Below are 57,671 nucleotides of genomic sequence, written 5' to 3'. Positions count from 1 at the left end.
TCTGCCGTTTGTCAAGATTGTTTAAACGAATTAAACGACCCTTCTAACAGGCGCTATCACTATCCTTTTATAAATTGTACGCAATGTGGACCACGCTACACCATATTAGAAAAGCTGCCATATGATCGCAAACATACAACGATGCATTCGTTTATGATGTGTGAAGACTGCCTGGAAGAATATGGGGATCCGATGAATCGCAGGCACCATGCTCAGCCGACATGTTGTGCAAAGTGTGGTCCAAGCCTCTCCTTGGTTAATCAAAAAAGAGAGGTAATCGCAGAAGGTGAGAGCGCAATTAGAGGCACCATCGATGCTTTAACAGAAGGGAGGATCATTTCAATAAAGGGGCTTGGTGGTTATCATCTAGCATGCGATATGAAACAACCATATGCTATCACACACCTAAGGGAAATAAAAAGCCGTCCTACACGCCCTTTAGCTGTGATGATGAGGTCGCTAGAAATTGTGAAGCAATATTGTCATGTCTCTTTGAAAGAAGAAGAATTATTAACAAGTCCGATCATGCCGATTGTTGTATTGAAACAGAAGATCAATCGTTCTTTGCCAAATGAACTAGCACCTGGCTTAACAACTTTAGGAGTCATGCTGCCTTATACCCCTTTACACTATTTACTATTTAAGCTAGGGGGATTAGAGGGGATTGTGTTAACCAGTGCTAACTCTTCTGGGCTGCCGATTAAATATCATGATAAGGACTTATTTGAAAAAGGTGGATTAAGTGAATTCTCACTAACTCATAACCGAGTAATTAAAAACCCTCTAGATGATTCGGTTGTAGAAGTGAACGGCTTGGACGAAACTTATTTAAGAAAGGCAAGGGGATTTGTCCCAGAACCTATAAAAACAACGATAGATACAAGCGGGATTGTTGCATTGGGTGGACAACAAAAAAATACCTTTTCCATTGGGATAGGTGAACATATCTTAATGAGTCCCCATATTGGAGAGGTCGACAATGAAGAGATGCTTGATCACTTTATACAGCAAATCGGCGTATATAAAAGGATCGTTAATATAGATATGGATCATGTGGCGATAGACAAGCATCTTGGCTATTCTGTTAATAAACTAGCAAAAGACCTCTCACCAAATGTGGTGACAGTTGGGCACCATCATGCTCATCACGTCGCTTGCATGGAAGACAATGGGGTTGTTGATCCATGTGTAGGAATTATTCTAGATGGAACAGGGTACGGAGAGGACGGTCATATTTGGGGATTCGAATTTCTTTATGGAGATGCTGCCGCTTATAAGCGTTTAGCCCATATGTGCTATTGTCCCCTGCCTGGCGGGGAAATGGCAGTGAAAGAGCCTTGGAGAACGGCCTCAGGAATGATTTTGCATCATTGGCCAAAAGAAGGTCAAGAGATGGCTGAGAGACTATTTCCTGATAAAAAAGCCGAGATTTCCATACTCAAAAAAATGGTGAAACTGAAGATTAATTCACCAATGGCCGGTACATGTGGAAGATTATTTGATACTGTAAGTGCAATTTTAGGAGTGTGTTTAAAGTCAAGTTATGAAGGTGAAGCTGCTATTAAATTAGCAGGTTACATGAATGAAAATTACTTGAATGCAAGGTCAATAGAAAAAGTGGCTCAATCTTACCCATTTAAAATCATTCAAAGCGCCAAGGGACCTTTTCAGCTTGATTTCTCTCCCATGATCAGTCAAATTATTCAGGAAAAAGAGCAATTACAGCTTGAGGAGATTATTTATAAATTTCATCAAACGGTCGTGCTGTCTTGTGTTGAAATGATTTTGGCTTTATATAAGGAGAAAGCGTGGCTTCCTAAGCGGATTGTTTTATCTGGGGGTTCCTTTCAAAATGGTTACTTATCAAGAGAGTTGTCTAACAGTCTTAAGCAAAAAGGGTTTAAGGTCTATGCACACCAACAGATCCCTTGTCATGATGGCGGACTTTCCTTTGGCCAGTTAATCATTGCTGCACATAAGGTGAAGAACGAAAAGCTTAAGTAAAGGTGGAGAAGATATGTGTGTCGGTGTACCAGCAAAAATAATCGAACTTGAAGAGGAACGAGCGTTGGTTGATGTATTAGGATCTAAAATGTATGTCGGAATCATTTTTGTTCCAAACGTCATGATAGGAGATTTTGTCCTGCTTCATGCAGGTCAGGCAATGTCGATTATTGAAGAATCGTTCGCAGAGGAGTCTTTAAAAGAATGGAGGGATATTTTAAATGCAGCAGATTGATGCATACAACGAACCGCAGCTCATTCGTTCATCTTTAGCAGCAGTGATAAATGAAGCAGAGCTATTTAAGCAGCAAAGAGGCAGACTGCCTGTTTTGATGGAAGTTTGTGGCTCTCATACAATGGCCTTTGCAAGATCTGGCATCAAACAAGCGCTTAAAAACCATGTTACTTTAATTGCTGGTCCAGGGTGTCCTGTTTGTGTGACAGACCAATCATCTATTGATGCTATGATTCAATTAGCTGAAATGCCAAACAGCATTATATGTACATTCGGTGATATGATGCGGGTTCCTGGTTCAAAGCAGAGTTTAATGGATGCTAAGACAAATGGGTGCGATGTACGCGTCATTTACTCCCCTATAGACAGCATTAAAATAGCACAAGAAAACCCTGATAAAGAAGTTATTTTATTAGGTATTGGATTTGAAACGACGATCCCTCTGTTGGCTCTGGCCGTTCGTGAAGCTGAGAGGAAGTCAGTCGATAATTTCTCCATATGGATGACTACGAAGTTAGTAAAGCCTGTATTAGAAAAATTAGTAGATTCACAAAAATTGCTCTTAGACGGCTTTTTATTACCGGGTCATGTCTCGGTCATTTTAGGAGAGAAGCATTTCCGCTTCTTAAAAGAGTTTCATTTATCTGGAGTCATCTCTGGATTTGAACCTGTTCAGTTGTTAAGCGGGATCCATCGTTTACTCACCCTTTCTAGGGAGCAAAAAGCCGATGTCATCAATGATTATACATATGTTGTCAAAGAAAACGGCAATACTGCTGCCAAAGCCATGATGAACCACTACTTAGAATATCATGACGAGGATTGGCGCGGAATAGGAAAGATTTCTAACAGCGGGCTCGTCCTCAAAAGCTCCTATTCAAAATATGATGCAAAAAAGAAATTTGAAGTGGTACAAAATCAACCGAGAAAAACGAAGTGCAGATGTGGTGAAGTCATTCAAGGGCTTATTACTCCAGAAGAATGCTCTTTATTTGATAAAGCCTGTACACCAAACCGGCCTATAGGGCCATGCATGGTATCAACGGAAGGAACGTGTGCAGCTCACTATCAATATATGAGGGAGGGGTAATTGTGGTTCAAAGGATTAGTCTGGCTCATGGAGAAGGCGGAGAATTAACACATCAGCTGATTCAAGAGGTTTTTATGTCTGCTTTTTCTTCCAAAAAAGAGATACAGCATGATTCAGCTGTTTTTCCTATAGAAGGGAAAAGGATTGCCGTTACAACTGATAGTTATGTCGTCCAACCGATCTTTTTCCCCGGAGGAAATATAGGTAAGCTTGCCATTACTGGTACAGTTAATGATCTTGCTGTTTGTTGTGCAGTACCAAAAATGATCACAGCAGGTTTTATTCTTGAAGAAGGTTTTGCCTTATCTGATTTGAATAAGATTGTTCACAGTATGGCGGAAGAAGCGAAAGCAGCAAATGTGAAAATAGTAGCTGGTGATACAAAGGTTGTAGAAAAAGGCAGTGCAGATGGGATCTTTATCAATACAACAGGTATTGGAGCAATAAGTGAACAAGTATGCTCACCTGCCATAAAAAAGGGTGATTGTGTTGTAGTAAGTGGAACGATTGGAGACCATGGCATTGCTATCTTAAGTGCCCGTAATCAATTGGGGCTATTAACAGATGTACAAAGCGACTGTGCTTCTCTCCATTCTCTAATTCAGAGCCTTCTAGAGCAAGTGGATGGGATCAGGTTGATGAGAGATCCAACACGTGGAGGCTTGGCTACTTCTTTAGTTGAACTTTGTGAGGATTTTCAGTTCTCTGTTGAGCTTGAGGAAGACTTGATTCCTATTCGTAGAGAAGTAACAGGAGCCTGTAATATCTTGGGGTTTGATCCGCTTTATTTGGCAAACGAGGGAAAAGTGGTTATCGTATGTGATTCTACGAATAAAGATAAAGTAATTGAGATCATGCAGAACCATAAGTATGGTGAAGAGGCAAAAGTGATCGGGAAAGTAATCTCAGTCAATGACAGTAACGGGAAATTATACAGTAGAACGCAGATAGGAACAACGAGGAGAATACATCGTTTGAATGGAATGATTCTGCCTCGGATTTGTTAGATGTGCTTAAAAGACGTGCACACTAAGGGAGGACATCATGAGAAACACGGAACTTCTTAGGCAGCAGCTAAATCATCTTGTAACACAAGCTAGATATGATATATTGACCCTGTCAACTCTTACAGATGAAAGGTTAAAACCACAACTATTAGATCGTTTATGGACTACTATATCCTCTATTCAATTTATTAGTGACTTATTAGCCTACCAGACACAGCAGCCTTTAAGTGCCAGCTCACAAGGGGGAGGTATGCCTAGTCCTTTACAAACTTCCCCACCTTTTAATCAATCATTTAATCAATCATTTAATCAACCATTCAATCAACATACCGAATCGAACGCACAACGCAGTTTCACTTTAGAAGAACTAGCTCTCTATGACGGAAAAAATGGTCAACCGGCATATGTTGCTGTTGATGGCATCGTTTATGATGTGACCAGCAATAGAGCATGGGCAGCAGCTACGCATTTTGGGTTGAGTGCAGGACAAAATCATAGTGCAGGATTCGCTTCATGTCACGCTGGGCAGCAATCTATATTAGCAACGTTACCTGTTGTAGGGAGGTTGGTATGATGGAGAAATATGTACTTCCCCCGGAGCCTTTGACCAATGAAGCAATTTCAGAAAGATTAACCACTCAAGCAATGCTTCGAGTTAATAGTGGACTAGTAAAGAAGAGAAACCTAGTCTATTTAGAGCTCAATGGCTGTTCTGGGAATATTATTTCCCTTTTAAATGGTCAAAATCCTGATTTTGATTACACATTGCAATCACTTGTAAATCTCCGGTACAGCAATAGTTTAATGGTGGCAGAAGGGACACAGGCTATTGAACAATTAATGGAGCAGCTAGATGACGATTTTATCCTTGCTGTAGAAGGAGCTGTCGCTTTAAAAAATAATGGGTTATATAATATTATTGGAAGTTTAGAAGGGGAGCCTTTAACAGGATTAAAAGCTGCACAGATGTTTGGAGAAAAAGCAGCTCACATTATATCAGTTGGAGCTTGTTCTACCCATGGCGGAGTTTCAGCTGCTAAGCCGAATCCTTCTGAATCGGTCGGTTTACAAAGCGTCCTTAAAGAGAAAGCAATTATCAAGCTGCCTGGCTGCCCTGTTCACCCAGATTGGTTTTTAGGTACGTTATCGCATCTATTGCTTTACGGTGAACCTGAGACTGATAGTTTAGGACGGCCTTTAATGTTTTACAGTACTCTCATACATGATCGTTGTCCTAGAAGACCATTCTTTGATCGGGGAATCTTTGCAGAGAAGCTAGGAGATAAGACGTGTTTGTTTAAACTCGGGTGCCGGGGGCCTGTCACTAGAGTAGATTGTCCTACTAGACAATGGAATGGCCATGTGAACTGGCCGATTGGGGCTAATACCCCTTGTATTGGATGTTCGCAATTTGGATTTCCAGATGCTATGGCGCCGTTTATAAGTTATGACACAACGAGGGTGGTCAGAGATGAATAAAAAGATTGTCATAAATCCCTTAACCAGAATCAGCGGGTTTATGGAAATTGATGTATATATTGAAAATAATCGAGTGGTAGATGCCAAAACAAAAGGGCACTTGTTTAGAGGATTTGAACAAATGCTTGTAGGAAGGAGCCCGTTTGATGCGGTCTATTTCACTCAAAGAATATGTGGAATATGCTCAGCTGCCCACTCAATTGCCTCTTCACTAGCATTAGAAGATGCTTTGAACATTCATCCATTAGAACAAGGCCGTTATCTTAGAGATATTATACATTGCTGTGAGTTTCTACAGAATCATGTTAGACACTTTTATCAATATACAGTCCCCGACTATGTGAAATTAGAGAGTAACTCACTATTTAATACCGATCACCATGATTTTCGCCTTCCAAAGCAAATAAATGACCGTATATCACGACATTACTTTGAATCTCTTGAATACAGTCGCCTGGCTCATCAAATGCTTGCGATTTTAGGTGGGAAAGCTCCTCACAATCATGGGGTTTTTATTGGAGGAATCACTACTCAAGCTACGGCTGAAAATGTCGTTAAACTTGATGATTCGCTTCAGAAAATCAGCCGGTTTATAAACGATAAAATGATTCCGGACGCTTATGATATTGCTGCGTACTATTCAGATTACTACAGATTAGGCGGCGGGTATGGGAACCTTTTAACGTATGGGGCGTTTAACAATTATAAGGATCTTGGAACTTTATATGTCGATCCGCTCATTTCTAAAATGAATGCTAACAACAATTTGGTAGAACCATTTCAAGAAAAGAACATAAAAGAAAAAATAGATTATTCTTGGTATAAGGCGAGTAACGCTGCATATAGGCCAGATAGCGAAATGGCAGAGCCTGACATGGAAATGAACGAAAAGGCGTATTCTTGGGTAAAGGCGCCAAGGTATGAAGGTCTGCCATTTGAAGTAGGTCCCTTGGCAAGATTAATACTAAGTGGAGAGTATCAGAATGGAATTTCGGCGATGGATCGAACGTTGGCAAGAGCATTAGAGGCTAAAAAGATATGTGAGATCATGAAGGAGCTCCTACACTCAGTGATCCCCAATGTCGATCTCCAAAAAGCCTACGAAATACCTGAACAAGCATCAGGAAGAGGGTTAGTAGATACAATTAGGGGAGCACTCGGTCATTGGTTAAAGGTTGAAAATAAAAAAATATCTTTTTATCAAATTATCACTCCTTCTACATGGGATTTTTCAACTAAAGATGATCTTGGTTATAGAGGTGTTGCAGAAGAAGCTTTGATTGGAACACCTATAAATGATCCTAATAACCCAGCAGAGGTAGGAAGAATTCTTCGATCGTTTGATCCATGTATGTCCTGTGCAACACATGTATACAGCCCGGGAAAGCAAATGAAGACGATAAAGGTGTTTTGATGAAAAATATACTGATTTTAGGTATTGGAAATCAATTAATGATGGATGATGGTATAGGGATATATTTAATAGATGAACTTAAAAAGTTTAAATATGAAAGGGAACTTGAATTTATTGCAGGGGAGTCAGATATTAATTATTGCTTAGCTCAAATAGAGCGAGCTTCTTTTGTAATCATTTTAGATGCAATGGTTGCTGATAAAGAACCTGGTGAGGTATATGTATACGCGCTAGATACATTACATGAACAGAAAATGCTTGATATTTCTCCGCATAACCTTCATTTGTTTGAAGTTATGCATCACCACCAAAGAAATAAACTACATGGATATTTAATTGGGATAGAACCAAGTGAGGTCAGGTTTCATATTGGACTAAGCGAAAATATTCAAACTCAATGGCCTGTCATTATAAAAGAAGTAAAAAGAAAGATCGAACGGCTGATAGGCATGAAAGGTTAATTGCATGGAGGTTACAGATAAAATAATGAGTCAGTAAAAAAACAAATAAAAAAACTTTTATTTTTTTTGTTGACAATATACCTAATGGGGTATAATATAGTCATTGAAGGCAGCACACAACTTAAAATAAATAATGATTAAATAAAAAGGGAGGGTCACTTATGAAAGAAATGACTGCAAGAGAAGTTGAATCACTATTAATGAAGAAAGCACCACTAAATATTATTGATGTGCGTGGAGTGGATGAAGTGGCTGAAGGGAAAATCCCTGGTGCCCTTAATATTCCTTTAGGGTTGCTTGAATTCCGCATGCATGAATTAGATAAGTCTAAAGAGTATATTATTGTATGTAGATCAGGTGCTAGAAGCGGGCGTGCCACGCAATTCCTTTCAGAGCGCGGATATCAGGTAACCAATATGGTTGGTGGGATGATAGCGTGGAATGGAGAAGTAGCATAAATTTTTTTGGAACATAATATACCCTGTTGGGTAATAGGAGGCGTTAATTTTGAAGGGTGTTACAGTCTATACGACAAATAGATGTCCATATTGTGTTATGTTAAAAAACTTTTTGAATGAATATCAAATTACTTTTAAAGAAGTAAACGTGGAAGATAAGCCTGAATTAATGCAGCAGCTTGTAAATACGACAGGTCAAATGGGAGTTCCACAAACAAACATCAATGGTAAGTGGGTTATTGGGTTTGATCCAAATGAAATTATGAGTTTAATGAATAGAGTTTAATCAATAGAGTTTAATCAATAGAGTTTAATCAATAAAGTTTAATCATAAAATTCAAATTAAAAAACTAGGGGGAAATTTAAAATGAGTAATAAAGTAGCTATTATCGCAAGTAATGGTGGAATGTTTGATGCATACAAAGTATTTAATATCGCTACAGCAGCAGCTTCAACAGATCAGGAAGTAGCCATCTTTTTCACATTTGAAGGATTGAATTTAATCCATAAGGAAGCACATAAACAATTAGCTATGCCAGAAGGAAAAGAACAAATTGCTGAAGGGTTCAAGGAAGCAAATGTACCAGGCATCCCAGAATTAGTAGAGATGGCTCAAGAGTTAGGAGTTAGATTTATTGGTTGTCAAATGACGATGGATGTAATGGGACTTGAAAAGAAAGATTTTGTAGATGGAATTGAAGTTGGCGGAGCGGTAACCTTTTTAGAGTTTGCTAAAGATGCCGACGTAACGTTAACATTTTAATTAAAAAATTTTACTATTAATTATACTACAGGGGGTAACTTGAATGTCAGTAAAAGCGATGACTGCTAAAGAAGTAACAAGAAAAGTAATGGACAAAAAAGAACTATTTATTTTAGATGTACGTAACGAAGGAGATTTTGCTGATTGGAAAATTGAAGGAGAAAAGTTTGATTACCTAAATATCCCTTACTTTGATTTGATCGATGGGGTAGAGGGTATTATGGATAAACTGCCAAAAGATAAAGAGATCCTAGTGGTCTGTGCAAAAGAAGGTTCTTCAATCATGGTAGCTGAGATGATTCTAGAAGCTGGCTTAAATGTATCCTATCTTTCTGGCGGTATGAAAGCTTGGAGTGAGCATTTAGAGCCTGTGAAAGTTGGGGAGCTAAGTAATGGCGGAGAGATGTATCAATTTGTTCGTATCGGAAAAGGGTGCTTATCTTACATGGTTGTCTCTAACGGAGAAGCAGCTATTATCGATGCAACGAGAATGACAGATATTTATATTAACTTCGCTAGTGAGATAGGAGCAACGATTAAGCATGTATTCGATACACATCTTCATGCTGACCATATTTCAGGCGGCAGAAAAATCGCTGAGGCTACAGGTGCAGCTTACTGGCTTCCACCAAAGGATGCTGAAGAAGTTCTTTTTGAATATCATGCACTACAAGATGGAAATGAAGTGAAGATAGGGGATACAAAAATTAATATTCACGCCTTATATTCACCTGGTCATACGATTGGTTCTACATCATTTGTAGTCGATGAAAAATACCTATTATCTGGTGATATCCTATTCATTGACTCAATCGGCAGACCAGATCTTGCTGGAATGGCAGAGGACTGGGTTGGCGACTTGCGTGAGAGCTTATACGTTAAGTACAAGGAGTTATCTGAGGAATTAATTGTACTGCCTGCTCACTTTATGATTATTGAGGAATTAAATGCTGATGGAAGCGTAGCGAAGAAGTTAGGGACTTTATTTGCAGAGAATCATGGCTTAAATATTGACGATGAAGAGACTTTTAGAAAGTTAGTAACTGAGAATCTTCCCCCGCAGCCTAATGCATACCAAGAAATTCGTCAAACAAATATGGGGAAAGTAACTCCTGATGTTGACGAACAACGTGAAATGGAGATCGGCCCTAACCGCTGTGCCGTTCGCTAAGAACACTTTAATAGCCCCGCTGCCTAAGCAGCGGGGTTTTCATTTGGGACATGGATTAAAGTTTTTTGGGCTTATTCATTAAGTAACGTGAAAATGAAAGTATAGATAGGATGAAAAAAACACCAGTTAAAACGACGAATAGGATGCTTATATTGTGATTAAAAAGCAATCCGATTCCACTAATTAAGGCGGCAATAAGGTAAATAATGCAATAAAATAGATGTTTGTTTACATTTCGGAACATACCTGATTCCTCCTTTTATCTATCCCTTACCCATGGTTCAAGTGGAGCTAAACAGGGTATTTACATTTACAAATTATTATATGAATTAGATTTTCCTTCCAATATACGTTTATATGATTAATAATATAGGTATAGGGGTAAAGAAGGCATCGGTATCGGTATTCATATATTAATGAATCATACAATCATGTTGAGCCAAAGAGATATCGGAAAAGGAGGACCGTGATGGGTAGACTTAATACTTATTCACCTCGCTTTATCAGTAATCCCGTGGACTTAGTAGCAGAACATAAAGAAAAATTAGTAGCCTTGACAGGGAAAACGATTGAAAGTATATGGATTGCTTGGGATCATCAAAGTAATAGGTGGTTGAGAGAAATGCCTGTGGTTATTGAGGCGGGGAATGAGCAAATTGAACTTTGTGCAAATCGGATTGGCGAGTATTCAATTACCTTTAACACAATTAATTTAGAGCTCGCACCTTCTAGTATGCAGATATCATGGGAAGAGAACAAATTAAATGAAATACATAGAGTATTAAATCAAGAGATACGATCAATAGAAATGATTGAAAGCACGGTTCATACCTCCTGCCTTAAGGAAGATCAATTAAGTGGAAAGGTAGCGGTTGATTATGTGATTGACGGGATTGGATTTAATTTAGAGCGGGGGTATCTAGCAGTGTGTAATGGGCTTGATGAAAATATAATTTTAACAAGTAATGACTTTCATCAAACGATAAAATGTACAAGTATCGAATGATTTGGTCCTAGTAGTGTCGTGAACTAGGGCTTTTTTGCTGTATATTTGCAGGAATAGTCATCTTGCCCGCGAATTATCTAAGGATGGACTATATTCATAAAATGACGCCTAAAGGGGTGTTTACATCTGAAGATACAAAAAAGCTCTGTTATTTTATTTTTATTGTTTTTGACGATGCTTGCTAGCCTTGGGTTTGGCCGCTTTTCTTTGGGAGCCATTTTACCTTTTATGAAAGATGGAATAGGTCTAGATTACAGGCAGATCGGCTTTGTCGCCTCTGCAGCTTTTATAGGGTATTTGATAAGTGTAGCTGTTGTAGGTTACTTTGTCGTTAAGATTGGTGCAAAAGTTGTCATTAACGTCTCCCTTACGATTATTATTGTCGGGATGCTTATTAATGCCAATGCAGCAAATTTCTTTGTAGCTGTCGTTGGTGTGCTTCTTTTAGGGGTAGGCTCAGGCGGTTCTTCTATACCAGCAATGGGCTTGGCTGGAAGCTGGTTTTCAAATAAAAACAAAGGAATGGCGATAGGGATTGCAATGGGCGGCCTTGGAGTCGGTATGGTAATAAGTGGTATACTTGTTCCAAAAATCGTTCGTGAGAGTGCGGAGGGTTGGAGAGACAGCTGGTATATCCTGGCGGGGATTACTTCTATATTTATCTTGATTAATGGGTTATTCTTAAAAAATGCACCAGCATTAAAACATCAGGTTCACCCCGCGATAAATAATGACCGTTCCTTAAATATGAATTCAACACCCTTTATTTATCGTAATAAAAGAGTGTGGACAATAGGATTTATATACTTATCTTGGGGATTCAGTTATTTAGTATTTTCTACTTTTTTAGTTGATTATCTTATGTTTGATTTAGGTTACTCAAAAGAACGATCAGGGCTCTATTTCTCTATTGCAGGAGCGCTCAGTATAGCAAGCGGGTTTATATGGGGGACGATATCTGATAAATTAGGGAGAATGTACGCATTATCAGCTGTATTGCTGATTCAATTTACAATGCTTATCGCGTTATCTATTTCTATATCTCCATTATTGGTTGCTATTGAAGTAGGTATATACGGGCTTACTTTATGGGCCGTCCCAACGATTATGAATGCGGCTGTAGCAGACTTTGTTTCTCCAAAAGCTGTACCTATAGCTATGGGGTTTGTCACGATCTTTTTTAGTGTCGGCCAGATCATTTCTCCTTTAGCTACGGGGGTCATTATAGAAATGACAAATAAGTATTTTGGAGCACTTATTTTATCAGCCTTTGTTAGTTTAATAGGAGGCATAGCTTGTATGAAGATGCATCAATTCCAGCGAAAAAAGGATGTCTATTCATTTAAACAAGAAAAAGCACATTTGTAATAGGAGTGAGAATAAAAAATGCAGCCACGAATCGTAGTTACAGGTACAGACAGCGGAGTAGGAAAAACAACCATTACGTTAGGTTTAATGGCATCCTATAAAAAGAAAGGTAAAAGAGTTCAAGGATATAAATGCGGCCCCGATTATATTGATCCAACGTTTCATCGCGCTATTACAAAGCGCACATCTCATCAACTAGATACATGGATGACTTCATCTGAATGGGTTAGGCAAACATTTATTGATGGAAGTAATGATGCGGACCTATCAATCATTGAAGGAATGATGGGTTATTATGATGGCCATTCAGCCTTAAGTGATGAGGGGAGCACATACGAAATAAGCAAAATCTTAGCTGCTCCTAGTTTATTAGTAATTAATATCAGCGGAGCAGCTAGAAGTGCAGCAGCGATGGTGAGAGGGTTTCAACTTCTACAGAGCGGTTCCACGATTAAAGGAGTAATTCTTAATCAGGCAGGGAGTTCAGGCCATGCGGAATTATGTAAGAGCGCAATTGAACAAATGTGCCAGATTCCTGTAGTCGGGTACCTTAAAACAGGGGATACACCTACTTTGCCAGAGCGTCAACTAGGACTGATATCCGCTCTTCAAGATGGTGAATATGATCGTTTGATTGAACAATTAAGCGTTACGGTCGAAAAGCAGTTTGATCTAGATCTGATCGATAAGATAGCGAGCGAAGCACCTGTCATTCCGCCACCCCAGGATGAAGTCAATTACAGTTCACCTGCTAAAGAAAAGGTGAAAATAGGAGTTGCCTATGATGAAGCATTTCATTTTTATTACGAAGCAAATCTCGACTTGCTAAGGCAGGCAGGAGCTGATCTATGCTACTTTTCTCCATTGAAAGGAGAAAGCATTCCAGCTGATTGTGACGGGCTTTATTTAGGCGGAGGCTTCCCAGAAGAATATGCGAGCCGACTTTCCTCTCATCCATTATTATTTAAACAGCTAAAAGAGGCGGTTATTGACCAAACGCCGATTTTTGCAGAGTGTGGGGGGTATATGCTCTTATGTGAAAGCCTTAGATTGACAAGCGGAAAAACGTACCCCATGGCAGGTATTATTCCGCATCATATTCAGATGAATGAAACCTTATCAGCTATTGGGTACAGAGAAGTTAATATTGTAGAAGATTCAATACTAGGAAAAAAAGGGACGAAGCTTAGAGGGCATGAATTTCATTATTCTTCTATTAGAAGCCATGAAGAAGTTAACCCTTGTTTTCAATATGATAGCTGGGGTAAGAACGAGTTCCAAGGATATTTAGAGGGTTCTCTTGTAGCTAGTTATATCCATCTTCATTTTGCCTCCAATCCTTTGGTAGTCAAAAATATAATTAATGCCTGCTCCGAATATAAGAAGAAAAGGTCTAACCTCATATAGAGTTAGACCTTTTTTTGTACGTAAATAAGAAAGCTGTGTTTCTAAACCCCAGTTTGAGATAGATGCTGAAGCCCATTTGACTAGAAGCTAAAATCCAGCTCGTTGTATGGGGGGCGGAATAGAGAATGATTTTTTCACATAAGTGGCTCCCTAACCCTTGCTTTCGATAATCAGGGTCAATATAAATATTATCTAAACAGGCTCGTTTTGACTTTCTCGTTGATGAGATTCGGCCAAATCCGACAGGTGTTAGGTGATCGTACATTACATATTGGTTAATCCCTTCCTGTTCTATCTGTTCTAAATTTACAGCATTTAACTGAAAATACGTGTTCACTTCCTGTGCTTTTGTATAATCCGTTATTTCACTAAGTTTCATATCTGCCGATTTGTAAGAAGTGCTCAATTCGAGTGCAGCAATATCTTCTAGGATCATGAGATAGTGAGAGGATGAAAGATAATAAGAATATAGCTGAGGTGCTTCTTGCCTTGAAGTGACGAGTGTCAAATAATGAGGGCTAAAGGGAGCTTTTTTGAAGACTTTTCTAAGCCCAAAGGGAGTAATGAAAAGCTCATGTCTTCTATCACCAACAGGATATCCGTATGTAACCTGAATAAGGTTCTCTTCCTCTTTAACAGTTGTTCCATAAGTATAACGGCATGCGATTAAGCCCCATACGAAATCGTGCAGCGCTTCTTGAGAGATGTTCAAAACATCCTTCCTCTCTTAATGTTGAATAAATTAAAATCCTTAATCCTATACCTATACCCGATAAAATATGAATCAAACATCTTTTTTAAATAAATATATGCTAGAATGACAACGGTAGAAAAATGAAACAAATATGAACAATCATCGTATAAGGTAGTGGAGGTGTAAAAAATGAATAAACCGAAAACGGATCGCTTGCTAAAAGGTATAATTGGTACAAGCTTTGCCTTAGCAAGTTTGAGTGCATGCTACAGTCCCAATACAGAAGACTTAGTAAACATCCCGCAAACATCACCTGAGGAACCCCCTCCATCTCCAGAGGAAACAGGCTGTGAAGTTTGGACTTGGGATGCAGAGGCAGAAGCTTATCAATGTGCCGAAGAAGGGTCAGAACACCATGGTCACTATTATGCAGGTGGAAGCTGGTTTCCAACGTTTGCCGCATTTATGGCCGGAAGAGCGTTAGGTAGTGCAGGAAGCTCACCAGTAACGAATCAAAGACAAGATGGCTCCACAAGCACAAATTCACAAACAAACCAGCAGTCAAATCAAAATCAACAAACGAACCAGCAAAATCAATCCCAGCAAAATAATAACCAAACAACGAACTCCCGCTCAGGAATGGGTGGAGGTGGTTTTTTTGGAGGGTAGTTACAAAGAGCGTCGTGATAGGTTTTACAATCAGATCGATCATTTTTGGGATCGATTATATGGTATGGAATATGCTTTATATGATTATATTCCACTTTCTAATAGGCAGGTAGCAGAAGTTCAGCAAGCAACTGAAGAGGCATACTCCATTTTTAAGAAAACGAATCAATTAGTAAGACTAGCGGAAGAGGAAACGCTCATACAGCTTGGCGTTCCTAAACAAACCCTCTCGCTTTTGAAAAAGGAGACTATCAGCTTTGAAACGGTTATCGGCCGTTTTGACTTTGTCGACACTAAAAACGGATTAAAGATCTTAGAGTTCAATGCGGATACACCGACCTTTATAAGAGAGGTGTTTGAAGTAAACGGCAAAGTCGCAAACAGCTTTGACTGTGCTGATCCTAATGAAGGAGAAGATGAGAAAATAGGCGAGAATGTGCGAGCAGCCGTTAATCAATTATCTGATTACTTAGGCTTGATGGAGTATCCATATGTTGTATTTACCGCTCATAAAGAGGATATAGAAGATCGTGAAACCTTAAACTATTTGATGAAGTCTGCTAAGATTCCAGGCGCTGCTTTTATCCCATTAGATGAACTTATTGTAAATACTAGTGAGAGGGAAGCTGGAGTATATGATCAAGATGGAAAGAAGATAGATATAGTCTACCGTCATACTTATCCGCTTGAAGCATTAGTGCGAGATCAGACAGATGATGGCTATCTGATTGGAGAAGCATTTTTGCAATTAGTCGAACACAAAAAGGTTGGAATCCTTAATCCGCCATCAGCTTTTTTAATGCAGACAAAAGCAATGCTTGCTGTTATATGGGGGCTGCATGAAGCGAATCATCCATACTTTTCTGATTACGACCACCAAATCATTGAAACGTATTTTTTGCCGACATACTTAGATGAGGAGCCTTTCGTAGAAACAGGAGAGAAATATGTTTCTAAGCCTGTATTCGGCAGAGAAGGAGATACGGTAAGAATAAAAGAATTTGGCCGCGTGATTGGAGAAGAGACGCACAATACATACGACGAGTTTATTAAAGTATTTCAAAAATACGTGGAACTGCCAACGGCTCTCGTTAACACAGAATTAGGTGCAAAAGAAATGCATTTGCTCATTGGCAGTTTTGTTGTTGGAGAAAAAGCGAGTGCATTTGGTTTTAGGGCAGGTGCAGCTATTACTGATAATTTGTCATATTTTTTACCTTGTGGAGTGAAAGGGGATAATTAACTAGTGGATATTTTGTATTATTTACAAACGTTTGATCATTTTCTCATTTATTTAGTAACATCGTTTGTCTTATTTCTAATAGGAACGTTTATTTTCAAATGGTTAACTCCTTATTCAGAAAGAGACTTGATACGAGCAGGTAATGTGGCTGTTTCTCTTAAGTTATTAGGGAAAATGGCAGGGCTTGTTGTTGTTTTGCAATCGGCGATCAGAAGTTCAATAAATTTAGTAGACTTAGCGATCTGGGCATTAATTGCTATTATTATTCAAGTGTTGCTTCATTTTGTATTAGAACATGCCTTTACACGAAATACCAATTTAGCAAATGAGGTAGAAAAGGGTAATGTGGCAGTCGGGTTGTTCCTTGGAGGCATTTCTGTATTAGTAGGCATTATTGTCGCTGCAACAATCAGTTATTAACTTGATAGGAGGAGCAGATATGTTACCATACCGCTCATTGACAACACCTTTTGAGCAAGAAAAGTATCTTAATCGTTTTGAATCACTCTATGATGAAATGGCGAAAGCTGGTTTTACATGGGCTACTCTATATGAGAATTACGAAGAACATCAATATATGAGTGATTCTATGCTAGAAGTTCCTCATGCGATGTATACCGAGATTAAAAATGCAACGAGGGCAGTAGATGCAATTTATATAAAAACATATAAAATGATCAAAGAGAATCCTAGTATCATGCATCGATTAGGCATTCCAATTATGCTGTGGGATCTTTTGTTGGAAGATCAGAGTAAACGCTTTTCATACTTTACGAGATATGATTTTATTGCTTCAGTACATGGATTAAAGGTAATAGAAGCAAATACTGATACACCTGTTGGACTAGTTGAAGCAGCTATTGCTCAGAACCGTCTAGCGAAAGTGCATCAAGTGGAAAATCCTAATGAAGGGATAAACCGGCTTGTAAAAGAAGCATGGGATCAGGTTATAAAAGATTACCAGATAAGAAGTGCAGATACGCTCTACTTTACAGCTGCGAATTGGCATGATGAGGATAAGCTAACAGCAAAGTATTTGATGCAACACTACCCTCAAAATGCACACTACATCCCATTAGAGGAGATAGAAGTAAGAAAAGATGGGGTATATGATCCGAGCGGCAATCAGATCCACTTTTTATACCGTCTTTATCCACTTGAATACTTTCTTCATGAGAAAAGCGGTACGGGCGAGTCGATTGGTGAGCAATTTCTTGTGAACGTATTAGAAGGCAAAGTAAAGTTGATAAATCCTCCACAAGCATTAATGATGCAGTCCAAAGCAGTCCTCTCATTGATTACTGAGAAGAAAAAAGAATGGTATACAAGAGGGGAACAAGAAATAATTGAGCGTTACTTTTTACGCACATATGACGATCAGGCCGGTCTATATTCCTACGTTAAAAAGCCCGTACTAGGACGAGAGGGCGGGGGGATTACTGTAGTAGAAAATAATCATATTCTAGATCAGGACCTTGATTACTATCAAGATCAACAAATGGTTTATCAAGAATATTACCCGATGCCAAGTCAAACGATAGACACATGGGATGGACCTTATACAGGCAGATTACTTATTGGGTCTCATACTATGAATGGTGAACCAGCAGGACTATTTTTCCGGGTGGGTGAATATATTACTGGTAATTTGTCCATGTTTGTTGGATTTACTATAATGAAATAATCAAAAGAGGCAGCAGTAGATGTGGCTGTCTCTTTAAGATGGTGATAAATATGGAAGCAGACATAACTAAGGATAAACAAATCGCACAAAAAAACAAATGGATCTTTGCATATGAAGTTCTTTTATTTACATTAGCATGTGTAACGTTTGCACTCGTCTTTATTGATGAAAATCAATATTATGTATTAGATTTAATTGTGTGGCTCATTTTTACAATCGATGTACTTATAAGATTCATTCTAAGTAAAAATAAAACCGCTCATCTTAAAAAGAACCCTCTTGATTTGATCATCATCATACCATTTGATGCGGTATTTCAGCTGGCTAGAATTGCAAGAGTCATCAGGGCACTTAGACTTTTGGTGATTATTTCTAGATATGCAAGGCCCTTAGCAGTAATATTAAATAAGCACGGGTTAGGAAAAGCTGTCACATTCATGACGTTGATGGTCTTTTTAAGCTCGATTCCTATTGTTCACCTTGAACCGAATATTGAAACATATGCTGATGCACTATGGTGGAGTATTGTGACAACCACGACTGTAGGTTATGGAGATATATCGCCATCAAGCCCTATAGGTCGATTAATTGCTGTGTTTCTGATGCTTTTTGGAATAGGATTAATCGGGATTATTACAGCTTCAATCACCAGTTATTTTTTAACAGGGACGATTAAAGAGGAATCTACCCAAGTTACGTATATGAAAGAAAAAATCAATGAATTAGATCACTTAACTGCTGCTGAAATAGACATTCTTATAAAACTTCTTGAAGAAGAAAAGCGTAATCGAGATACGTGTTGAATGTATAATAGAATAATATTATCAAGGTGTATGTATCTACACCTTGATTTTTTTTATGCCTCGAAAATTGCCCTGGAAATAAATAACGGCATCTTTTTTACTATGAAAACAGAGAATTATCTGTTTTTTTGCAATTAATTGTAAAACTGCTTGTTTATTAGCTTGTTTAATGTTAACTTAAAATAAAAAATAGTTAACATACGGGAGGGCAAAACACAATGAGTGAATGGTTAAACTATGCTAAAAGAGCGATAACTGGAGAAAAATTATCCTTAGATGAGGGGCTGTCTATCTTACAGGCAGACGATGAAGAAGTACTGCCTATCTTACAGGCGGCTTTTAAAGTCAGAAGTCATTTCTATGGAAAAAAAGTGAAATTAAATATGATCATCAATGCTAAAAGTGGACTATGTCCTGAAAATTGTGGGTACTGTTCACAATCAATTATATCAACGGCACCAGTTGAGAAGTATTCTTTCTTAGATAAGGAAACATTGTTAGCGGGTGCAAGAGAAGCAATGGAGAGAAAAGCAGGAACCTATTGTATCGTAGCAAGCGGACGAGGTCCGACTGAGCGAGAGCTCGACGGGGTCATTGAAGCAGTAGAGGAGATTACAGCTACGATGCCTTTAAAAATATGTGCGTGTTTAGGGATTTTGACAGATGAGAAAGCCAAAAGACTAAAGCAAGCTGGGGTTCATAGATATAATCATAATATTAATACTCATCGCGATCATCATGAGGCGATTACAACAAGTCATACATATGATAATAGAGTCGAAACAGTAGAAAGTGCAAAGAGTGCAGGGATGTCACCTTGTTCCGGTGTCATTATAGGAATGGGAGAAACAGATGAACAAATTGTAGAAATGGCATATGCCCTGCGTGAGATCGATGCGGATTCAATTCCAGTAAACTTTTTACATGCCGTACCAGGTACTCCTCTTGAGGGGAAAAGCCGGACAGCGCCAATGAAAGCCTTACGCGTCTTAGCATTAATGAGATTTATTAATCCATCAAAAGAAATCCGTGTCTCAGGGGGCAGGGAATTAAATCTCAGAACATTGCAGCCGCTCGCGTTGTATGCAGCGAACTCTATTTTTGTAGGAGATTATTTAACAACAGAGGGACAAAGTGTGGAGATTGATCATCATATGATTGAAGACCTAGGGTTTGAAATTGAAGAGCGCGCTATTCCAGTTACTTAAATCAACAAAATAAATTATATTCATAAAAAACGCTTTATAACCCCATACTATTTGAAAAGGAAGGGGTTGTAGGGATGTTTAGAAAGAAACGTTCATCTCGTTCAGGATACTTTATCGGATCACTTGTCGGCACAGCAGTTGGTGTTGCTGGTTATTACTTATTAGCTAGTGAAAGAGGCAGCCAAATGAGAAAAGGTCTGGTTAATAAAATGCCAGAAGCAAATTCAAAAAAAGGAGGCGCCTTATCCCACCTATTGCTTGAATTTGGCAGTGAATGGAGCGAGGATATAAAAGAAGTACTAAGTGACAGCAAAAAACCTGAACAGACGAAAAACCAAAGTGCTGGTGAACAATCAGAAATTGGTGAATTAATACAAGGTGTGTTAGAAGAGGAGTAGTCAATTCATTTTGACTGCTCTTTTTTAGGTTTTAATCCATTGTTTTGAGGAAAATGTAAAAGGTATTCGTATTATTATGTGATTGCCATCTCATATGAGGTTTTTGTGGTAAAATATTAATTTTAATGGAGAGGTTAATGTGAGATAGAGGTGACTATTTAATGGATAATTCAATGGAACGCTGGAGAATGCTGATTGCATCCTTTCAACGTCTAGAGTGGATAGATATTTCAATTGCATTTGGAATATTTCTTATCTTCTTGGTTTTTCGTAAGCTATTTACCAAATATGTGTTTAAATTTATTGTTTCTCTGACACGGAGAACCCCAACTCATGTGTTTACCGATGTGCTGCTTTCATTTGAGAAGCCCTTAAGGCTTTTTTGGATTGTATTAGGTACATACTTAGCTTTGTTGTATCTGCCTTTCAACATAACCACAACAGAGTTTGTTCAGCATATTTACAGGTCGTTTATAATTATGCTTCTTGGATGGGGCTTACATAATTATATGTCTGCTCATTCAGCTTTTTTCTTCCGTTTTGCTAAAAGAGTAGAACTTGATGAAGATAGTATGTTAGTTCCTTTCTTATCAAAGATCCTAAGGTTTTCGGTGATTGCCTTAACAATTGTGGTCATAGCTGGTGAGTGGGGGTATAGTATCAGCGGTTTCATTGCTGGTTTAGGGCTTGGTGGTCTGGCATTTGCTCTAGCAGCACAAGATACAATTGGTAACTTCTTTGGAGGAATTATTATTATAACAGAAAAACCTTTTTCAAAAGGAGACTGGATCAAAACGCCTTCAGTAGAAGGTACTGTAGAGGATATCACATTCCGCAGTACACAAATAAGAACTTTTGCCGATTCTATTGTTACGGTTCCTAACTCTACCCTTGCAAACGAACCGATTACCAACTGGTCACAGATGACAAAGCGTCAAATTACTTTTAAAGTCGGTGTAACGTATTCTACCCCTCGTCATAAGTTAGAACGCTGTGTTCATAGAATTGATACGTTGCTTAGAGAGCATGAAGAAGTCAATCAAGATTTGATTATGGTTCGTTTTAGTGATTTTAATAATTCAAGCTTGGACATTTTTGTTTACTTTTTTACGAATACGACTGCATGGACCGAATGGTATCGAATAAAAGAAGATATTAATTTTAAGATCATGAACATATTAGAAGAAGAAGGTGTAGAGATTGCATTCCCAAGCAGAAGTCTCTATGTTGAAAAAGATCATCAAGATGTCATGCAAGAAATGTTAAAAGAAGAAGAGGAAGAAGATCATACCGCTGTAAACGAGAAGAGCTCAAAATAATGAGCTCTTTTTTTTATGGCACCTTCAAAGAGTCACTTCACTGTGTTGTTCTTTTCATAAGAAAACAATAAATGATGCACACTATTAGATGACACATCAATTGCAGTTGTGAAATTGGCTAATGAGAAGGAGAAATCTGTGTGAAAAATCTAACGATAACCTTTAAAATATCAATTGTTATGGCGCTTTTATTTGTTTTATGGGGAACATTTTTCCCGACAAATCTCGGTCAAGTAATGGAGAGTGCGCAAACATTTTTTTTGACATCTTTTGGTTGGTTTTATCAGCTTGCTGCTTCATTCTTTCTATTGTTCGCTCTGTTTTTGATCTTCAGTAAATATGGAAAGATAAAATTAGGAAAGGAACATGATAAACCTGAATTTAACCGGCTTACTTGGTTTGCCATGCTTTTTAGTGCGGGGATGGGGATCGGGTTACTCTTTTATGGTGTCTCTGAACCTATTTCACATTATGCAGAACCTCCGTATGGCGGGGAAGAACTGGCTAGAACGTCTGAGGCAGCTCTCATTGCATTGCGATTTACATACTTACACTGGGGATTTCATGCATGGGCCATCTATGCGACAGTAGCATTAGCTTTAGCTTATTATAAGTTTCGCAAGCAGGTACCAGGTTTAATGAGTTCCACATTGCAACCTATTTTTGGAGACAAAGTCAGAGGACCTATTGGATATACAATTGATATTATAGCTGTATTTGCAACGTTATTTGGAGTTTGTGCTTCGTTAGGCTTAGGTGCTCAACAAATTAATGCAGGATTAAATTATTTGATTGGGATACCTATTAATTTTAACATCCAGTTATTGATTATAGGTATTATTACAGTTTTATTTATTATTTCAGCTTCAACAGGTATTAAAAAAGGAATTAAATATTTAAGTAATACGAATATGATTTTAGCGGTATTACTCTTAATCATTATGATCATTGTTGGTCCGACGTTATTTTTATTAAACCTTTTTACTCATACATTAGGGCAGTATATTCAAAACTTGCCGCAAATGGGGCTGCGTATTTCTCCATTTAATCAAGAAAGTGCTGCCTGGACTCAAGGGTGGACGATTTTTTATTGGGCATGGTGGATCTCTTGGTCTCCATTTGTTGGAATGTTTATTGCTAGAGTATCAAAAGGGAGAACAGTTAGAGAATTTGTTGTAGCTGTATTAATCGTTCCTACACTTGTTTGCGCATTCTGGTTTGCCATCTTTGGCGGAACAGGAATTTATTTTGACTTAATAGAGGGGCTAGATGTAGCTGGCCAAAGTTTAGAGACGGGGCTATTTTACGTCTATAACTTTTTACCGTTAGGCGGGGTATTATCTGTATTAACTGTATTGCTTATAAGTACATTTTTCATCACCTCTGCTGACTCTGCCACATTTGTTCTTGGAATGCAGACGACTGAAGGTGATTTAAATCCCTCCGTCTTTATTAAAATCTCTTGGGGGCTGATTTTAAGTGCGTCTGCGGTTGTATTAATGGCATCAGGAGGACTAGATGCCTTGCAAACGGCGATTATTGTCAGCGCATTTCCTTTAACCTTTATCTTACTTGCTATGAGCTACAGCATACTTAAGGTGTTTAAGCTGGAAATGAAGGCTGCACAAAAAAAATAAATTCAATACTGCACAGAACTTCTCATAGAGATGTTCTGTTTTTTTCTTTAGCCTAGAAAAGCGGCTGTGATGTTCAAATGATTCTGAATCCTTTATAATGTTTTTATTAACTATTAGAGAGAAAATGGTGTTAGCTGCAATTTAAGGAGTGGAGAAAAATGATCGAAGAGAAGACCGCACAGTTTAGGCGGACTACATTTGCTTTAGGAGTAGCTGCTTTCTTTATTTTTGCCAATTTACATTTTCCGCAGCCGATTTTACCTGTACTAGCAAGAGAATTTCAAGTTTCGGATGTAATGATTAGTTTACTTGTTTCCGTTCCGTTATTTGTTCTAGCCATAGCCTTTTTCATTTACAGCCCATTGTCTGATGCGCTGGGGCGTAAGAAAATCATGAATACAGCAATGGTTATTGCTTGTTTGTTATCGCTTGGTCTGGCAGTTGTCCCTGGGTTTGAAGGACTTTTACTAATCCGGACGCTGCAAGCCATCGCACTTGCTGGGATCCCAACTATTGCGCTAGCGTATATAAGCGAAGAATATGCAAAAAAAGCAATGACAGTAGCAATCGGCGTCTATATTAGTGCAAACAGCTTTGGAGGAATGACAGGCCGTTTTATGAGCGGGGTATTAACAGATCTTTCAAGCTGGCGAATAGCTTTTTTAGTTATGGGATTAATCAGTGTCTTGTCTGTGATATTAGTATTGCTGTTTCTCCCAAATTCAAAGCAATTTACACCGCAGCCTTTTCACTTTAAAGAAGTGATTGCTAATTACCGGCATCATTTAAGTGACCGGCAGCTGCAGCCAGCGTATATTGTTGGAGGACTACACTTTCTAATTTTTATAGGGTTTTACAGTTATGTTGCGTTCTTACTGTTAGCAGAGCCATTTTCTTTATCAACTACAGTTGTAGGGTTTGTTTTTATCACATATATGGCAGGTACTTTTTCTTCAACGCTTGCCGGAAAGCTTGCTAAAAAATACTCACAGGCTTATTGTCTTAAAATCGGTATCCTGATTATGGCTGTAGGTATTACTCTTACACTGATTATGAATTTGTTATTGATTGTGCTGGGATTGCTCTTGCTTAGCTTTGGATTCTTTTTTGCTCATTCATGCTCTAGTGCATGGGTATCTAAGTATGCAACAACAGCAAAAGCAAGTGCTTCAGGATTGTACCTAACTGCTTATTACATTGGGGGCGGACTTGGCGGTATTTATTTAGGGTGGTTTTGGGTGCACGCTGGGTGGATAGGAGTGGTGGCTGGGTCAATGATGATTCTGGTGGTGACCACATACACATCTATTCAAATGAAACATTTAGAGGAAACAGACCATCTTAAATCGACTTCTTATACGGTAAATTAAAAAGGAATATTTCGTATATCGACAAATTACGTTATCTTTGACAATTTTTGTGCTGATTATGTCTTAATTATTGGAATGGTTTTCATAGGAATCACAAAAAATCACACGAATATTTAATTTTAACAAGATAAACGTTTTAAAAAGCGGGTGAGCAGGGTAATTCTATATATAGATAATATTTCCGTTTAAAACGTTTTAAAAGGTTAAAGGCAGGTGTGTGAGGATGAAATATATAAAATATTTTATTGTGATGAATATGGCTATCTTCCTATTTGGCTGTGGACAAGGGAATTCAATAGTAATGGATATCGAGGAGTTAGACAAACCAGGATCAGTCGTTTCAGCTGCGACCCCTTCATTTCTTTCATTTGCTTGGATTGAAAAAGGATTTAACGGTATCTTTTTTCCGACTGATCAAGCTTTAGGAGAATCGCAGACAGATGTGTTAGAAAGTCTTGGAGAACCTAGTGAAAAAGGGTTATATGAAGGTGGAAATTATTATACTTATGACCGTACAACCTATATTTTTTCAAGTGAGAACTACTTATTAGAAGCCATCATGATGGACATATCTGACTACCGGGTTTCGGTAGAGGAAATGAAGCGAGCTTTAGGAACACCTGACCGCAGCGAATTAGATGAATTGGATGGTTATTGGACCTATTCTTATGAATTAGATGATTATACGTTGTTTTTTGAAACCTCTGAGGAAGGAAGCCCGCTTGAATTTGTATGGTTAGTTGAATCAGAAAAACAATAAATAACAAGCAGGAGCGAGAGTACTAACGAAAACGTTGGTACTCTTTTTGTGTTGTTCTGCTACAGTGAATACCTGCTCGTATATTTTTTTCAAATGAAAGAAGTTAGCCAAATAAAGATAAAGTGTTTTCGTTAAGGCGGCGTAATAGTGTTATTACTTCTGGGTATGTCACTTATCATTTCTTCAAAAGTATAATTTTTCAAAAAAATAAGAAAAAACTATTGTAATTATTTAAATACTGTTATATTATAAAACACGTAGAAACAAACTGTAATAATACAGAGAGAAAAAAGGGGTCGAACTAGGAGAGGGTGAATGTACGAAAAGTGACAATCAATGACATCTAGAGCATCTTAACTTCGTAAGAATCCTGCAAGAAGTGCATCACTGTTAGTCCATTGAAAAGACATTGATTCAGCTTATGATTTCTGTTATTGAACAGTATGAGGATCTGAAGTGTGTGACGCTTAGAGACAAAATCAGGATCATGGGCAGTATCAACACTTTAAAAAAAGGGAGAGATTATCATGACAAAAGAAAATCTAAAATTAGCAGCTGAACAATTACAAGCACAGTGGGAAAATGATGAGAGATGGCAAGGGATTGAACGTACATATTCTGCTGAAGAAGTAGTCAAATTAAGAGGATCAGTTCAAATTGAACATACATTAGCTAAGCGCGGAGCTGAAAAGCTTTGGAACTATCTTCATAATGAAGATTATATCAATGCACTAGGCGCTTTAACTGGTAACCAAGCTGTTCAACAAGTGAAAGCTGGTTTAAAAGCTATTTATCTTAGTGGATGGCAAGTAGCTGCAGATGCTAACTTATCTGGTCAAATGTATCCAGATCAAAGTTTATATCCTGCAAACAGTGTTCCAAGTGTTGTTAAGCGTATTAACCAAGCACTACAGCGTGCAGATCAAATTCAACATATGGAAGGTGAAGGAGATATTGATTATTTCCAACCGATCGTGGCTGATGCGGAAGCTGGATTTGGCGGTCAGTTAAACGTATTTGAATTAATGAAAGGCATGATTGAAGCTGGTGCCTCAGGTGTTCACTTAGAAGACCAACTTGCTTCTGAGAAGAAATGCGGACATTTAGGCGGTAAAGTATTAATTCCTACACAAACTGCAGTACGCAACCTTACAGCTGCTCGTCTAGCTGCAGATGTAAGCGGTGTACCAACACTCCTAATTGCTAGAACAGATGCAGATGCTGCTGATCTTATTACGAGTGATATTGACCCGGCAGATCATCCATTTATTACAGGAGAACGTACGCCTGAAGGATTCTACCGTACGAAACCAGGCCTTGACCAAGCTATCGCGCGTGGTTTAGCGTATGCACCATATGCTGATCTTATCTGGTGCGAAACTTCAAAACCATCGCTTGAAGAAGCTCAAGCATTTGCTGATGCTATCCATGCTAAATTCCCAGGAAAAATGCTTGCTTACAACTGCTCGCCTTCATTTAACTGGGAAGCTAATCTTGATAAAGAAACAATTGAAACGTATCAAGTGGAGCTTGGGAAAATGGGTTACAAATTCCAATTCGTTACGCTTGCAGGATTCCATGCTCTAAACCACAGCATGTTTGAATTAGCACATGGCTATAAAACTCGTGGAATGGGTGCATATTCAGAGTTACAACAAGCTGAATTTGCAAGTGAGTCAAAAGGCTACACGGCAACTCGCCACCAACGTGAAGTAGGTACAGGATACTTTGATGAAATTTCACAAGCAGTTTCTGGTGGTACATCTTCAACCACAGCATTAAAAGGTTCTACTGAAGAATCACAATTCCAAAAGCAATAATAAATGATAAAATAACCGGCCATCATTAGATGAGCCGGTTATTTTATCATTTACCGCAATTGATAATGAGCTAACTTACTTGAGATCAATTCTTGTGAAGATTGAGCCTCCATGAATAATTCAAATAAGCTTTTGTAATTCATATGATTCGTTTTATTATAGCGGACAGTTTTGCCCATAGGAATATGCTGTGCTATATCTTCAAGTTTAGATTCTTCTCCAATTGCCATTAAACTGAACCAAGCAGCTCCCCAAGCTGCACTTTGATGAGATAAAGGTAATTCAAGATCTCTGCCAAAAATATCTGCAACAAGCTGCAGCCAAAAAGGTGATCTTGCAAAACCTCCATTTACAAATATCCTCTTATTTTCTCCTGTTTTCTCTTCAAGAATAAGGCTGATCTGATAAAGGTTAAATACAATTCCTTCCAAAGTGGACCGCAGTAAGTCTCCTGTTGTATGGGTACTGCTGATGCCTATCCAGCTTCCTCTAGCTTCTGCATGCCATAATGGTGCACGTTCCCCATTTAAATATGGTAGAAATAGAAGGCCTTTTGAACCAACAGGAGAACAACTGGCCAAATGAAATGCACGGTCAAATGAGTGAGATTCACTCATTTGGGGGGGAGTCACCGTTTCAACAGCCCATTTCCATACATTCCCTCCATTGTTCGAAGGGCCTCCTAAAATCCAATGCGTATTTGTAATGCTGTAACTAAATAGGTGGGTAACCGTATCAGCAGGTGCTGAACTAATCTTTCGGATGGCCCCGCTTGTTCCGATGGTAAGAGCTAAATCCCCTTTATTTATCGCTCCTACCCCGATGTTAGCTAAAGGCCCATCACTAGATCCAAGGGCAATAGGTGTATCTTTTTTCAGGCCTGTTTCGAGGACGATTCGGTCATTTAGTCCTTTTAATATATAGGTAGGGGGTACAGGGGTGAATAGATTCTCTTTTTGAATCCCTGCACGTTTTAAAGCGCTCTCATCCCACTTCAAGGTATGGACATTAAATAACCCTGTAGCTGATGCTATGCCGTAATCAACAACGGATTCATTAAACCATCTAGCGGTAATGAACTCTTTTATTGATAGAAATCTACTTGCATGAACATACGGTTTGTACTTCTGTTCTTTCATCCACATCAGCTTGAATAGTGGTGACATGGGATGAATCGGCGTACCGTTTTGATGCAATCCAATTCCATTTTTATCCCTGTATTCATTTGTAGTGTATTGAATAACCTGACTAACACTTCTTCTATCTGCCCATGTAAGCATAGGAGATAAAGGTTCATTATTAGAATCAACACAAATTAAAGAGTGCATAGCTGCTGATAACCCGACACTAAGGAGTTGGTCTGCATGCATATTACTTCGTTTTATCACATTAGAAATAGATTTTATGACAGCCTTTTCAATAAGTATTGGATCTTGTTCAGATCGGTCTGGCTTTGGGGAATGGGTTGGATATAGAACCTCATCCTCGCATACAACATATCCTTTTCGTGTAAATAATACAGCTTTACACGAAGTCGTACCGATATCGATCCCCATTACATAGGTAATTTCACTCATATTTTGACACTCCATTTAATTAAATTCGTTTATTTGAAATCGCCTTTCTCATTCGTTGCAGTGAATCTTTCATTTGTTCCTTTCTCTGAATGCTGACATTTACATAAAGAGCGTCAATAATACTCAGCTGAGCCAGTCGTGAGGCAAGAGCTTCTGAACGGTATTCTGTTTCTTTTGAAACAGTGTAGAGCGGAATATCTACTTGCCGGCTTAAAGGTGACTTAGCTAATGTAGTAATGCAAATGGTAGTCGCACCATGCTCTTCGGCTACATCAAGTACTTGTAAAATATCTCGATTCGTACCTGAATGAGAAATTAAAACAACGACATCTTCTTTTGTAAGCTGAGAAGCAGACATCACTTGAAAGTGAGAATCTTGATAGGCAGCTGTAGGTATACCAGTCCGTAAGAATTTATGATGGGCATCAAGGGCGATAATTCCTGAACCGCCATTCCCGTAAAATTCAACACGTCTAGCGTTCACAATGGCATGGACTGCTTTTTTATAGTGATCAGACTCAATGACATGCAATGTGTCCTCTAATGTGCGTATGTTAGATTTAAACACTTTTTCAGTAATGGCTTTTTCATCATCTTCTTCTTGAATCGTCTCATGAATGTCTTGAATAGGTGTAACCACTTCACTAGCTAAAGCAATTTTCATCGCTTGAAACCCTGAGAACCCTAATCTCTTACAAAATCTGAAAACCGTCGCTTCTGCTATTCCTAAATCTTCAGCCACTTGATTGATTGTGGCATGAATCATCTCTTGTGAATTTTCAAGAATATAGTCAGCCACCATTTTTTCTTTTTCACTAAAGGAAGAATAGGTGGCACGTATTTTAGTCAGGCATGGAATATGTTCATTAGTCATGAAAAACGCCCCTCTATAATCGATTGATATGTTCTATTATATAAAAAAACGGAATAAAAAAATATTTTTTCATATTTTTTATTGTAAAAGAAAAATTTTATTCTATAATGAGAAGCAAGGGAATAATATTTCTACCGAAAAAATTTTTAAGAAAAATATTTTCAGTGAGTACATGTAACGGGAGTTGAGGAAATGCAAATTGGTATGGTAGGACTAGGCAAGATGGGTTACAACCTCGTTTTGAATTTACTCGATCATAAGCATGACGTTGTCGCTTATGATGTGAATCAAACACAAGTAAAAGAGATTGAAAAAGAAGGGGCTTCTTCTGCTTACTCATTAGAAGAGTTAGTAACAAAGTTAGAAAAGCCTAGAGTTGTTTGGCTGATGGTGCCTGCAGGGGAGATTACCGAACAGGTATTGTCCAGCTTGAAAAACCTTTTAGACAAAGAAGACATCGTAATTGATGGGGGAAATTCAAACTATAAAGACACTCTAGAGCGAGCAGAGTCTTTATCTGATAAAGGAATTTCTTTCGTCGATGTAGGTACTAGCGGCGGAGTAGAGGGTGCACGTAACGGTGTATGTATGATGGCTGGTGGAGATGAACGTGTCCTTAACTATTTAGAACCAGTTTTTAAAGATATCTCTGTGAAGGATGGTTACTTAGCTAGCGGGAAGCCAGGAAGCGGACATTTCCTTAAAATGATTCATAATGGGATTGAATATGGGATGATGCAAGCTATTGCAGAAGGCTTTGATATTTTAGAGAAAAGCCCGTTTGATTACAATTATGAGGAAGTAGCAAAGGTATGGAATAATGGTTCGGTTATCCGTTCATGGCTCATGGAGCTTACGGAGAACGCTTTCAAAAAAGATCCTAAGCTTTCTGAAATTCGTGGAGTGATGAATTCCTCAGGAGAAGGAAAGTGGACTGTTGAAACGGCACTTGATCTTCAAACAGCAGCTCCAGTGATTGCCATGTCATTAATGATGCGATATCGTTCCCAGGAAACAGATACATTTAATGGTAAAGTGGTTGCTGCGCTAAGAAATGAATTTGGCGGCCATGAAGTAGTCAAAGTAAATAAGTAAAGAGCAATAAGACATTATGGAGGGGCCGCCCTCTTTAATGATTGTTCATTTAAATTAAGAGTCCATTAAAGGGCGAGGGGAGAAATTATTATGAAGAAACTTATGTCATCATTTCTAATCGGATCAATGGCTGTTTTGTTAGCAGCATGCGGGGGAAGTGATTCTACTCAAGGAAATGGAAGCGCTTCAAATGAAGGGGGAGAAGCAACTGAACAAGTAGATTCTAAAACGATTCGTGCAGGAATCGGACTAAATAGTGAGCATCCTCAATATAAGGGGTTAGAAAAATTTAAAGAGTTAGTCGAGGAAAGAACAGAAGGAGCAATTGTAGTTGAAACGTACCATAGTGGGCAGCTAGGTGATGATCGCTCAATGATGGAAGCGCTGCAGTTAGGTACACAAGAAGTTACTGTTCCATCTACAGCGCCAATCGCTAATTTCGTATCTGAGTTCTCGGTATTTGATTTCCCATTCTTATTCCCAAGCAGTGAAGTAGCTGATCAAGTACTTGATGGAGAAGTGGGGCAAGGCTTTTTAGATAAATTAGAAGATCAAAGTTTAGTAGGGCTTGCTTACTGGGAAAATGGATTCCGAAATCTTACAAACAGTAAACAAGCGGTTGCAACAGCAGAAGATTTTAAAGGCTTAACCATTCGTACAATGGAAAATGATCTTCATTTAGAAGCATTCAGAGCACTAGGAGCGAATCCTACACCTATGGCATTTACCGAGTTATTTACAGCAATGCAGCAAGGGACTGTTGACGGGCAAGAAAATCCATATGCAACGATTTATTTAGAAGGCTATTACGAAGTTCAAAAGCATGTCTCCAATACCAACCATATTTATAGTCCATTTGTTTTTATGATGAGCAAAACATTCTTTGATTCTTTAACAGAAGAAGAGCAGGAAATCGTGAGCGAAGCCGCACTTGAAGCAGGTGCTTACCAGCGTGAATTAAATCGCGAAGCAAATGAAACATATTTAGCAAATCTTCAAGAGGAAGGTATGACTTATACTGAAATCAGTGAAGAAGAGCGTCAAAAAATGATCGAAGCGGTTCAGCCTATTATTGATAAATATGCTGAGAATATTGGTACTGATGTAGTAGAAGAAGTGTATTCAGCCATTGAAGCTGCACAGTAATCAGAAAGCGGAGGGCTTGACCTATCAGGTTCAAGCCTTTTTTTCAAAAAAATCAAAAAAAGAAGTCCAAAAGTGAATATGGCTATAGACATAATTAGTTTTGTGCTTCTTAATTAATAAGAGAGAAATAGATAGATAAGGGGAGATATTTGGTGAAATTGCTCAGATGGATCGATGAACATTTTGAGGAAGTGTTCTTAATAGGGTTTTCTGTCGTCATGGTTGTAGTGATTGCAGCCCAAGTATTTATGCGGCATGTAATGGAATCTTCTTTGTCTTGGTCAGAAGAGCTTGCGAGATATTGTTTTATCTGGTTAGTTTACTTAGGGATTAGTTATGGAGTAAAAAAGCAACGGCACATTAAAGTCGATGTAGCACTTCTTCTCTTAAAAGGGAAAGCGAAAGTATTGCTCGCTATGTTTGCTAATCTATTATTTCTGGCGTTTGCTGTGTTTGTTATTATTTACGGCTATGATATTGCTGAAAGGCTTCTTGCTTTTGGTCAAACGTCTCCAGCCTTACATATTCCAATGGGTCTAGTCTATATGGCGACACCAGTTGGAATGGCGTTAACCTCTATTCGGTTAATTCAACAATTAATTATACAAGGGAAATCCTTAGTAGGTGAAGGCTCTTTCGAGGTGAAAACGGAGCAGGAATTAATTGTTGAGCAGCGTCTGAATGAGGAAGATCATACTCCTCTTGACCGAAAGGAGGATAAGTAAATGACTGCTATTGTCTTATTTGCTAGTTTTGCACTCTTTTTATTTTTAAGTGTTCCAATCGGGATAGCTCTTGGACTGGCAACGCTGGTCACTATTTTATATTCTGGGTCGATTCCTGTTGAGTTTCTTGTTCAAGGATTAGTTACATCGGTTGACTCTTTTCCTTTAATGGCGGTGCCTTTCTTTATTTTGGCGGGTGAAATTATGGGTAAAGGCGGTATTTCTAACCGGTTGTTTTTATTTGCCAATTCAATCGTAGGGAATAAAACGGGTGGATTCGCGATTGCTACAATCATTACGTGTATGTTCTTTGCAGCAATTTCTGGCTCAGGCCCGGCAACTGTTGCAGCAATTGGCGGGATCATGATACCTGCAATGGTCCGTCAAGGTTATGATAAAAAATTTGCAACTGCTCTTGTTGCTGCTGCAGGTTCATTAGGTGTTATTATTCCACCTAGTATACCAATGGTTATTTACGGGGTGGTCGGCAGTGCCTCCATTGGCGATATGTTTATTGCCGGGATTATTCCAGGTGTACTAGTAGGGTTAGGGCTCATGATTTATGCCTATTTTCATTCTAAGAAAAAAGGCTATACAGGGACTGCTGAGAAAACATCAGTGAAAAATATTCTGCGGTCTGCATGGGAAGCAAAATGGGCACTTCTCATTCCAGTTATTATACTTGGAGGAATATATGGGGGGATTTTCACCCCGACTGAAGCTGCAGTTATTGCAGTAGTTTACGGCCTTATTGCAGGTTTGTTGTTATACCGTGAATTAAAGATAAAAGACCTGCCGCGCGTCTTTGCTGATGCGGCATTGACGACTGCCACGGTATTAATTATCGTTGGTTCAGCAACGGCTTTTGGAAGACTATTAACAATTGAGCAAATCCCAAATCAAGTAGCGGAAGCAATGCTTGCGATCTCAGAAAATCCAATTGTCCTTATCTTGCTTATAACGATACTGCTGTTAATTGTCGGCTGTTTTATGGATACACTTGCAGCAATTATTATTCTGACACCGATTTTATTACCGATTGCCGTTAATTTAGGATACGATCCGATACATTTTGGTATTATCATGGTTGTCAATTTAGCTATTGGCTTCATTACCCCGCCGCTTGGAGTAAATCTCTTCGTTGGTTCAGGAATCTCGGGACTATCCATTGAGACGCTCTCAAAGGCGATTATTCCATTTTTTGTAGCGATGCTTGCTACGTTGCTACTAATTGTCTTCATACCTGAGCTTTCATTATGGCTCCTGCAATTTAAACAATAAAATCGTAAAAGAGGTTAGAATGCTAGCCTCTTTTACGTGTTTCTTTTAGTGGTTTTATTGAAGTAGAATTTATTTGAATCAGAGAATACGAATAAAAATAAAAAAGAAGGCGTTATAATGACCATATTCATTCATGTCATGTTACCTGTATTACTTGTCTTTGTACTTGGTTTCTTGATACAAAAGTGGAAGCAGGTAGATATCAAACCGATTTCTACTGTTGCTATTTATGTTATGACCCCTTGTCTTGTATTTCGCACCTTTTATACATCAGAGCTGAATTTACAGTATGTCTATATGGTTACGTTTGCTATGGCATTGTTATTTGGTTTAATTTTCATTAACAAGCTATATGCAAAGATTAGAAGACTATCAACTTCTGAAGAGAGCGGGATGATCCTAGCCACTGCCTTTATGAATTCAGGAAATTACGGCGCGCCTATTATCCTTTTTGCATACGGTGAAGCGGGATTTGCTTATTCTGTATCATTTATGGTTCTACAAGCAATTATAATGAACTTTTTTGGGGTGTATTACGCAGCGAAAGGTAAAGACGGCATAAAGATTGCTAAGAAGGCTGTACTTGCTATGCCGGCAACGTATGCTGTAATTGTTGCGCTGCTATTTAATGTGTTAGCACTAGAGATGCCAAATCCATTAATATTGACGATCGATATGATAGCTGAGGCAACTGTACCAACTGTGATGCTTATATTAGGAATGCAGCTAGCACTTATTAAGTGGGGAGATTTTGATTGGCCTAATCTTTCTTTTGGATTTTTGACAAGATTGTTTATTTCGCCTGCTTTAGCTTTTCTAATTTTACTATTTCTTCCTGTTGACCCGCTCCTGAGTAAAGTATTAATTGTATCTGCCGCTATGCCGTCAGCTGCAACGATTGTTATGTATGCGGTCCAATTCCAAGCAGAACCTAGACTTGTTTCAAGTATTACTCTTATGACGACAATAGGCAGTGTACTGACCATTACTGGGTTGCTTATTTGGTTAGGGTAAAATGGATTTTCTTTAACTTTATCAGCAACATCATTGCAATTTTGGACAGGTTTCTTTATCATAATGAAGAAGTGTTTTATAAAGATGTAGGAGGTTTTTTACGTGAAAATGATGGATGCTAATGAAATTATTCAATTTATTTCAAACAGTCAAAAGAAGACACCGGTAAAAGTACATATTAAAGGTGAAATTGAAGGAATCGATTTTGGTGCAAATACAAAATCATTCGTTACAGGAAATACAGGCGTATTATTTGGTGAGTGGGAAGAAATTGAACCGGCTTTAAAAGAAAATGAAGCAAAAATTGAAGATTTTGTTGTAGAAAATGACCGCCGCAATTCAGCTATTCCACTTCTTGATATGAAAAACATCAAAGCACGCATTGAGCCAGGTGCTATCATTCGTGATCAAGTTGAGATCGGTGATAATGCTGTTATCATGATGGGGGCAAGCATTAACATTGGTTCAGTTGTTGGTGAAGGTACAATGATCGATATGAACGCTGTACTTGGTGGACGAGCTACAGTAGGGAAGAACTGTCACGTTGGTGCAGGTTCTGTCTTAGCTGGAGTTATTGAGCCGCCTTCTGCAAAGCCTGTTGTTGTAGAAGACGATGTAGTGATTGGTGCTAACTGTGTTATCCTTGAAGGGGTTACAGTAGGTAAGGGAGCTGTAGTAGCAGCTGGAGCTATTGTAACAGAGGATGTTCCTCCAAACACGGTAGTAGCAGGTACACCAGCTCGCGTAATTAAAGAGATTGATGAAAAAACAAAAGGTAAAACGGAGATCAAGCAAGAACTTCGCCGCCTTAACGACTAATAATTAAGAAAGAAAGCAGCTTTGCTCTATTTTTTAGAGCAAAGCTCTTTTTCCATTTCCATACATTCACTATCCTCCAAATGGAGATAAGTCGATGAAATAAGATGATATAATTAGAAGAGATAGTTATTAAAAGAAAGGGGATGGGCCTTTTGAATGCTTCAGACCTTATTAAAATAAGAAGAGATTTACATCAAATTCCTGAGATTGGATTTAATGAATTTAAGACGCAAGCATACTTACTTAATAAAATTAATGAGCTGCCTCAAAACTTCTTAGAGATCAAAACGTGGAGAACGGGTATTTTAGTTAAGGTGAATGGTAGTCACTCTGAAAAAACCATTGCGTATCGTGCTGATATTGACGGACTTCCAATTAAAGAGAGAACAAATTGTATAGGTTATCAATCTACTCATGATGGATTTATGCATGCCTGCGGACATGATTTTCATATGACCATCGCGTTAGGGGTACTTGGCTACTATAGTAACAATCAGCCTGCCCATAACCTCCTCTTTATTTTTCAACCGGCTGAAGAAGGTCCAGGGGGAGCGGAACCTATGCTCAGCTCTCAAGAACTTCGTGAGTGGTGGCCTGATGAGATCATGGCCTTACATATTGCACCTGAATACCCGGTAGGAACGATTTCCACGAGAGTCGGTATGCTTTTTGCCAATACTTCTGAGCTATTTATTACTTTGAGGGGGAAGGGAGGGCACGCAGCCTATCCCCACACGGCAAATGACATGGTTGTGGCAGCAAGTCATTTAGTTACTCAGTTACAGAGTGTTGTCTCACGAAATATTGACCCGCTTGATGCAGGTGTAGTGACAATCGGTGTCATTAAAGGTGGTACAAAGCAAAATATTATTGCAGAAGAGGCGACTATTGAAGGGACCATACGTACAAAGTCCATGGAGACAATGCAGATTATTAAACAGAGAATTGAGCAATTGGTACAAGGAGTAGAAGTGGGTTTTACATGTAAAGCTTCCATTGACTATGGCGCAAATTATTGCCAAGTATATAATGAACAAGAAAGAACAGAAGAATTTATAGAGTTTACAAAAAATCGTCCAGAAGCAGTATTTATTGAGAGTCCTGAAGCTATGACAGGTGAAGATTTCGGTTATTTTCTAGAAGAAATTCCTGGATTTATGTTTTGGTTAGGGGTAAATAATCAATATGGCCTCCATGATGCTAGATTAGAACCAGATGAAGAAGCGATCGAATTTGCTGTCCATCATTTAATTAGTTTTATCAATACAAAATAAGTTCACGGTTTAAATGAGTAAGATATACATACTTTGGTGAATGTTGGTTACTCTATAGATGTAACAATTTATATTCATACGGAGGTGTATCTGATGCCGAAAATTGGTGTCGAACAATCGCTTACAGATGTACAACAAGAACTTCAATCTAAGGGGTATGAGATCGTTCAATTAAGAAATGAACAAGATTCACAAGGCTGTGACTGCTGCGTCATTACAGGCCAAGATCAAAATGTAATGGGTATGCAAAATGCGGCTTTTGATGGGTCTGTTATTAACGCTGATGGAATGACGGCTCAAGATGTTTGTCAGCAAGTAGAAGCTAAACTAGGACGTCAGCAGCAATAAAGGAAAAGGACTTCGATTGGTCAATCGAAGTCCTTTTTTCCACGAAAGCCTAGAAAAAAATGCAGGCAGTCATATAGCTGCCTGCATATAATGCAGTATTACAGATCCAAGTTAACAAGTAACGCTATCAATAACTGAACTAAAAGTTGAATATTTGCTGTAACTTGTGCATCTGTAGTTATAACCTCAACATTATGGCTATTCTCAATCACTGTTTTTTGATAAGAGAGTTGTTTGAGTTTAGCCGTTTGTAATAAATCTTGTGTAACCAGCTCTGCAGTTTCACCATTATCAAATGCAAGGCGGACTACGATCGCAATTGCTGCTTGTAAGGATGCTTGAAGTGATAATGCTGCTTTCACATCAGTAGAGATGACATTAACATCGGTAGAATCCTTAATGATGATATGTTCCTCTGATAATTGTAAAGTCTTATTTGCTTGAGCAGCACCTTGTTCTACATTTTCTTGGTTATCGATGTCATTTGCATCACAAATTCGGTGGTTCGAAGCTGCATCTAGAGCAGACCACCTTCTGTTATTTGTTTGGGCTGCTGCTTCTCCGTTGTAAACATACATTCTTTTCATGGTTTTTCCTCCTTTCGAGTTATAGTTCAGCATATGTAAGAAAAGGAAGATGGTCTGGACAGATTAACAGAGGAAAAAGCACAAAAATAAAAACCACTCTCACATAGAGAATGGTTTGTCCGTAGGTTGTTCTAGAACTTATTTCTTTTTATCTAGAAATTGCTCTACTTCTGCTTGAATATTTTCTACAATGGCACGGATCTCACGCTTTTGTTCAGAACTGATATTGTCTAAGTTGAGGTCAGCCTGATGCTTTTTTAATACATTTTTAACCATGAGGTTAATTAGATCACGTTGATGTTTCCCCATTTTTACCCTCCTTACATAATAGGAATACTATAAACGTATGAAACTTTCACCAAAGGGTGTTAGGTATTAAATCTAATTTCGTCATAAAGAAAAAAGGAAGGCTGTGTGAGCCTTCCTTTGATGTGGAGAACAAGTTATTTTTTTTCAATATAAACTTGATGAGGATAAGGTATTTCTATATTATTTGCATCCAATGCTTCTTTTAGTTCCTTACGCAGTTTTCGTTCAACAGCCCATTGCATCATATTTTCTGTTTTGGCAATCACTCGAATGACTACATCAGAGTCCCCAAGTCCTTGGACGCCGATCACGTTAGGACCTTCTTTAATTGTTTCATCCTCTAAAGCAATCTTGTCACATACCGATTGCATAATAGCAATTGCTTCATCAATATTATCATCATAAGAAATACTCATATCAATTAACGCACGCATGTTACCGCGGGAGTGATTGCTGACACTTGAGATCTCTCTATTTGGTACAAAGTGGAGCGTTCCATCAAATCCGCGAATTTGAGTCGTGCGAAGGCCTACTTCTTCTACCACTCCATCAATACCAGCGGCAGTTACGTAATCATCTACGTCAATCTGTTTTTCTAGAAGTAAAAAGAAACCTGTTACTACATCACTTACAAGACCTTGAGCTCCAAAACCAATCGCAAGACCTACAACCCCGGCACCCGCTATTAAACCTCCGATGGGCAGTTCAAAAATTCCTGCTATGATCGTTACGAAGACAAAAATTAATATGTAGGAAAAAATATTTAGAGTTAATTTCTCGAGGGTTTTCATTCTTCCATGAGTCATGTTTTTTTGAGCCTGCATTCTTTCAAAACCTGAACTAATAATTCTCCTACCTATTGCACGAACAATTAAAAATGCAATAATGGCAATAAAAAGCTGTCCGATTACTAATAAAACAGCTGTTAAAAATGCTCCTTCTGTTAAATAACTGGTCCATTGATCCAATTTACCCACTCCTGACATTCTGTTCTCTAATTTAGTAATAACCTATTGCGACTAAATAAAAACGCCTATTTAACCGAATACGTTAAAAATCGTAGCATAAGTCCAATTAAACTACAAATTAGAAACCACTCTCTTTTGTAAGGAATGATTGAGAAATATTCATAAAGCAGGTGTAGGTAAGAGCGTGAATGATTCGTTTACTTACGGGTGAAAATAGTAAAGAGTCAGCGTTTAAGGGTTATGGTTATAATAGTTTATTCAACTATTGTTTAGTGTTTTTGTTGTCATAAAAATGAATAAAAAGTTCAACTATTTTTAGGAGGTACTACATATGTCAGATAAGCGTATGGTTGCAAAACAAGCCCCGCGATTTGAAATGGATGCTGTGATGCCTAACAAAGAATTTTCTAAAGTAAGCCTTGAAGATAATATGAAAGATGATAAGTGGACCGTGCTTTTCTTTTACCCAATGGACTTTACGCATGTTTGTCCGACAGAAATTATATCTTTAAGTGATCGATACGAGAAATTTGATGACTTAGATGCTGAAATAATTGGTGTATCAACTGATACCATTCATACTCATAAAGCATGGATCAACACCTCGCGTGATGATAATGGGCTTGGCGAGTTGAAATATCCATTAGCAGCAGATACAAATCATATAGTATCGCGTGAATATGGTGTCCTGATTGAAGAAGAAGGGATTGCTCTTCGGGGTCTATTCATCATAAGTCCAGAGGGAGAGTTAATGTATTCAGTTGTAAATCATAACAATGTCGGCCGAGATGTAGATGAAACCCTACGTGTCCTGCAAGCACTGCAAACAGGGGAACTCTGTCCAGCAAATTGGAAGCCTGGTCAGAAAACACTTTCATTATAAGATTTAAACCATAATGATGATTTAGCTTTCATGTTAGACTCTTTTCGCTTATTCCACAAATAGATCGTGTGTCAGAGATAAAAGAATAGTCATGCTAAAGACCTCTCTTCAAAGAGGTCTTTTTATTTTGTCTAGAAAATATGATGAGATAGGTCCTATTGGAGGTGATGTATGAAGAGGCAATTTGCTGTCATTGGTTTGGGGCGTTTTGGAGGTAGCGTTTGTTGTGCTCTTATTGAACAAGGAGTAGAAGTGTTAGCGATTGATCAGTGTGAAGCAAAAGTCAATCAGTATCGTGATGTAGTGACCCATGCGGTAGTGGCTGATTCGACTGATGAACAAGCATTAAGGCATCTCGGAATACGTAATTTTGAACATGTCATTGTTGCGATTGGTGATAATATTCAAGCTAGTATTTTAACAACACTGATTCTCGATGAACTAGGGGTAGAGCATATCACAGTTAAAGCACAAAATGATTATCATGAAAAAGTGCTCGTAAAAATAGGAGCAGAGAGGATTGTTCACCCGGAAAGAGATATGGGTGCTAGAATCGCTCATCATTTGATGTCTAAAAACGTACTTGATTATCTAGAAGTCTCTGATAAGTATAGTATTATAGAGATGTTTGCTGGAAGTAAAATGCATGCAAAAACACTTGTCGAGTTAAATGTGCGGGCTTCGTTCGGCTGTAATGTAATGGCTATAAAGCGTGGAGCAGAAATGATTGTTTCACCTAAAGCAGACCAATTGATACAGCAAGATGACCTTCTTATTGTGCTTGGAGCAGATGAAGATATTAAGAGGTTTGAACAGATGTTTGATGATACCAAATAAAAGCGGATATCATTTGATATCCGCTCGTACTTTCTTACACTTCCATAATAATTGGTAAGATCATTGGTTTACGTTTTGTTCTCTCATATAAAAACGGTCCTAAAAGATCTGTCATTTCATTTTTAATTTCGGACCATTGCGATGTTTTTCTTGCCATGACCTCATCAAGGTGCTTGCTTAGCAGCTTTTGAGCTTCATGTATTAAGTCACTGGATTCACGCATGTACACAAATCCGCGTGAAATAATGTCTGGCCCCGCCGTCACCTTGAATTCTTTCATATCCAGACTTACTACTACAACGACAAGTCCTTCCTCAGAAAGAATTCGACGATCACGCAATACAATGTTCCCGATATCACCAATACCGTTTCCATCTACATAGACTGAGCTAGATGGGATTTTCCCTACAATACCAGCCTCATTAGGGTGAATAGCTAATACATCACCATTATCCATAATAAAGCAGTTCTTTTCTTCCACACCGCAATCCGTTGCTAGTTTCACATGCATTTTTAACATGCGGTATTCTCCGTGGATCGGCATGAAATATTGCGGCTTCATTAAACGAAGCATTAATTTTTGCTCTTCTTGCCCGCCATGACCTGACGTGTGAATATCACTTAATGCTCCGTGAATGACGTTTGCGCCAGCACGGTAAAGTTGATTAATTGTCTTACTCACGCTCAATGTATTACCTGGGATAGGGGAAGAAGAAAACACAACTGTATCTCCAGGAATAATTTGAATTTGACGGTGCGTCCCAAAAGCAATTCTTGAAAGAGCTGCCATTGGTTCTCCTTGTGAACCTGTACATAAAATCGTAACTTGATTGTCTGGCAGTTTGTTTAACTGCGAAGGTTCAATGAAGGTATTTTTAGGAGCTTTAATGTAACCAAGCTCTTGGCCGATTGTCAAAGCATTTTCCATGCTGCGTCCAAACACAGCTACTTTTCTACCGTGCTCCACTGAAGCTTCTACCACTTGCTGCAATCGATGAATGTTTGAAGCGAATGTAGCAAAGATTACGCGGCCATCGACTTTTCTAAAGATGGAATCGATACTTTCGCCAACTTTACGCTCCGACATTGTAAATTCAGGAATTTCACTGTTTGTACTATCAGATAATAAACAAAGAACACCTTCTTCACCGATCTTTGCCATCTTAGTTAAGTTGGCTGGTTCTCCTACAGGTGTAAAGTCGAATTTGAAATCCCCTGTGTGAACAACATTTCCTGGAGGTGTCTTCACGACAATTCCGTATGAGTCTGGGATACTATGCGTTGTTCTAAAAAATGTAACAGAAGTTTTGGTGAACTTAACCACTTGATCTTCATGGATTTCATGAAGTTTAGCTTTACGTAATAACCCATGTTCTTCAAGTTTACCTTTTAATAAACCAAGAGCAAGCTTACCGCCATAAATTGGGATATTAACAGCTCTTAATAAATAAGGGATTCCACCGATATGATCTTCGTGGCCGTGAGTAATAAAAAGGCCTTTAATTTTATCTTCATTTTTTACTAAGAAAGAATAATCAGGAATTACGTAATCAATACCAAGAAGCTCGTCCTCTGGAAACTTTATTCCGGCATCAATAAGAATAATTTCATCCTGAAACTGCACAGCATAGGTATTCTTACCGATCTCACCTAATCCGCCTAATGCAAATACAGCTGTTTGATTGTTTTTCATTTGTTTCATTTGTTAGATAGACTCCACTTTAAAGTCTTCATGTTGTTTTTCATACTCAAGATATGCCCCAGAGACAGGTGTAACGAATTCAATATTATATTCACGAGGTACGAGTTTTTTACGTACATCGGATTCTGATTCACCTTCGACATAAATAGTTTCTGTTAATTCACGCACTGGAACTTGGTGAAAGTTCTTTTGGAAATATACTTTAAAAATCATAAATAAAACCTCTCCTTAACGTTGGTTATATTTTCATTATAAAGCAAATGCCGCTCTTTTTCATGTTTTTCTTTTAAAGTAGCATCAGCCAAGTAAATGCAAAGAACCAAACGTTGAATTCTAAACGATATTTTCATCTATGGAAAATAGACATAAATGGCTTGTCTAATCCTTAACCAGTCATTCATGTCATTCTCGTCAGAATAAAAAAGAGTTATACTTCCAACAAACGATTTTTTGGTAAGAGATGACGACAGCCTTTAAGCAGTTTTTTACGAATACGCTTTAACATAATAGGTCCTCCTTTAGTTCTTGTTTGACGAACGAAGCGCCAATCGATATATTTTTATACCTTTAGTATGTGTCGTCGAATTATTGTTTTTCGAGGTAAAATATGGGAGAGGTGATCCTGACATTGGATTAAAGAAGAAAAAGAAAAAAGGAAGCCCGGGTTGAGCATCCTTTTATGGTAATTCTTTTTTAAATGGGTCTTTAAAACCTTCTATTCGATCATAAAACATAATTCCGTTTAAATGGTCCATTTCATGTTGAAAAACAATGGAAACAAGCCCGCGAAGACGTAAGGTAACTTCCTCTCCGTCAAGATTGGTTCCTTTAACAGTGATCCTGGCATATCTTGGAACAATCCCAGGTATGTCACGGTCAACTGATAAGCACCCTTCGCCGCTTTCTAGATGCGTTTCTTCAACAGAATGGCTTATAATCTTCGGATTAAATAACCCCATACTGTATAAATTGTCATTGTCATCCGCAACATGAACAGCAAACATTCTTTTTGCGATGCCGATTTGAGGGGCAGCGATCCCGACACCTGGACGTAATTGATATTTCTCTGAAAGCTCCGGGTCTTGACTATTGATGACAAAGTCAAGCATGCGCTGCAATGTTTCTTTATCTTCCTTTGAAGCAGGAAGAGGAACTTCTTTAGCAACTTCTCTTAATACGGGATGTCCCTCACGGACTACATCCTTCATGGTAAGCATGTATGTATCACTCCTTTTATTTCTATTCTTACTTTAAGAAGAATAAACTGAAATAGCAAGTTATTTTGAAAGAAAAAAGAGCAAGCACAAGGCTCACTCTCGTTGTACTAATTAGCAGCAGTGTCCGCCGTGACCAAAGCGAGACGCACCCACGATAATCAATAGGATGAATAATACTACGATTAACGCGAAGCCTTTACCGCATCCGCCACCTGCATAACCTGCTACTGGTGCACCATAACCGTATCCACATGGATCGTAACAACCTTGACCGCCATAATTGTATCCGTACATTTGAATTCCTCCTTTTTGTTGAAAGCCATCGCATCAGGTGCGACTCACTATCTACTCTATGCAGAACCTGGGTGGGTGGTTGGATGAATGCCCATTTTTCAAAAAAAGATTAAAAAAACTAAAATACAGGCACATAACTATATTTTTTGGACATAGAGTTTAATTAGATGTTATTTCCACAATGGTTAACACTTGTTATTTATTGTCGGTTCATATACTGTTTTAGGTAGCTAAAGACAGTTAATAGGTTAGGGGGAGACCGGATTTATGTTTAGGAAAAGATACGGATTTGTTTCGTTAGCAATAGCGGTTGGGCTGCTTGCTGGGTGTGGCAGCAGTGCGACTGAAACGATTTATGAACATTTAGAGAGTGCAGTCGAACTAGAAGAACCATTTGTATCAAATCAACAAGCACTTCAAGAAGCGGAAGAAAAAGAATATGAGCTTTATGAACAAATGATTACGATGGGGACAGATGATTTAGTTGAGATTGAGCAGCTTGCAGATGAAGCAATAACATCTATTGAACAAAGACAAGAGCTCATAGAAGAGGAAAAAGAAAGTATTGAACAAAGCAAAGAGGAATTTGACCGGATCAATGAAGCAGCAACTGAGTTGGATCAAGAAGAATTAGTCGAGCTTGTTACTCGTTTAGAAGAAGAAATGAATAATCGATTTGATGCGTATCATGGTTTATACACAAATTACATAGAAGCAATGGGTGAGGATCGTACGTTGTTTGAGCTGTTAAAGGATGAAGAATTATCAATAGATGAGCTTCAAGCGCAGATAAACACAGTAAATGAGCAATATGAAGTGGTAGAACAATACAAAGAAAGCTTTAATGAACATACACAAAAGTACAATCAATTAAAACGAGATTTCTATGAAAAAGCGGAGTTAGAAGTTCAGTATGAAGAGTGAACTTTTAGTTCGCTTTTTTTCTTGTTTCAAAAGCAAGGGCGATGAAACGCCTTTAACAAGAATGATTATAAGGTGGAAAGGGGTATCTGTATTATTCTTTTGACGATTGACCTATAACACAGTTTTTTTAGTAGAACGAAATGTTTGTGAAAAAATATGCAAAGAAAACGATAAACAAAAGGATTGACGGATTTAGATTCAGTGTTGTAGACTTAATTCCGAAAGAAGAATTGTATTAATTTGATTTAGATTAGACTAATACAGGAACGTGTTAGCTTATCTATATTGATTAAGCAATCGTGAAAAGTTACATAATTCGACAAAAACTACATATATACCCGAAAAACTTTCTAGAAAAACGTTTTATTCATACAAAAGAAGGTTATTTAACTTCTATGAATGGGTATCCTAATGAAGAGTTTTGCCGAAGAGATAATCAACAAGACTGTTTCAGATGAAGACTATATTCACGATTGTGTGAATTTGCTAAAAGAAAGGTAGAGGTGAAGGTAGATGAGTACAAAAACGTTAGAGCAAGTTGAAAATCAATTTGAAACGTTTCAGATTTTAAACGAAGAAGGCGAAATTGTTAACGAAGCTGCAATGCCTGAACTAAGTGATGAAGAGCTGCAAGAGATTATGAAGCGTATGGTTTATACACGTATTTGGGACCAACGTGCAATCTCATTAAACCGTCAAGGGCGTTTAGGTTTCTATGCACCAGTTGCTGGTCAAGAAGCTTCAATGCTTGGTTCTCAATTTGCGCTTGATAAAGAGGATTGGATCCTTCCAGGTTACCGTGATATTCCGCAAATTGTATTCCACGGTCTTCCATTACACCAAGCATTCTTATGGTCACGCGGACACTATGGCGGCGGTGAGATTCCTGATGGCTTGAATATTATGGTGCCTCAAATTATCATCGGTGCTCAAATCATTCAAACAGCTGGTGTGGCATTAGGCCTTAAGCGTAAAAAGAAAAATAACATTGCGATCACTTACACAGGTGACGGCGGTGCATCTCAAGGTGACTTCTACGAAGGAATGAACTTTGCTGGTGCATATAACGCTCCTGCTGTATTTATCGTTCAAAATAACCGTTTTGCAATTTCTGTACCAGTTGAAAAGCAATCTGCTGCTAAGACGATTGCTCAAAAAGCAGTAGCTGCTGGTATTGAAGGAATTCAAGTTGATGGTATGGATGTACTTGCTGTTTATGCTGCAACAAAACAAGCTCGTGAGCGTGCATTAGCTGGTGATGGTCCAACACTTATTGAAACAATGACATATCGTTATGGTCCACATACAATGGCTGGTGACGATCCTACTCGTTACCGTTCTTCAGATCTTGATGATGAGTGGACAAAAAAGGATCCATTAGTACGTTTCCGTAAATTCCTAGAAGGTAAAGGGTTATGGACAGAAGAGCAAGAGAATGAAGTTGTAGATAAAGCAAAAGAAGATATTAAAGATGCAATGAAGAAAGCGGACAGCACTCCAAAACAAAAAGTCACTGACTTAATTGGTTTTATGTTTGAAGAGCTTCCAGCTAACCTTCGTGAACAAATGGAAGAGTACACAGCAAAGGAGTCGAAGTAAGCGATGGCACAAATGACAATGATCCAAGCGATTACGGATGCTATGCGTAATGAGCTTAAGAATAACGAAGATGTTCTTGTGTTTGGAGAAGACGTTGGTCAAAACGGTGGGGTTTTCCGTGCGACTGAAGGCTTACAAAAAGAATTCGGTGAAGAGCGCGTATTCGATACACCTCTTGCTGAGTCTGGTATTGGTGGTTTAGCTATTGGTCTTGGTCTTACTGGTTTCCGTCCGGTAATGGAAGTACAATTCTTTGGTTTCGTGTTTGAAGTATTCGATTCAATCGCAGGTCAAATGAACAGACTTCGCTACCGTACAGCAGGTAAGCAGCATGCACCTATTACTGTACGTTCACCATTTGGCGGTGGAGTAAAAACGCCTGAAATGCACGCAGACAGCTTAGAAGGACTTATGGCTCAAACTCCTGGTTTAAAAGTTGTTATTCCTTCAACTCCATACGATGCAAAAGGATTATTAATTTCTGCGATCCGTGATAACGATCCAGTTGTTTACTTAGAGCACATGAAACTTTATCGTTCATTCCGTGGAGAAGTTCCTGAAGAGGAGTACACAATTGAATTAGGTAAAGCTGATGTGAAGCGTGAAGGTAAAGATGTTTCTATTATCACATACGGCGCGATGGTTCACTCTTCTCTAAAAGCAGCAGAAGAGCTTGAAAAAGAAGGAATCGATGCTGAAGTTATCGATTTAATGACGATCAGCCCGCTAGATATTGATACAATTATTGCATCTGTTGAGAAAACAAACCGTGCAATCGTAGTGCAAGAAGCTCAAAAGGCAGCTGGAATCGCAGCAAACGTGGTAGCTGAAATCACTGAGCGTGCAATTCTTAGTCTTGAAGCTCCAGTTCTTCGCGTTGCAGCTCCTGATACGGTTTATCCGTTTGCTGCAGTAGAAGATGAGTGGTTACCTGATTATCAAGAAATAATTGAAGCAGCTAAGAAAGTTGTTAACTTCTAATTATTAAACATAGACAAGCATTGAGAAGGAAAGATGAACGTCTTTCCTTTTCACTCATTTTAATATTTCATGTAAATGGTTAAATAAAGGAGGCACTTCAAAGTGGCATATGAATTTAAACTGCCTGATATTGGTGAAGGAATTCACGAAGGTGAAATTGTAAAATGGTTTGTAAAACCAGGCGATGAAATTAAAGAAGATGATATTCTTTTAGAAGTACAAAATGATAAAGCAGTTGTTGAGATCCCTTCTCCAGTTGACGGGAAAGTTCTCGAAGTGAAAGTTGAAGAAGGAACAGTAAGCATAGTTGGTGATGTTCTTGTAACAATTGACGCTGGTGATGCAAACCCTGCTGAAGAAAGTGCTTCACAAGAAGAAGCAGAGCCTGCAAAGGAAGAACCAAAAGAAGAGAAAAAAGAAGAAGCTCCTAAAGCTGACAATACGAATGATGACAACGACGACACGCGTGTTATTGCGATGCCTTCAGTTCGTAAGTTTGCACGTGAAAAAGGTGTAAACATCAAGCAAGTAAGCGGTACGGGTAAAAATGGCCGTATTCTGAAAGAAGATATTGAAAACCACCTAAACGGCGGCGGTGCAGACACTGCTTCTGATGCTAAAGAAGAAACTGCTGATACTAAACAAGATCAAGCAGCTGCTAAGAGTGAACCAACGGCAATTCCAGCTGGCGAAATGGAAGAGCGTGTACCATTCAAAGGTGTACGTAAAGCTATTGCAAAAGCAATGGTTAACTCGAAGCACACTGCTCCTCATGTTACTCACATGGATGAAGTAGAGGTTTCAGCTTTAGTTGCTCACCGTAAGCAATATAAAGAAATCGCAGCTGAGCAAGGTACTAAGCTTACTTATTTACCATATGTAGTGAAGGCACTTACAGCTGCATTACGTAAATACCCTGCATTAAATGCGTCAATCGATGATGCAAATGATGAGATTGTTTACAAAAAGTACTTCAACATCGGTATCGCAGCGGATACAGAGCACGGTTTATTCGTCCCTGTAGTTAAAGATGCGGATCGTAAATCTATTTTTGCATTAGCGGATGAAATTAATGAGTTGGCAGTTAAAGCTCGTGATGGTAAACTTAGTGGTGCAGAAATGAAGGGCGGATCAGCAACAATTTCTAATGTTGGTTCTGCTCGTGGTCTATGGTTTACACCAGTTATCAATCACCCAGAAGTCGCTATTCTAGGTATTGGTCGTATTGAAGAGAAGCCAGTCGTTAAAAATGGCGAGATTGTAGCCGCGCCAGTGTTGGCTCTTTCTATTAGCTATGACCACCGTTTAATTGATGGCGTAACAGCTCAGAATGCTCTAAACCACGTTAAGCGTCTGTTAAATGATCCACAATTACTATTAATGGAGGGGTAATGAATGGTTGTTGGAGATTTCGCAAATGAAGTAGACACACTTGTCATTGGTTCAGGTCCAGGAGGATATGTTGCAGCAATCCGTGCAGCCCAACTCGGACAAAAAGTAACGATCGTAGAAAAAGGAACTCTTGGAGGGGTATGTCTTAATGTAGGTTGTATCCCGTCAAAAGCACTTATCTCAGCTGGACACCGTTATCACAATGCTAAGCATTCTGAGGATATGGGAGTTACTGCAGAAGGCGTTTCAATCAACTTTGATAAAGTTCAAGAGTGGAAAGGCTCTGTCGTTAAGAAATTAACAGGCGGTGTTGAAGGCCTTCTTAAAGGAAACAAAGTTGAGATCGTACAAGGGGAAGCATACTTTGCTTCTGAGAACTCTGTACGTATTATGGACGAGAAAAGTTCGCAAACATACAACTTCAAAAATTGTATCATTGCAACAGGTTCTAGCCCGATTGAACTTCCTAGCTTCAAATACACTGAGCGTGTTATCAACTCAACAGGAGCTCTTGCTCTAAAAGAAGTACCTAAGAAAATGGTTGTAATCGGTGGTGGATACATTGGTATCGAGCTTACTGGTGCATATTCTAACATGGGTACGGAAGTAGTAGTTCTAGAAGGCGGCAAACAAATCCTTCCTGGCTTCGAAAAGCAAATGAGTAAACTTGTTGAGAAGAGACTTAAAAAGAACGGTGTTGCATTCCATACCGAAGCTCTTGCTAAAGGCGTGGAAGAAACAGAAAACGGCGTTAAAGTTACAGCTGAAGTTAAAGGGAAAGAAGAAGTGTTTGAAGCAGACTATGTTCTTGTAACAGTTGGTCGTAAACCAAACACTGAAGAGCTTGGCCTTGAACAAATCGGTGTGGAAATGACAGAACGCGGTTTAATTAAAACGGACAAGCAATGTCGTACAAATGTAAGCAACATCTATGCAATTGGTGACATTATTGAAGGTCCTGCATTAGCACACAAAGCTTCTTACGAAGGTAAGATTGCAGCTGAAGCTATTGCTGGTGAAAAATCAGAAATTGATTACTTAGCTATTCCGGCTGTTGTATTCTCTGATCCAGAGCTTGCTACAGTTGGTTACAGTGAACAAGAAGCAAAAGATGCAGGCTATGATATTGTAGCAGCTAAGTTCCCATTTGCAGCTAACGGACGTGCTCTATCTCTTAACGATACTGATGGCTTTATGAAGCTAATCACTCGTAAAGAAGATGGACTAGTGATCGGAGCTCAAATTGCTGGACCAAATGCTTCTGATATGATTGCAGAACTTGGACTTGCAATTGAAACGGGCATGACTGCTGAAGATATTGCTCTTACTATTCATGCGCATCCTTCATTAGGTGAGATCACAATGGAAGCTGCTGAAGTTGCTATTGGTACACCTATTCACATTGTAAAATAACTTTCTTAAAAGCCACTTGTTTTCAAGTGGCTTTTTTCTTTTTTTTAATTCACATTTGACAACTCGGATTAATATGATTTATAGTAAGACTAAGGTAACTGATCGGACAACCGAAGGGACTCCTAAATACGTCTTAAATCTTAATGAGGTGATCGTATGAAACATAAATCTCTCTTTAAATGGACGCTGGATGCCTTAACATCCTTCGGGCAAGTTCCACTACCTATTCTGTTTTCAAATCAGTTTATGAAGAAATATACGGCTTATAATGAGTGGAATGAATGGGTCGCACAAAGCAATCAAAATATCATTACCATTAAGGACTTTGAAGTAGAAGATGAAAGTTGGACGCAATTTATCCAACATTCAACGGCGTTCTCTAGTGGAAAAGAGATGATTGAAGCAGCTGAAGAATTTTATTTCTCTCAACGACCATACGGACCGTTTCCAATCATATAAAAAAGGGTGCTTCTTTTGAAGCATCCTTTTTATCATTACAGCTATAATTCTAATTGGTTTTTTTGAGTATTAATCATATTTGTTAGGTTAGATATAATATTATCTTTTCTCTGCGGTCCTTCTAGTCTTAAATGTATATGTTCACCACTTAAAATGAGCATCGTCGGAAACGTTTCAATGTCATACTGTTTGACCTTATCCTTGTCTTCAGCTTCTATTACATAAAATGAAGAAAGTTGTTCGGGATGATTTGTTTGAAACTCTAATAAAGCGTCGTAATACGTGTGTTCTTTATCTATAGCTTTAGGGTCAGAAAAGAATAAAGTGACCATATTAGATTCTTCGTAAAATGGTTGGTTGCCTTCATTTGAAGCAGAAGAGACACAGGCTGATAACATGAATATTGGGGCAAGAAGCATTGATAAAAGTAGCTTTTCCATGTATGTCACTTCCTTGCATAAAATATCCGTTAAAGTAAGATACCTCATTTTAGCATGGATCAAACCTTATTAGAGCAGGCGTAATAGAACTGTAAACGAAAAGCAAAGACTATGACAAAGAGTTCGATGATAAAGGGGAAATTGAGAATTAATTAATAAAAAAAGAGTGCATCTTTTTTGGATGCACTCTTTTAACCTTATTTTTTCTTTTTATCTGCCGCTTTTTCTTCTTTAAAAAGTATTTTCTCTTGCTTTAGCTTTTCTCTTTCTTGTTTTAACTCAAATCGTTCTTGTCTAATACGTTCTTTTTCTGTTGCTAGAGTTGGCTTTTCTTCTTTTAATGCTTTCATGACTGATATAATCATAAAGATCATAATCACTGTAAAAGGCAGAGCCGCGATAATGGCTGCGGTTTGCAATGCTCCGAGTCCTTGTGGAGAAGTTAATAAAACAGCTGCAGAAGCTGAAATAATTAATCCCCAAACGAATTTAACAGAGTTAGGCGGATTTAAGCTTCCATTTGTTGTCTGCATTCCAAGAACGACTGTAGCAGAGTCAGCAGATGTAACAAAGAATGAAGAAATTAAGAAAACCGCCACGATAGACATAATGACACCCAGAGGGAATTGTTCTAATACAGCAAATAACGCTACTTCCATACCTGAGTCTGCCATAATACCGTTAATATCTGCAATTCCTTCTCGCTGCATATAAATTCCTGTTCCGCCAAAGACACTGAACCATAATGCGCCAAACGTAGCGGGAACAGCAAGAACCCCAATAACAAATTCTCTAATGGTACGACCTCGTGAAACCCGTGCGATAAACGTTCCTACAAAAGGAGCCCAAGAGATCCACCAAGCCCAGTAGAAGATCGTCCATCCTTCAACCCAGCTTGTCTCTGCATTGTAAACGTCCAATCTAAAACTCATGCCAACTAGGTTTTGAATATAGCTGCCTACACCTTGAGTGAACACACCCATAATGTAGCTTGTAGGACCTAAGAATAAGACAAATAACAGAAGAATAACGGCTAAATACACATTTGTCTTACTCAAAATTCGAATCCCTTTATTTAACCCTGTTTGGGCAGAAACCATAAATAGAACAGTGACAATTAATATGACAATTAATTGAAGTGCAGCATCACTGAAATTTCCTAGCCCGGGGATAAGATAAGCAAGACCAGCAGAAATTTGGGCAGCACCAAAGCCAAGGGAGGTAGCAACCCCGAAAATAGTCGCAAATACAACAATGACATTAATTGTCGTACCAATTTTCCCGTTCACTCTATCACCTAATAGAGGTTGGAAAACAGCACTTATAATACCTGGAGCACCTTTTCTGAATTTGAAATAAGCTAGTGCTAGGGCAACGACAGAATAAATCGCCCAAGGATGTAATCCCCAGTGGAAAATCGAGTACCTCATAGCTTCTCCGGCAGCGGCATTTGAAGCGGGATCAGCACTCGGGGGTTCAAAGAAATGATACATAGGCTCAGACACACCCCAAAAAACAAGCCCAATCCCCATACCAGCTGTAAATAAGAATGAGAACCATGTGAGGTAATTGTATTCAGGCTTTTCATCAGGTTTACCAAGTTTAATTTTTCCGTAAGGACTAAAGATCAAATAAAGAGAAAAGATTAAAAATCCTGTAGCGGCAAGCAGGTAAAACCAGCCTAATTCGTTTGTGATAAATCCTTGTGTACTTGAAGTAACAGTTTCAAGATTTTCAGGGGCAAATACACCCCAAACAATAAAAGCAAAAGCTATAGCGACAGAAATAATAAAAACAGGCGTAAGCTTTTTCATTCATATCACCTTCCTATTCAGTTTTAGTGGCTACAAATTAGTAGTACCAATTTTGGACGTTGGAACAAATTGTTTCGATAATCCTGTTAAGTATAAGCCTGCCCTTTGTATGTGCGTAAAATCACAATCTCTAAACTAACATATCTTTGGGCTAAATAACAACCAATAACCCTTAGATACGATGATAAAGCAGATGGACTATATTCTTTAACCGCTTTTGGATTATATTAAACATATTTTTTGATAATTTTACACAAAAAACACCACTTTAGACTGTTATTTACTAAAACGACATTAAATGGTTCGTTGTGTGTGGTTTTATATGTTTTATTCATAAGGGCTTTATTGTTTTATTCATATTGAATGGCTCGCTTAAAAATATAGTCAGGGTATGAGGATTCCTGAATAGAAAACCGTCGCTCATCTTGAGTAATATGGGCGAGCTCCTCGGTTGCTTTATGCAGCGATAATAATTCAAGTGTCATTAAGGAAATCGTCTCTTCTTCGGTTGTGTGAAAACCTCTCTTTTGTTTTAGATCCTCGATCACCACATGATGACTTGTTGCGATTTGGTGAAGAGGATCAGCGATAATTTTTTTGAATGACCGCACGGCTGCAATCATTTCTTCTTTTTCTTTTTCTGAAATATGGTGGTTTACACGCAAGTGACAAATCTTCCCGATGTGAAAAAGGACTAAGTGTAAGTAATCTAGTTTGCGTTTAAGAAAGCCGAAAGAACGTCTTTCAAATTCATTTGATTTACGATAACGCCATTCATCATATTGAAACTGAGTCAATTGATAAGTAGTCATCAGCTGGTTATGTAAATCCCTGTATAAATGAGTTCGATCGTTTTCTTCATTATCTAAGAGATGTTCTACAGTCTTTTCTAAGGTGTGAGCCGTCTTTTCAAATAAACTCTCCACTTTATTTACAAGGATCGGCCCAAATTTAGGAGGAAGAATAACAAAGTTAACCAATGTAGAGACAATAATACCGGTTGATGTTCCAGACATTCTGGTAAAAAAATCAGCTATAACATGGTCGGTCGTACCTGGAATCATGGCAACAGCGGTTAAGGTGGCTACAAGAGTGCCTGTATCTAATTTTAATTTAGAGCAAGTAAATATGGTTAACATAGCTACTAATGCATAGGTCAAAGCAGATTGTCCAAGTGTAACATCAAGGACGATAGCAAATATTGCACCGATAGACGCTGCCGGCAGACGGACTAACCCCTTCTTTAGCGAGTCCACTGCAGTCGGTTCTGTCGTAACAATCGCTGTGATCACAGCGAAGGTGGCCGGGAGATCAAACCAATGACATAGTAGGGCTGTTAAAAATACGGCGAGCCCTGTTTTGAGCACTCTTCTCCCAATAACAACTTTTTTTCGCATAACATCCCTCTTTTTGCACCAGCCTTGAATCATATTTAGTATGATGCATGTCGAAAAAAGTTATACACATCTACCAAGTTAGGAAAAAGTTTGATATGATTTACAAGGTCTAGTTAAGAAAGGGTGTGTTTCAAGTTGATTAAGTCATCTTTTTACCTAGTGATTATCTTTGCTGTACTGATCATCATAGGGGGTTGTACGACTACTGTGGAACAAGAAGAGATTAGTGATGAAGAAGCTGTAGAAGAAATCGAAGAAAAAGAGCAAGGAAATTCTGATTCCAAAGAATTCGATTCAGGAGAAGGTGAGTCAGGAGAAGATGAGTCTACAAGCAAAGATCAGCAAACTGAAGATAACATTTCTGAGCAGGAACCTAAAGCTCTATATAAGGTGAATGAAACAAATTGGAAGGTAGAATCATTAACTGAAAGTGAACAAAATATCGTCTTGCTGACAATAGATGATGCGCTTGATAAATATAGTGCAGACATGGCAGATGCGTTAAATGAATTAGGGGCTGGCGCAATATTCTTTGTTAACGGCCATTTTATTGAAAGTGAAAAAGGACAAGCTGACTTAAAAAAGATCCACGATATGGGCTTTGAGATTGGCAATCACACAATGAATCATCCTAACTTAGAAGAGTTGAGCGAAGAGGAGCAATATAGAGAAATTGTCGAGTTAAACGATTTAATAGAAGAGGTTACCGGGGAGCGCCCAAGGTTTTTCAGAGCACCTTTTGGCGCGAATACCGCATATTCTGAGTCTGTCGTTCGTGACGAGGGAATGATTCTGATGAACTGGACATACGGCTATGATTGGGAAGCTGAGTATATGGAAAAGGAAGCTCTAGCAGATATTATGGTGAATACCCCATTATTAACGAATGGAGCTAATATTCTTATGCATGATCGAGAGTGGACGATGGAGGCCATAGAAGACATTGTTACTGGCTTAAAAGAGAAAGGCTACGATATTGTTGATCCTAGGGAAATTAAAGGCTTACAATAATCATCTATACGTCTATTAAGACATTCTCGGGTTATACTGGTAAGAAATAAAGAATCCTATTTTAAACAGAAATGAGAGGCATGAATGGTGAAACGTTTTTTGGTTAGTTTGCTCCTTTTGGGAGCTATAGCTGCTGGGTGTCAGCAAGAAACAGAGCAGAATGAAGAAGTAGAAGAAGTGGCAGAAAATGAAGAAGCTTTAGCAGAGATTCCGATTGAAGTTTTAGAAAACGAGGCAGTAGTCCATATTGATGATTTAGTTCAAATCACAGGAGGGGAATATTCCTTTGATGAATTACATCGTACATTGCAGCTTACGATCGATGAAGATCAGTTTTATATGATAGATGAAGTGCCTGTTCTAGAAAGAAACGGAGAATACTTAGCTACTGATGATATTTATTTAGTTATAAATGAAGAAGATGAAGTGTACTTACCTATTGCCTTTATTGAAAAAGGCTTAAACACTCCAGTTACCTTTAAAGAAGAGACTGCAACGTTCTCATGGTTTGGTCCAGCTGAAGCAGTAGGAGGGCCGCCTGAGTCATTTAATTTTGAAGAGTGGAATGTAGATCAGATGGTTGATTATTTAGACTTTCTTGAAAAGCCTATTAAAGGGGCTGAAGTAAGTACCATTGCTAGTCATCTTCCTGGTGTGCCAAGAACGTATCGTAACGGCTTTCATGAAGGGATTGATTGGTATGATCATTCTTCAGGAGGTAACATCTACACAGACACCCCTATTTATGCTATGGGTGAGGGGATTGTCGTTCGGGCCGATCACGACTTTGTAGAATACCCGTCGCCTGAAGTTCGAAATCAAGACTTAGCATTGACTTCTCAGCTAGGCGAAACACCTGAGTATATATTTGACCGCTTAAGAGGCAGACAAGTATGGGTGCAGTATCCAAATGGTGTGATGAATCGTTTTGCTCATTTATACGATATCCCAGAAGATATTCAAGTCGGCAGCCGAGTAAATGCAGAATCAATTATTGGCTATGTTGGAAACTCTGGGACAAGCGGGGCAGTTAATCAAGATTTAACAGAGCTTCACCTTCATCAAGATTTATTAATATACGGAGAGCTGTTTTGGAAACCTCTTAATCAAGAAGAAGTAAAAGAAGTACTTCAACGAATTTGGGATTGAATTAGCCATTGAATTTGGCATTAATGATGGGTTCGACACGTTTCGACTGAAGCTTACAACCTTTTTTTACTACAATATGCTATTGTAATAATCATAAACCATTCTTTGGTTTATGATTATTTTTTAGGGGGGCGAGGGCTTGGTTGATAAATCACAACTCCTAGATGAATTAAGACTTGCTGTGGGCTCTGTACCTGATTATGCTAGAACATTGCCAGATTTTTATCGTGGGATTGTACATAAGCTTGTTAGCAAAATGGATCAACAATTTTCAGTGTGCTTATATACAGCAAGTGAAGCGAACTTTACTCAAGCGGCGTTTGCTGGGGTGGCTCCATGTGAGGAGGCTGTTATTCCATATGGAGAAGGACTGCACAGTATTGCAGCTATTCGAGGGGAAATGATTTTTGAAAAAAAGGCTGATAAACAGTACATTATTGCTCCATTTTATAAGGGGCATCACTTGATTGGTCTGTTATCTTTTCAAATCCCAAGAGAATTTTATGAAATAGGCGAGGATGATCTTATCTTTATTCAAGAAGTTACAAATTTTATTGAGGCAAATTATAAATACTACGAATAAGAGGGCCGGTTTCGGCTCTCTTATTTTTTATGCCAAAAAGGTAGGACATAATTATAAAAATTTTTTTAATGTGACATACAAATTAAGGGTT

59 protein-coding genes (1 of these 59 cut by a window edge) are annotated in these 57,671 nt (G+C 38.4%); 46 read left to right on the top strand and 13 right to left on the bottom strand.

All coding sequences use genetic code 11. The annotated features are described in order from the left end of the window. From hypF to BPOF4_RS12740, 15 genes are all read left to right on the top strand, one after another. A protein-coding gene (hypF, locus tag BPOF4_RS12815; protein ID WP_012959615.1) for a carbamoyltransferase HypF crosses the window boundary here: on the top strand, nucleotides 1–2,004 show its 3' portion. Its footprint begins 336 nt before the window's first position; 2,004 of the gene's 2,340 nt are visible here — the last part of the coding sequence; its start codon lies beyond the left edge, outside the window; its stop codon occupies nucleotides 2,002–2,004. 13 nt (nucleotides 2,005–2,017) lie between these two features. Further along, entirely contained in the window at nucleotides 2,018–2,239 is a 222-nt protein-coding gene (locus BPOF4_RS12810) for a HypC/HybG/HupF family hydrogenase formation chaperone (protein WP_012959614.1), read from the top strand. After that, nucleotides 2,226–3,329 (top strand): hydrogenase formation protein HypD, encoded by a 1,104-nt coding sequence (gene hypD / locus BPOF4_RS12805; RefSeq protein WP_012959613.1) that lies wholly within the window; start codon nucleotides 2,226–2,228, stop codon nucleotides 3,327–3,329. Before BPOF4_RS12810 ends, hypD begins: the two co-directional genes overlap by 14 nt. A gap of 2 nt (nucleotides 3,330–3,331) precedes the next feature. Next, nucleotides 3,332–4,336: a hydrogenase expression/formation protein HypE gene (gene hypE / locus BPOF4_RS12800; protein ID WP_012959612.1), complete on the top strand. Its 1,005-nt coding sequence runs from the start codon at nucleotides 3,332–3,334 to the stop codon at nucleotides 4,334–4,336. 37 nt (nucleotides 4,337–4,373) lie between these two features. Beyond that, on the top strand, nucleotides 4,374–4,910 hold the full coding sequence (locus tag BPOF4_RS12795; RefSeq protein WP_012959611.1) for a cytochrome b5 domain-containing protein: 537 nt from the start codon (nucleotides 4,374–4,376) through the stop codon (nucleotides 4,908–4,910). Continuing rightward, on the top strand, nucleotides 4,907–5,815 hold the full coding sequence (locus BPOF4_RS12790) for a hydrogenase small subunit (RefSeq protein WP_238446464.1): 909 nt from the start codon (nucleotides 4,907–4,909) through the stop codon (nucleotides 5,813–5,815). Before BPOF4_RS12795 ends, BPOF4_RS12790 begins: the two co-directional genes overlap by 4 nt. After that, nucleotides 5,808–7,229 (top strand): nickel-dependent hydrogenase large subunit, encoded by a 1,422-nt coding sequence (locus tag BPOF4_RS12785; protein WP_012959609.1) that lies wholly within the window; start codon nucleotides 5,808–5,810, stop codon nucleotides 7,227–7,229. The genes BPOF4_RS12790 and BPOF4_RS12785 overlap by 8 nt, the downstream gene beginning before the upstream one ends. Further along, entirely contained in the window at nucleotides 7,229–7,690 is a 462-nt protein-coding gene (locus BPOF4_RS12780; RefSeq protein ID WP_012959608.1) for a hydrogenase maturation protease, read from the top strand. The genes BPOF4_RS12785 and BPOF4_RS12780 overlap by 1 nt, the downstream gene beginning before the upstream one ends. A gap of 161 nt (nucleotides 7,691–7,851) precedes the next feature. After that, complete coding sequence (locus BPOF4_RS12775) at nucleotides 7,852–8,148, top strand: rhodanese-like domain-containing protein (protein ID WP_012959607.1); 297 nt, start codon at nucleotides 7,852–7,854, stop codon at nucleotides 8,146–8,148. A gap of 49 nt (nucleotides 8,149–8,197) precedes the next feature. Beyond that, nucleotides 8,198–8,434, top strand: a complete 237-nt coding sequence (locus BPOF4_RS12770) for a glutaredoxin family protein (protein WP_012959606.1) — start codon at nucleotides 8,198–8,200, stop codon at nucleotides 8,432–8,434. An 81-nt stretch (nucleotides 8,435–8,515) separates the two neighbouring features. Next, nucleotides 8,516–8,911, top strand: coding sequence for a DsrE/DsrF/DrsH-like family protein (locus BPOF4_RS12765; RefSeq protein ID WP_012959605.1), 396 nt, complete (start codon nucleotides 8,516–8,518; stop codon nucleotides 8,909–8,911). A 43-nt stretch (nucleotides 8,912–8,954) separates the two neighbouring features. Next, entirely contained in the window at nucleotides 8,955–10,082 is a 1,128-nt protein-coding gene (locus tag BPOF4_RS12760) for an MBL fold metallo-hydrolase (RefSeq protein ID WP_012959604.1), read from the top strand. 469 nt (nucleotides 10,083–10,551) lie between these two features. Beyond that, nucleotides 10,552–11,088, top strand: a complete 537-nt coding sequence (locus tag BPOF4_RS12750; RefSeq protein WP_012959602.1) for a hypothetical protein — start codon at nucleotides 10,552–10,554, stop codon at nucleotides 11,086–11,088. 174 nt (nucleotides 11,089–11,262) lie between these two features. Further along, nucleotides 11,263–12,456: an MFS transporter gene (locus BPOF4_RS12745; protein ID WP_081457716.1), complete on the top strand. Its 1,194-nt coding sequence runs from the start codon at nucleotides 11,263–11,265 to the stop codon at nucleotides 12,454–12,456. Between the two features lie 18 nt (nucleotides 12,457–12,474). Continuing rightward, nucleotides 12,475–13,863 carry a cobyrinic acid a,c-diamide synthase CobB gene (locus BPOF4_RS12740; protein WP_012959600.1) on the top strand — a complete coding sequence of 463 codons (1,389 nt, stop codon included), beginning with the start codon at nucleotides 12,475–12,477 and terminating at the stop codon, nucleotides 13,861–13,863. On the opposite strand, the gene BPOF4_RS12735 is transcribed toward BPOF4_RS12740, so the two are convergent. After that, nucleotides 13,856–14,575, bottom strand: coding sequence for a GNAT family N-acetyltransferase (locus BPOF4_RS12735; protein WP_012959599.1), 720 nt, complete (start codon nucleotides 14,573–14,575; stop codon nucleotides 13,856–13,858). The two genes, BPOF4_RS12740 and BPOF4_RS12735, sit on opposite strands and share 8 nt — an antisense overlap. 171 nt (nucleotides 14,576–14,746) lie before the next feature. Here BPOF4_RS12735 and BPOF4_RS22235 point away from each other — a divergent pair, with 171 nt between their 5' ends. The 12 genes from BPOF4_RS22235 to aceA all read left to right on the top strand — a co-directional run bounded on the left by BPOF4_RS22235 (nucleotide 14,747) and on the right by aceA (nucleotide 27,468). Next, nucleotides 14,747–15,226, top strand: a complete 480-nt coding sequence (locus BPOF4_RS22235) for a DUF1190 domain-containing protein (RefSeq protein ID WP_012959598.1) — start codon at nucleotides 14,747–14,749, stop codon at nucleotides 15,224–15,226. Beyond that, nucleotides 15,216–16,469, top strand: a complete 1,254-nt coding sequence (locus BPOF4_RS12725) for a glutathionylspermidine synthase family protein (RefSeq protein WP_012959597.1) — start codon at nucleotides 15,216–15,218, stop codon at nucleotides 16,467–16,469. The genes BPOF4_RS22235 and BPOF4_RS12725 overlap by 11 nt, the downstream gene beginning before the upstream one ends. Before the next feature lie 3 nt (nucleotides 16,470–16,472). Continuing rightward, a complete protein-coding gene (locus BPOF4_RS12720) occupies nucleotides 16,473–16,889 on the top strand; it encodes a DUF350 domain-containing protein (protein WP_012959596.1) in 417 nt (138 codons plus the stop codon). A 19-nt stretch (nucleotides 16,890–16,908) separates the two neighbouring features. Further along, entirely contained in the window at nucleotides 16,909–18,153 is a 1,245-nt protein-coding gene (locus tag BPOF4_RS12715) for a glutathionylspermidine synthase family protein (protein WP_012959595.1), read from the top strand. Nucleotides 18,154–18,203: 50 nt separating this feature from the next. Continuing rightward, entirely contained in the window at nucleotides 18,204–18,956 is a 753-nt protein-coding gene (locus BPOF4_RS12710) for a potassium channel family protein (RefSeq protein ID WP_012959594.1), read from the top strand. A gap of 218 nt (nucleotides 18,957–19,174) precedes the next feature. Next, complete coding sequence (gene bioB / locus BPOF4_RS12705) at nucleotides 19,175–20,164, top strand: biotin synthase BioB (RefSeq protein WP_012959593.1); 990 nt, start codon at nucleotides 19,175–19,177, stop codon at nucleotides 20,162–20,164. Between the two features lie 74 nt (nucleotides 20,165–20,238). Further along, nucleotides 20,239–20,562 carry a YtxH domain-containing protein gene (locus BPOF4_RS12700; protein WP_012959592.1) on the top strand — a complete coding sequence of 108 codons (324 nt, stop codon included), beginning with the start codon at nucleotides 20,239–20,241 and terminating at the stop codon, nucleotides 20,560–20,562. A gap of 161 nt (nucleotides 20,563–20,723) precedes the next feature. Continuing rightward, entirely contained in the window at nucleotides 20,724–21,881 is a 1,158-nt protein-coding gene (locus BPOF4_RS12695; protein ID WP_012959591.1) for a mechanosensitive ion channel family protein, read from the top strand. A 140-nt stretch (nucleotides 21,882–22,021) separates the two neighbouring features. Further along, nucleotides 22,022–23,518, top strand: a complete 1,497-nt coding sequence (locus BPOF4_RS12690) for a glycine betaine uptake BCCT transporter (RefSeq protein ID WP_012959590.1) — start codon at nucleotides 22,022–22,024, stop codon at nucleotides 23,516–23,518. A gap of 158 nt (nucleotides 23,519–23,676) precedes the next feature. After that, on the top strand, nucleotides 23,677–24,888 hold the full coding sequence (locus BPOF4_RS12685; protein WP_012959589.1) for an MFS transporter: 1,212 nt from the start codon (nucleotides 23,677–23,679) through the stop codon (nucleotides 24,886–24,888). A gap of 223 nt (nucleotides 24,889–25,111) precedes the next feature. Continuing rightward, nucleotides 25,112–25,648: a DUF4309 domain-containing protein gene (locus BPOF4_RS12680; protein ID WP_012959588.1), complete on the top strand. Its 537-nt coding sequence runs from the start codon at nucleotides 25,112–25,114 to the stop codon at nucleotides 25,646–25,648. 527 nt (nucleotides 25,649–26,175) lie between these two features. Beyond that, nucleotides 26,176–27,468: an isocitrate lyase gene (gene aceA / locus BPOF4_RS12675; RefSeq protein ID WP_012959587.1), complete on the top strand. Its 1,293-nt coding sequence runs from the start codon at nucleotides 26,176–26,178 to the stop codon at nucleotides 27,466–27,468. 50 nt (nucleotides 27,469–27,518) lie between these two features. Here aceA and BPOF4_RS12670 read toward each other — a convergent pair whose 3' ends face one another. Together BPOF4_RS12670 and BPOF4_RS12665 are read right to left on the bottom strand one after the other, a co-directional pair. Next, on the bottom strand, nucleotides 27,519–29,045 hold the full coding sequence (locus tag BPOF4_RS12670) for a gluconokinase (RefSeq protein ID WP_012959586.1): 1,527 nt from the start codon (nucleotides 29,043–29,045) through the stop codon (nucleotides 27,519–27,521). Nucleotides 29,046–29,064: 19 nt separating this feature from the next. Further along, nucleotides 29,065–29,919, bottom strand: a complete 855-nt coding sequence (locus BPOF4_RS12665) for a MurR/RpiR family transcriptional regulator (protein ID WP_012959585.1) — start codon at nucleotides 29,917–29,919, stop codon at nucleotides 29,065–29,067. Between the two features lie 192 nt (nucleotides 29,920–30,111). Here BPOF4_RS12665 and gnd point away from each other — a divergent pair, with 192 nt between their 5' ends. The 8 genes from gnd to BPOF4_RS12625 all read left to right on the top strand — a co-directional run bounded on the left by gnd (nucleotide 30,112) and on the right by BPOF4_RS12625 (nucleotide 37,621). Further along, nucleotides 30,112–31,014 (top strand): phosphogluconate dehydrogenase (NAD(+)-dependent, decarboxylating), encoded by a 903-nt coding sequence (gene gnd / locus BPOF4_RS12660; protein WP_012959584.1) that lies wholly within the window; start codon nucleotides 30,112–30,114, stop codon nucleotides 31,012–31,014. Between the two features lie 90 nt (nucleotides 31,015–31,104). Beyond that, nucleotides 31,105–32,160, top strand: coding sequence for a TRAP transporter substrate-binding protein (locus BPOF4_RS12655; protein ID WP_012959583.1), 1,056 nt, complete (start codon nucleotides 31,105–31,107; stop codon nucleotides 32,158–32,160). A gap of 152 nt (nucleotides 32,161–32,312) precedes the next feature. After that, nucleotides 32,313–32,885: a TRAP transporter small permease gene (locus tag BPOF4_RS12650; RefSeq protein WP_012959582.1), complete on the top strand. Its 573-nt coding sequence runs from the start codon at nucleotides 32,313–32,315 to the stop codon at nucleotides 32,883–32,885. After that, the gene (locus tag BPOF4_RS12645) at nucleotides 32,886–34,166 is read left to right on the top strand and encodes a TRAP transporter large permease (RefSeq protein WP_012959581.1); all 1,281 of its coding nucleotides are present in this window, start codon (nucleotides 32,886–32,888) and stop codon (nucleotides 34,164–34,166) included. It begins immediately after the preceding gene. 117 nt (nucleotides 34,167–34,283) lie between these two features. Beyond that, nucleotides 34,284–35,180, top strand: coding sequence for an AEC family transporter (locus BPOF4_RS12640; protein WP_012959580.1), 897 nt, complete (start codon nucleotides 34,284–34,286; stop codon nucleotides 35,178–35,180). Between the two features lie 102 nt (nucleotides 35,181–35,282). After that, a complete protein-coding gene (gene dapD, locus BPOF4_RS12635; protein ID WP_012959579.1) occupies nucleotides 35,283–35,999 on the top strand; it encodes a 2,3,4,5-tetrahydropyridine-2,6-dicarboxylate N-acetyltransferase in 717 nt (238 codons plus the stop codon). Nucleotides 36,000–36,151: 152 nt separating this feature from the next. Then, nucleotides 36,152–37,273: an N-acetyldiaminopimelate deacetylase gene (locus BPOF4_RS12630; protein WP_012959578.1), complete on the top strand. Its 1,122-nt coding sequence runs from the start codon at nucleotides 36,152–36,154 to the stop codon at nucleotides 37,271–37,273. Between the two features lie 93 nt (nucleotides 37,274–37,366). Beyond that, nucleotides 37,367–37,621, top strand: a complete 255-nt coding sequence (locus BPOF4_RS12625) for a YkuS family protein (RefSeq protein WP_012959577.1) — start codon at nucleotides 37,367–37,369, stop codon at nucleotides 37,619–37,621. 98 nt (nucleotides 37,622–37,719) lie between these two features. Here BPOF4_RS12625 and BPOF4_RS12620 read toward each other — a convergent pair whose 3' ends face one another. The 3 genes from BPOF4_RS12620 to BPOF4_RS12615 form a co-directional block, all read right to left on the bottom strand. Further along, the gene (locus BPOF4_RS12620) at nucleotides 37,720–38,208 is read right to left on the bottom strand and encodes a spore coat protein (RefSeq protein ID WP_012959576.1); all 489 of its coding nucleotides are present in this window, start codon (nucleotides 38,206–38,208) and stop codon (nucleotides 37,720–37,722) included. Between the two features lie 138 nt (nucleotides 38,209–38,346). After that, nucleotides 38,347–38,517 carry a hypothetical protein gene (locus BPOF4_RS22230; RefSeq protein ID WP_012959575.1) on the bottom strand — a complete coding sequence of 57 codons (171 nt, stop codon included), beginning with the start codon at nucleotides 38,515–38,517 and terminating at the stop codon, nucleotides 38,347–38,349. Nucleotides 38,518–38,651: 134 nt separating this feature from the next. Next, nucleotides 38,652–39,485 (bottom strand): mechanosensitive ion channel family protein, encoded by an 834-nt coding sequence (locus BPOF4_RS12615; protein WP_012959574.1) that lies wholly within the window; start codon nucleotides 39,483–39,485, stop codon nucleotides 38,652–38,654. Nucleotides 39,486–39,816: 331 nt separating this feature from the next. Between BPOF4_RS12615 and BPOF4_RS12610 the strand changes: the two genes are divergently transcribed. Together BPOF4_RS12610 and BPOF4_RS12605 are read left to right on the top strand one after the other, a co-directional pair. Beyond that, on the top strand, nucleotides 39,817–40,368 hold the full coding sequence (locus tag BPOF4_RS12610; RefSeq protein WP_012959573.1) for a peroxiredoxin: 552 nt from the start codon (nucleotides 39,817–39,819) through the stop codon (nucleotides 40,366–40,368). A 171-nt stretch (nucleotides 40,369–40,539) separates the two neighbouring features. Next, nucleotides 40,540–41,205, top strand: coding sequence for a potassium channel family protein (locus BPOF4_RS12605; protein ID WP_012959572.1), 666 nt, complete (start codon nucleotides 40,540–40,542; stop codon nucleotides 41,203–41,205). A 34-nt stretch (nucleotides 41,206–41,239) separates the two neighbouring features. On the opposite strand, the gene rnjA is transcribed toward BPOF4_RS12605, so the two are convergent. The 4 genes from rnjA to BPOF4_RS12585 form a co-directional block, all read right to left on the bottom strand. After that, a complete protein-coding gene (gene rnjA, locus BPOF4_RS12600) occupies nucleotides 41,240–42,907 on the bottom strand; it encodes a ribonuclease J1 (RefSeq protein ID WP_012959571.1) in 1,668 nt (555 codons plus the stop codon). Nucleotides 42,908–42,910: 3 nt separating this feature from the next. Next, nucleotides 42,911–43,120, bottom strand: coding sequence for a DNA-dependent RNA polymerase subunit epsilon (locus BPOF4_RS12595; protein WP_012959570.1), 210 nt, complete (start codon nucleotides 43,118–43,120; stop codon nucleotides 42,911–42,913). A gap of 464 nt (nucleotides 43,121–43,584) precedes the next feature. Next, on the bottom strand, nucleotides 43,585–44,124 hold the full coding sequence (gene def, locus BPOF4_RS12590; protein WP_012959569.1) for a peptide deformylase: 540 nt from the start codon (nucleotides 44,122–44,124) through the stop codon (nucleotides 43,585–43,587). A 111-nt stretch (nucleotides 44,125–44,235) separates the two neighbouring features. After that, nucleotides 44,236–44,418, bottom strand: a complete 183-nt coding sequence (locus BPOF4_RS12585; RefSeq protein ID WP_012959568.1) for a YjcZ family sporulation protein — start codon at nucleotides 44,416–44,418, stop codon at nucleotides 44,236–44,238. A 267-nt stretch (nucleotides 44,419–44,685) separates the two neighbouring features. Between BPOF4_RS12585 and BPOF4_RS12580 the strand changes: the two genes are divergently transcribed. From BPOF4_RS12580 to BPOF4_RS12555, 6 genes are all read left to right on the top strand, one after another. Next, nucleotides 44,686–45,342, top strand: a complete 657-nt coding sequence (locus BPOF4_RS12580; RefSeq protein ID WP_012959567.1) for a YkyA family protein — start codon at nucleotides 44,686–44,688, stop codon at nucleotides 45,340–45,342. A 513-nt stretch (nucleotides 45,343–45,855) separates the two neighbouring features. Next, nucleotides 45,856–46,941: a pyruvate dehydrogenase (acetyl-transferring) E1 component subunit alpha gene (pdhA, locus tag BPOF4_RS12575; RefSeq protein ID WP_012959566.1), complete on the top strand. Its 1,086-nt coding sequence runs from the start codon at nucleotides 45,856–45,858 to the stop codon at nucleotides 46,939–46,941. A 3-nt stretch (nucleotides 46,942–46,944) separates the two neighbouring features. Then, nucleotides 46,945–47,922 carry an alpha-ketoacid dehydrogenase subunit beta gene (locus BPOF4_RS12570; protein ID WP_012959565.1) on the top strand — a complete coding sequence of 326 codons (978 nt, stop codon included), beginning with the start codon at nucleotides 46,945–46,947 and terminating at the stop codon, nucleotides 47,920–47,922. 102 nt (nucleotides 47,923–48,024) lie between these two features. Next, complete coding sequence (locus tag BPOF4_RS12565; protein WP_012959564.1) at nucleotides 48,025–49,314, top strand: dihydrolipoamide acetyltransferase family protein; 1,290 nt, start codon at nucleotides 48,025–48,027, stop codon at nucleotides 49,312–49,314. A gap of 3 nt (nucleotides 49,315–49,317) precedes the next feature. Beyond that, a complete protein-coding gene (gene lpdA / locus BPOF4_RS12560; protein ID WP_012959563.1) occupies nucleotides 49,318–50,727 on the top strand; it encodes a dihydrolipoyl dehydrogenase in 1,410 nt (469 codons plus the stop codon). Nucleotides 50,728–50,883: 156 nt separating this feature from the next. Further along, nucleotides 50,884–51,186: a hypothetical protein gene (locus BPOF4_RS12555; protein WP_012959562.1), complete on the top strand. Its 303-nt coding sequence runs from the start codon at nucleotides 50,884–50,886 to the stop codon at nucleotides 51,184–51,186. A 41-nt stretch (nucleotides 51,187–51,227) separates the two neighbouring features. On the opposite strand, the gene BPOF4_RS12550 is transcribed toward BPOF4_RS12555, so the two are convergent. The 3 genes from BPOF4_RS12550 to BPOF4_RS12540 form a co-directional block, all read right to left on the bottom strand. After that, complete coding sequence (locus BPOF4_RS12550) at nucleotides 51,228–51,626, bottom strand: hypothetical protein (protein ID WP_012959561.1); 399 nt, start codon at nucleotides 51,624–51,626, stop codon at nucleotides 51,228–51,230. Nucleotides 51,627–51,823: 197 nt separating this feature from the next. Then, entirely contained in the window at nucleotides 51,824–53,440 is a 1,617-nt protein-coding gene (locus tag BPOF4_RS12545) for a glycine betaine uptake BCCT transporter (RefSeq protein ID WP_012959560.1), read from the bottom strand. A 350-nt stretch (nucleotides 53,441–53,790) separates the two neighbouring features. After that, nucleotides 53,791–54,837: an FUSC family protein gene (locus BPOF4_RS12540; RefSeq protein ID WP_012959559.1), complete on the bottom strand. Its 1,047-nt coding sequence runs from the start codon at nucleotides 54,835–54,837 to the stop codon at nucleotides 53,791–53,793. Nucleotides 54,838–54,972: 135 nt separating this feature from the next. On the opposite strand from BPOF4_RS12540, the gene BPOF4_RS12535 reads away from it, so the two are divergent. The 3 genes from BPOF4_RS12535 to BPOF4_RS12525 all read left to right on the top strand — a co-directional run bounded on the left by BPOF4_RS12535 (nucleotide 54,973) and on the right by BPOF4_RS12525 (nucleotide 57,580). Next, a complete protein-coding gene (locus BPOF4_RS12535) occupies nucleotides 54,973–55,848 on the top strand; it encodes a polysaccharide deacetylase family protein (protein WP_238446463.1) in 876 nt (291 codons plus the stop codon). A gap of 84 nt (nucleotides 55,849–55,932) precedes the next feature. Next, nucleotides 55,933–56,997: a M23 family metallopeptidase gene (locus BPOF4_RS12530; RefSeq protein WP_012959557.1), complete on the top strand. Its 1,065-nt coding sequence runs from the start codon at nucleotides 55,933–55,935 to the stop codon at nucleotides 56,995–56,997. A gap of 139 nt (nucleotides 56,998–57,136) precedes the next feature. Next, nucleotides 57,137–57,580, top strand: coding sequence for a hypothetical protein (locus BPOF4_RS12525; protein ID WP_012959556.1), 444 nt, complete (start codon nucleotides 57,137–57,139; stop codon nucleotides 57,578–57,580). Nucleotides 57,581–57,671: the final 91 nt, after the last annotated feature.

Origin of the sequence: Alkalihalophilus pseudofirmus OF4 (assembly GCF_000005825.2) — a bacterium.
Taxonomy (GTDB): Bacteria; Bacillota; Bacilli; order Bacillales; family Bacillaceae_D; genus Alkalihalophilus; species Alkalihalophilus pseudofirmus.
Note: the sequence above shows the minus strand (reverse complement) of the source record. Positions and strands in the feature narration are given on the sequence as shown.

Coding starts and splice junctions, on each gene's coding strand:
- BPOF4_RS12620 (WP_012959576.1), bottom strand. CDS start 38,208: ATGAAAAGAATGTATGTTTACAACGGAGAAGCAGCAGCCCAAACAAAT.
- BPOF4_RS12785 (WP_012959609.1), top strand. CDS start 5,808: ATGAATAAAAAGATTGTCATAAATCCCTTAACCAGAATCAGCGGGTTT.
- BPOF4_RS12695 (WP_012959591.1), top strand. CDS start 20,724: ATGGATAATTCAATGGAACGCTGGAGAATGCTGATTGCATCCTTTCAA.
- BPOF4_RS12595 (WP_012959570.1), bottom strand. CDS start 43,120: ATGATTTTTAAAGTATATTTCCAAAAGAACTTTCACCAAGTTCCAGTG.
- BPOF4_RS12745 (WP_081457716.1), top strand. CDS start 11,263: ATGCTTGCTAGCCTTGGGTTTGGCCGCTTTTCTTTGGGAGCCATTTTA.
- BPOF4_RS12545 (WP_012959560.1), bottom strand. CDS start 53,440: ATGAAAAAGCTTACGCCTGTTTTTATTATTTCTGTCGCTATAGCTTTT.
- BPOF4_RS12790 (WP_238446464.1), top strand. CDS start 4,907: ATGATGGAGAAATATGTACTTCCCCCGGAGCCTTTGACCAATGAAGCA.
- BPOF4_RS12530 (WP_012959557.1), top strand. CDS start 55,933: ATGGTGAAACGTTTTTTGGTTAGTTTGCTCCTTTTGGGAGCTATAGCT.
- bioB (WP_012959593.1), top strand. CDS start 19,175: ATGAGTGAATGGTTAAACTATGCTAAAAGAGCGATAACTGGAGAAAAA.
- hypD (WP_012959613.1), top strand. CDS start 2,226: ATGCAGCAGATTGATGCATACAACGAACCGCAGCTCATTCGTTCATCT.
- BPOF4_RS12625 (WP_012959577.1), top strand. CDS start 37,367: ATGCCGAAAATTGGTGTCGAACAATCGCTTACAGATGTACAACAAGAA.
- BPOF4_RS22235 (WP_012959598.1), top strand. CDS start 14,747: ATGAATAAACCGAAAACGGATCGCTTGCTAAAAGGTATAATTGGTACA.
- BPOF4_RS12710 (WP_012959594.1), top strand. CDS start 18,204: ATGGAAGCAGACATAACTAAGGATAAACAAATCGCACAAAAAAACAAA.
- BPOF4_RS12605 (WP_012959572.1), top strand. CDS start 40,540: ATGAAGAGGCAATTTGCTGTCATTGGTTTGGGGCGTTTTGGAGGTAGC.
- BPOF4_RS12670 (WP_012959586.1), bottom strand. CDS start 29,045: ATGAGTGAAATTACCTATGTAATGGGGATCGATATCGGTACGACTTCG.
- BPOF4_RS12570 (WP_012959565.1), top strand. CDS start 46,945: ATGGCACAAATGACAATGATCCAAGCGATTACGGATGCTATGCGTAAT.
- aceA (WP_012959587.1), top strand. CDS start 26,176: ATGACAAAAGAAAATCTAAAATTAGCAGCTGAACAATTACAAGCACAG.
- rnjA (WP_012959571.1), bottom strand. CDS start 42,907: ATGAAACAAATGAAAAACAATCAAACAGCTGTATTTGCATTAGGCGGA.
- BPOF4_RS12550 (WP_012959561.1), bottom strand. CDS start 51,626: ATGGAAAAGCTACTTTTATCAATGCTTCTTGCCCCAATATTCATGTTA.
- BPOF4_RS12760 (WP_012959604.1), top strand. CDS start 8,955: ATGTCAGTAAAAGCGATGACTGCTAAAGAAGTAACAAGAAAAGTAATG.
- BPOF4_RS12810 (WP_012959614.1), top strand. CDS start 2,018: ATGTGTGTCGGTGTACCAGCAAAAATAATCGAACTTGAAGAGGAACGA.
- BPOF4_RS12740 (WP_012959600.1), top strand. CDS start 12,475: ATGCAGCCACGAATCGTAGTTACAGGTACAGACAGCGGAGTAGGAAAA.
- def (WP_012959569.1), bottom strand. CDS start 44,124: ATGCTTACCATGAAGGATGTAGTCCGTGAGGGACATCCCGTATTAAGA.
- BPOF4_RS12775 (WP_012959607.1), top strand. CDS start 7,852: ATGAAAGAAATGACTGCAAGAGAAGTTGAATCACTATTAATGAAGAAA.
- BPOF4_RS12580 (WP_012959567.1), top strand. CDS start 44,686: ATGTTTAGGAAAAGATACGGATTTGTTTCGTTAGCAATAGCGGTTGGG.
- gnd (WP_012959584.1), top strand. CDS start 30,112: ATGCAAATTGGTATGGTAGGACTAGGCAAGATGGGTTACAACCTCGTT.
- BPOF4_RS12715 (WP_012959595.1), top strand. CDS start 16,909: ATGTTACCATACCGCTCATTGACAACACCTTTTGAGCAAGAAAAGTAT.
- BPOF4_RS12750 (WP_012959602.1), top strand. CDS start 10,552: ATGGGTAGACTTAATACTTATTCACCTCGCTTTATCAGTAATCCCGTG.
- BPOF4_RS12765 (WP_012959605.1), top strand. CDS start 8,516: ATGAGTAATAAAGTAGCTATTATCGCAAGTAATGGTGGAATGTTTGAT.
- BPOF4_RS12555 (WP_012959562.1), top strand. CDS start 50,884: ATGAAACATAAATCTCTCTTTAAATGGACGCTGGATGCCTTAACATCC.
- BPOF4_RS12640 (WP_012959580.1), top strand. CDS start 34,284: ATGACCATATTCATTCATGTCATGTTACCTGTATTACTTGTCTTTGTA.
- lpdA (WP_012959563.1), top strand. CDS start 49,318: ATGGTTGTTGGAGATTTCGCAAATGAAGTAGACACACTTGTCATTGGT.
- BPOF4_RS12685 (WP_012959589.1), top strand. CDS start 23,677: ATGATCGAAGAGAAGACCGCACAGTTTAGGCGGACTACATTTGCTTTA.
- BPOF4_RS12585 (WP_012959568.1), bottom strand. CDS start 44,418: ATGTACGGATACAATTATGGCGGTCAAGGTTGTTACGATCCATGTGGA.
- BPOF4_RS12780 (WP_012959608.1), top strand. CDS start 7,229: ATGAAAAATATACTGATTTTAGGTATTGGAAATCAATTAATGATGGAT.
- pdhA (WP_012959566.1), top strand. CDS start 45,856: ATGAGTACAAAAACGTTAGAGCAAGTTGAAAATCAATTTGAAACGTTT.
- BPOF4_RS12680 (WP_012959588.1), top strand. CDS start 25,112: ATGAAATATATAAAATATTTTATTGTGATGAATATGGCTATCTTCCTA.
- BPOF4_RS12610 (WP_012959573.1), top strand. CDS start 39,817: ATGTCAGATAAGCGTATGGTTGCAAAACAAGCCCCGCGATTTGAAATG.
- BPOF4_RS22230 (WP_012959575.1), bottom strand. CDS start 38,517: ATGGGGAAACATCAACGTGATCTAATTAACCTCATGGTTAAAAATGTA.
- BPOF4_RS12540 (WP_012959559.1), bottom strand. CDS start 54,837: ATGCGAAAAAAAGTTGTTATTGGGAGAAGAGTGCTCAAAACAGGGCTC.
- BPOF4_RS12700 (WP_012959592.1), top strand. CDS start 20,239: ATGTTTAGAAAGAAACGTTCATCTCGTTCAGGATACTTTATCGGATCA.
- BPOF4_RS12795 (WP_012959611.1), top strand. CDS start 4,374: ATGAGAAACACGGAACTTCTTAGGCAGCAGCTAAATCATCTTGTAACA.
- BPOF4_RS12665 (WP_012959585.1), bottom strand. CDS start 29,919: ATGACTAATGAACATATTCCATGCCTGACTAAAATACGTGCCACCTAT.
- BPOF4_RS12655 (WP_012959583.1), top strand. CDS start 31,105: ATGAAGAAACTTATGTCATCATTTCTAATCGGATCAATGGCTGTTTTG.
- BPOF4_RS12645 (WP_012959581.1), top strand. CDS start 32,886: ATGACTGCTATTGTCTTATTTGCTAGTTTTGCACTCTTTTTATTTTTA.